This is a genomic window from Pauljensenia sp. C0254C2, assembly GCF_056583835.1.
Map to the genome: position 1 here is coordinate 115,343 of NZ_JBWPJO010000002.1, position 57,671 is coordinate 173,013.

At 59.2% G+C, this 57,671-nt stretch carries 51 protein-coding genes and 1 tRNA gene (2 of these 52 running past the window's edge); 36 read left to right on the forward strand and 16 right to left on the reverse strand.

Translation table 11 applies throughout. From position 1 onward, the window contains the following. From AC1DA5_RS02105 to putP, 3 genes are all read left to right on the forward strand, one after another. A protein-coding gene (locus tag AC1DA5_RS02105; protein WP_058237495.1) for a gluconokinase crosses the window boundary here: on the forward strand, positions 1–303 show its 3' portion. 219 nt of this gene lie to the left of the window's left edge; 303 of the gene's 522 nt are visible here — the last part of the coding sequence; its start codon lies beyond the left edge, outside the window; it ends in the stop codon at positions 301–303. 12 nt (positions 304–315) lie between these two features. Further along, positions 316–1,725, forward strand: a complete 1,410-nt coding sequence (locus tag AC1DA5_RS02110) for a GntP family permease (RefSeq protein WP_070725497.1) — start codon at positions 316–318, stop codon at positions 1,723–1,725. Positions 1,726–1,794: 69 nt separating this feature from the next. Then, positions 1,795–3,282 carry a sodium/proline symporter PutP gene (gene putP / locus AC1DA5_RS02115; RefSeq protein WP_070725499.1) on the forward strand — a complete coding sequence of 496 codons (1,488 nt, stop codon included), beginning with the start codon at positions 1,795–1,797 and terminating at the stop codon, positions 3,280–3,282. Here putP and AC1DA5_RS02120 read toward each other — a convergent pair. Beyond that, positions 3,279–4,055, reverse strand: a complete 777-nt coding sequence (locus AC1DA5_RS02120) for a fructosamine kinase family protein (RefSeq protein ID WP_070725501.1) — start codon at positions 4,053–4,055, stop codon at positions 3,279–3,281. The genes putP and AC1DA5_RS02120 overlap by 4 nt on opposite strands. A gap of 255 nt (positions 4,056–4,310) precedes the next feature. Next, positions 4,311–5,150 (reverse strand): ABC transporter transmembrane domain-containing protein, encoded by an 840-nt coding sequence (locus AC1DA5_RS02125; RefSeq protein WP_480289109.1) that lies wholly within the window; start codon positions 5,148–5,150, stop codon positions 4,311–4,313. 204 nt (positions 5,151–5,354) lie between these two features. Between AC1DA5_RS02125 and AC1DA5_RS02130 the strand changes: the two genes are divergently transcribed. Both AC1DA5_RS02130 and AC1DA5_RS02135 read left to right on the forward strand, forming a co-directional pair. After that, the gene (locus AC1DA5_RS02130; protein ID WP_058237490.1) at positions 5,355–5,582 is read left to right on the forward strand and encodes a hypothetical protein; all 228 of its coding nucleotides are present in this window, start codon (positions 5,355–5,357) and stop codon (positions 5,580–5,582) included. 9 nt (positions 5,583–5,591) lie between these two features. Next, positions 5,592–7,247 (forward strand): hypothetical protein, encoded by a 1,656-nt coding sequence (locus AC1DA5_RS02135; protein WP_070725505.1) that lies wholly within the window; start codon positions 5,592–5,594, stop codon positions 7,245–7,247. Here the strand turns inward: AC1DA5_RS02135 and AC1DA5_RS02140 are convergent, their stop codons facing one another. Then, positions 7,248–7,631, reverse strand: coding sequence for a phage holin family protein (locus tag AC1DA5_RS02140; RefSeq protein ID WP_058237488.1), 384 nt, complete (start codon positions 7,629–7,631; stop codon positions 7,248–7,250). It lies immediately after the preceding gene. A gap of 38 nt (positions 7,632–7,669) precedes the next feature. After that, a complete protein-coding gene (locus AC1DA5_RS02145; RefSeq protein WP_157843525.1) occupies positions 7,670–8,518 on the reverse strand; it encodes a YwiC-like family protein in 849 nt (282 codons plus the stop codon). A gap of 105 nt (positions 8,519–8,623) precedes the next feature. Between AC1DA5_RS02145 and AC1DA5_RS02150 the strand changes: the two genes are divergently transcribed. Next, positions 8,624–9,634, forward strand: a complete 1,011-nt coding sequence (locus AC1DA5_RS02150; protein ID WP_480289110.1) for a bile acid:sodium symporter family protein — start codon at positions 8,624–8,626, stop codon at positions 9,632–9,634. A 42-nt stretch (positions 9,635–9,676) separates the two neighbouring features. Then, positions 9,677–10,072, forward strand: coding sequence for a hypothetical protein (locus AC1DA5_RS02155; protein WP_058237485.1), 396 nt, complete (start codon positions 9,677–9,679; stop codon positions 10,070–10,072). Here AC1DA5_RS02155 and AC1DA5_RS02160 read toward each other — a convergent pair. The 5 genes from AC1DA5_RS02160 to AC1DA5_RS02180 form a co-directional block, all read right to left on the reverse strand. After that, a complete protein-coding gene (locus AC1DA5_RS02160) occupies positions 10,069–10,914 on the reverse strand; it encodes a hypothetical protein (protein ID WP_480289111.1) in 846 nt (281 codons plus the stop codon). The two genes, AC1DA5_RS02155 and AC1DA5_RS02160, sit on opposite strands and share 4 nt — an antisense overlap. Positions 10,915–11,542: 628 nt before the next feature. After that, a tRNA-Pro gene (locus AC1DA5_RS02165) sits at positions 11,543–11,619 on the reverse strand. A 176-nt stretch (positions 11,620–11,795) separates the two neighbouring features. Next, positions 11,796–13,889, reverse strand: coding sequence for an alpha-L-fucosidase (locus tag AC1DA5_RS02170; protein ID WP_058237483.1), 2,094 nt, complete (start codon positions 13,887–13,889; stop codon positions 11,796–11,798). 244 nt (positions 13,890–14,133) lie between these two features. Continuing rightward, positions 14,134–15,171, reverse strand: coding sequence for a metallophosphoesterase (locus AC1DA5_RS02175; protein WP_480289112.1), 1,038 nt, complete (start codon positions 15,169–15,171; stop codon positions 14,134–14,136). 2 nt (positions 15,172–15,173) lie between these two features. Continuing rightward, on the reverse strand, positions 15,174–17,462 hold the full coding sequence (locus AC1DA5_RS02180) for a transglycosylase domain-containing protein (RefSeq protein ID WP_480289113.1): 2,289 nt from the start codon (positions 17,460–17,462) through the stop codon (positions 15,174–15,176). A gap of 249 nt (positions 17,463–17,711) precedes the next feature. Here AC1DA5_RS02180 and AC1DA5_RS02185 point away from each other — a divergent pair, with 249 nt between their 5' ends. Both AC1DA5_RS02185 and sp36 read left to right on the forward strand, forming a co-directional pair. After that, positions 17,712–18,047, forward strand: coding sequence for a WhiB family transcriptional regulator (locus AC1DA5_RS02185; RefSeq protein WP_058237482.1), 336 nt, complete (start codon positions 17,712–17,714; stop codon positions 18,045–18,047). 33 nt (positions 18,048–18,080) lie between these two features. Continuing rightward, positions 18,081–18,248, forward strand: a complete 168-nt coding sequence (gene sp36, locus AC1DA5_RS02190) for a Sp36 family protein (protein ID WP_074026219.1) — start codon at positions 18,081–18,083, stop codon at positions 18,246–18,248. A 42-nt stretch (positions 18,249–18,290) separates the two neighbouring features. Here the strand turns inward: sp36 and AC1DA5_RS02195 are convergent, their stop codons facing one another. Further along, positions 18,291–18,971 (reverse strand): Crp/Fnr family transcriptional regulator, encoded by a 681-nt coding sequence (locus tag AC1DA5_RS02195; RefSeq protein WP_058237481.1) that lies wholly within the window; start codon positions 18,969–18,971, stop codon positions 18,291–18,293. 148 nt (positions 18,972–19,119) lie between these two features. Between AC1DA5_RS02195 and nth the strand changes: the two genes are divergently transcribed. Next, positions 19,120–19,812: an endonuclease III gene (gene nth / locus AC1DA5_RS02200; RefSeq protein ID WP_058237480.1), complete on the forward strand. Its 693-nt coding sequence runs from the start codon at positions 19,120–19,122 to the stop codon at positions 19,810–19,812. On the opposite strand, the gene AC1DA5_RS02205 is transcribed toward nth, so the two are convergent. From AC1DA5_RS02205 to AC1DA5_RS02215, 3 genes are all read right to left on the reverse strand, one after another. Beyond that, entirely contained in the window at positions 19,795–20,709 is a 915-nt protein-coding gene (locus tag AC1DA5_RS02205) for an alpha/beta fold hydrolase (RefSeq protein WP_480289114.1), read from the reverse strand. The genes nth and AC1DA5_RS02205 overlap by 18 nt on opposite strands. A gap of 5 nt (positions 20,710–20,714) precedes the next feature. Continuing rightward, entirely contained in the window at positions 20,715–21,935 is a 1,221-nt protein-coding gene (locus AC1DA5_RS02210) for a Yip1 family protein (RefSeq protein ID WP_058237478.1), read from the reverse strand. A gap of 85 nt (positions 21,936–22,020) precedes the next feature. Further along, positions 22,021–23,043 carry a hypothetical protein gene (locus tag AC1DA5_RS02215; protein WP_141757241.1) on the reverse strand — a complete coding sequence of 341 codons (1,023 nt, stop codon included), beginning with the start codon at positions 23,041–23,043 and terminating at the stop codon, positions 22,021–22,023. A 27-nt stretch (positions 23,044–23,070) separates the two neighbouring features. On the opposite strand from AC1DA5_RS02215, the gene AC1DA5_RS02220 reads away from it, so the two are divergent. Next, positions 23,071–23,910: a hypothetical protein gene (locus AC1DA5_RS02220; protein ID WP_480289115.1), complete on the forward strand. Its 840-nt coding sequence runs from the start codon at positions 23,071–23,073 to the stop codon at positions 23,908–23,910. A 14-nt stretch (positions 23,911–23,924) separates the two neighbouring features. On the opposite strand, the gene AC1DA5_RS02225 is transcribed toward AC1DA5_RS02220, so the two are convergent. Next, positions 23,925–24,728 carry an HAD family hydrolase gene (locus AC1DA5_RS02225; RefSeq protein WP_070725291.1) on the reverse strand — a complete coding sequence of 268 codons (804 nt, stop codon included), beginning with the start codon at positions 24,726–24,728 and terminating at the stop codon, positions 23,925–23,927. 126 nt (positions 24,729–24,854) lie between these two features. On the opposite strand from AC1DA5_RS02225, the gene AC1DA5_RS02230 reads away from it, so the two are divergent. From AC1DA5_RS02230 to AC1DA5_RS02350, 25 genes are all read left to right on the forward strand, one after another. Beyond that, entirely contained in the window at positions 24,855–25,835 is a 981-nt protein-coding gene (locus tag AC1DA5_RS02230) for a hypothetical protein (protein ID WP_058237474.1), read from the forward strand. After that, complete coding sequence (locus tag AC1DA5_RS02235) at positions 25,832–26,977, forward strand: TadA family conjugal transfer-associated ATPase (protein ID WP_117394378.1); 1,146 nt, start codon at positions 25,832–25,834, stop codon at positions 26,975–26,977. The genes AC1DA5_RS02230 and AC1DA5_RS02235 overlap by 4 nt, the downstream gene beginning before the upstream one ends. A 17-nt stretch (positions 26,978–26,994) precedes the next feature. Next, positions 26,995–28,227, forward strand: coding sequence for a type II secretion system F family protein (locus AC1DA5_RS02240; protein WP_480289116.1), 1,233 nt, complete (start codon positions 26,995–26,997; stop codon positions 28,225–28,227). Positions 28,228–28,491: 264 nt separating this feature from the next. Beyond that, on the forward strand, positions 28,492–28,677 hold the full coding sequence (locus tag AC1DA5_RS02245) for a DUF4244 domain-containing protein (RefSeq protein ID WP_058237916.1): 186 nt from the start codon (positions 28,492–28,494) through the stop codon (positions 28,675–28,677). Between the two features lie 95 nt (positions 28,678–28,772). After that, positions 28,773–29,090 (forward strand): hypothetical protein, encoded by a 318-nt coding sequence (locus AC1DA5_RS02250; RefSeq protein WP_070725288.1) that lies wholly within the window; start codon positions 28,773–28,775, stop codon positions 29,088–29,090. Beyond that, complete coding sequence (locus AC1DA5_RS02255) at positions 29,090–29,476, forward strand: Rv3654c family TadE-like protein (protein WP_070725286.1); 387 nt, start codon at positions 29,090–29,092, stop codon at positions 29,474–29,476. The genes AC1DA5_RS02250 and AC1DA5_RS02255 overlap by 1 nt, the downstream gene beginning before the upstream one ends. 372 nt (positions 29,477–29,848) lie before the next feature. Then, positions 29,849–31,366: a sugar ABC transporter ATP-binding protein gene (locus AC1DA5_RS02260; RefSeq protein WP_070725283.1), complete on the forward strand. Its 1,518-nt coding sequence runs from the start codon at positions 29,849–29,851 to the stop codon at positions 31,364–31,366. Beyond that, positions 31,363–32,385 carry an ABC transporter permease gene (locus tag AC1DA5_RS02265; RefSeq protein ID WP_058237469.1) on the forward strand — a complete coding sequence of 341 codons (1,023 nt, stop codon included), beginning with the start codon at positions 31,363–31,365 and terminating at the stop codon, positions 32,383–32,385. Before AC1DA5_RS02260 ends, AC1DA5_RS02265 begins: the two co-directional genes overlap by 4 nt. A 76-nt stretch (positions 32,386–32,461) precedes the next feature. Continuing rightward, positions 32,462–33,481, forward strand: a complete 1,020-nt coding sequence (locus AC1DA5_RS02270; protein ID WP_058237468.1) for an ABC transporter substrate-binding protein — start codon at positions 32,462–32,464, stop codon at positions 33,479–33,481. 178 nt (positions 33,482–33,659) lie between these two features. Beyond that, positions 33,660–35,426, forward strand: coding sequence for an L-fucose isomerase (locus AC1DA5_RS02275; protein WP_058237467.1), 1,767 nt, complete (start codon positions 33,660–33,662; stop codon positions 35,424–35,426). 154 nt (positions 35,427–35,580) lie between these two features. Continuing rightward, positions 35,581–36,987, forward strand: coding sequence for a rhamnulokinase (locus tag AC1DA5_RS02280; RefSeq protein ID WP_070725279.1), 1,407 nt, complete (start codon positions 35,581–35,583; stop codon positions 36,985–36,987). Then, on the forward strand, positions 36,962–38,002 hold the full coding sequence (locus AC1DA5_RS02285) for a LacI family DNA-binding transcriptional regulator (protein ID WP_480289117.1): 1,041 nt from the start codon (positions 36,962–36,964) through the stop codon (positions 38,000–38,002). The genes AC1DA5_RS02280 and AC1DA5_RS02285 overlap by 26 nt, the downstream gene beginning before the upstream one ends. Positions 38,003–38,015: 13 nt before the next feature. After that, positions 38,016–38,447 carry an RbsD/FucU family protein gene (locus AC1DA5_RS02290; RefSeq protein WP_058237465.1) on the forward strand — a complete coding sequence of 144 codons (432 nt, stop codon included), beginning with the start codon at positions 38,016–38,018 and terminating at the stop codon, positions 38,445–38,447. 275 nt (positions 38,448–38,722) lie between these two features. After that, positions 38,723–39,475, forward strand: coding sequence for a DeoR/GlpR family DNA-binding transcription regulator (locus AC1DA5_RS02295; protein ID WP_058237464.1), 753 nt, complete (start codon positions 38,723–38,725; stop codon positions 39,473–39,475). Between the two features lie 11 nt (positions 39,476–39,486). After that, entirely contained in the window at positions 39,487–40,836 is a 1,350-nt protein-coding gene (locus AC1DA5_RS02300) for a dihydrolipoamide acetyltransferase family protein (protein WP_070725277.1), read from the forward strand. Positions 40,837–40,841: 5 nt separating this feature from the next. Next, the gene (gene lpdA / locus AC1DA5_RS02305) at positions 40,842–42,212 is read left to right on the forward strand and encodes a dihydrolipoyl dehydrogenase (RefSeq protein ID WP_070725304.1); all 1,371 of its coding nucleotides are present in this window, start codon (positions 40,842–40,844) and stop codon (positions 42,210–42,212) included. A gap of 42 nt (positions 42,213–42,254) precedes the next feature. Further along, on the forward strand, positions 42,255–44,705 hold the full coding sequence (locus AC1DA5_RS02310) for an alpha-ketoacid dehydrogenase subunit alpha/beta (RefSeq protein ID WP_070725275.1): 2,451 nt from the start codon (positions 42,255–42,257) through the stop codon (positions 44,703–44,705). A gap of 139 nt (positions 44,706–44,844) precedes the next feature. After that, complete coding sequence (locus tag AC1DA5_RS02315; protein WP_070725273.1) at positions 44,845–46,158, forward strand: PHP domain-containing protein; 1,314 nt, start codon at positions 44,845–44,847, stop codon at positions 46,156–46,158. Positions 46,159–46,201: 43 nt separating this feature from the next. Beyond that, on the forward strand, positions 46,202–47,242 hold the full coding sequence (locus tag AC1DA5_RS02320) for an SDR family NAD(P)-dependent oxidoreductase (protein ID WP_070725271.1): 1,041 nt from the start codon (positions 46,202–46,204) through the stop codon (positions 47,240–47,242). Positions 47,243–47,273: 31 nt separating this feature from the next. Continuing rightward, complete coding sequence (locus AC1DA5_RS02325) at positions 47,274–48,551, forward strand: zinc-binding dehydrogenase (RefSeq protein ID WP_058237458.1); 1,278 nt, start codon at positions 47,274–47,276, stop codon at positions 48,549–48,551. Between the two features lie 123 nt (positions 48,552–48,674). Continuing rightward, positions 48,675–49,517, forward strand: coding sequence for a prephenate dehydratase (locus tag AC1DA5_RS02330; RefSeq protein WP_058237457.1), 843 nt, complete (start codon positions 48,675–48,677; stop codon positions 49,515–49,517). A gap of 170 nt (positions 49,518–49,687) precedes the next feature. Beyond that, positions 49,688–50,047, forward strand: coding sequence for a hypothetical protein (locus AC1DA5_RS02335; RefSeq protein ID WP_058237456.1), 360 nt, complete (start codon positions 49,688–49,690; stop codon positions 50,045–50,047). A gap of 2 nt (positions 50,048–50,049) precedes the next feature. Further along, a complete protein-coding gene (locus tag AC1DA5_RS02340) occupies positions 50,050–52,761 on the forward strand; it encodes a hypothetical protein (RefSeq protein WP_070725270.1) in 2,712 nt (903 codons plus the stop codon). A 34-nt stretch (positions 52,762–52,795) separates the two neighbouring features. Next, on the forward strand, positions 52,796–53,416 hold the full coding sequence (locus AC1DA5_RS02345; protein ID WP_070725268.1) for a hypothetical protein: 621 nt from the start codon (positions 52,796–52,798) through the stop codon (positions 53,414–53,416). 216 nt (positions 53,417–53,632) lie between these two features. Then, positions 53,633–54,301 carry a CDP-alcohol phosphatidyltransferase family protein gene (locus tag AC1DA5_RS02350; RefSeq protein ID WP_257590319.1) on the forward strand — a complete coding sequence of 223 codons (669 nt, stop codon included), beginning with the start codon at positions 53,633–53,635 and terminating at the stop codon, positions 54,299–54,301. Here the strand turns inward: AC1DA5_RS02350 and AC1DA5_RS02355 are convergent. Both AC1DA5_RS02355 and AC1DA5_RS02360 read right to left on the reverse strand, forming a co-directional pair. Then, positions 54,298–55,182 carry a hypothetical protein gene (locus AC1DA5_RS02355; RefSeq protein ID WP_070725266.1) on the reverse strand — a complete coding sequence of 295 codons (885 nt, stop codon included), beginning with the start codon at positions 55,180–55,182 and terminating at the stop codon, positions 54,298–54,300. The two genes, AC1DA5_RS02350 and AC1DA5_RS02355, sit on opposite strands and share 4 nt — an antisense overlap. A 309-nt stretch (positions 55,183–55,491) precedes the next feature. Next, a protein-coding gene (locus AC1DA5_RS02360; RefSeq protein WP_070725263.1) for a DEAD/DEAH box helicase crosses the window boundary here: on the reverse strand, positions 55,492–57,671 show its 3' portion. 391 nt of this gene lie beyond the right edge of the window; 2,180 of the gene's 2,571 nt are visible here — the last part of the coding sequence; its start codon lies beyond the right edge, outside the window; it ends in the stop codon at positions 55,492–55,494.

Sequence of the window (57,671 nt, forward strand, 5' to 3'; positions counted from 1 at the left end):
GCCAGAAATGGCCAATCAACGATCGTCACCTGCTCCGCGTTGAAACGCAGCTATCGTGACCTGCTGCGCGAATCGCAAGGACGCGTCTTTTTCGTGCATCTGACAGTGCCGGAAGATGTCATCCGAGAGCGCATGGCGACCCGTGACCACTTCATGAAGCCCAATATGCTGCCTTCACAGTTTGCCACGCTCGAAGACCTCGAAAGTGACGAGGACGGCGTAGTGATCTCCGCCCTTGGAGATATCGACGAGACTTTCAATGCCACAGTGAATGCCCTGCGCGAGCAGGGTCTGATTGATTAAGGGGCCAAACCGATGAATCAGATTCTCATCCCCATGGCAGGAGCCGCGGACGGTGTGCAACACACGGACAGTGTGGCGCAGCTGCTGGTAGCGGCACTGGCCGGTATCGCCACGATCATCGTGCTGATCGTCTGGCGCAAAATGCACCCATTCCTCGCGCTGACACTCGGATCCGCTGTCCTCGCATTGATTGCAGGCATCCCGCTGACCGACACGTTCACCGCATTTACCAAGGGCGTCGGATCCACCGTCGGTGGCGTGGGCGTCCTGATCGCATTCGGCGCCATCATCGGCAAGCTCCTGATCGACTCAGGCGGCGCTGACCAGATCGTTGACACTGTCCTTGAAAAGACAGCTCCGCACCGCTTGCCGTGGGCTATGGCACTGGTCGCCTTCGTCGTCGGTATCCCGCTGTTCTTTGAAGTCGGCATCGTGCTGCTGATCCCAGTGGTCATGCTCGTTGCGCGCCGCGCCAAACTGCCGGTCGTAGCGGTCGGGATTCCTGCACTGGCTGGCTTGTCGGCACTGCACGGACTCGTGCCTCCGCACCCCGGGCCACTCATCGCGATTGACGCACTGAATGCGAATATCGGCATCACACTCGGCCTGGGCCTCCTCGTCGCTGTGCCCACAGTCATCATTTCCGGCCCGCTGGCGGCGAAGGTGATGGTCAAGTGGGTGCCGCGCGAAGCCGCCAGTGTCCTGGGCGATGCCTCTGAAACCGAAAAGCGCGAAGGGCACCGCCCATCATTCGGTGTGGCAATCTCCGTAGTTTTGATGCCCGTGATCTTGATGCTGCTGCGCACCGTGGTCGAAATGGTGATGATGGGGCACGAGGACTCCATCATCTTCAAACTGCTGACATTCGTCGGTGAACCGATCGTGGCGCTGCTGCTGACCGTGCTGTATGCGATTGTCGTTCTGGGGCGCATGAGCGGCCGCACCACACAGGAAGTCACCAACATCGTGGGCTCCTCGCTGGCCCCGGTCGCATCCATCCTCCTCATTGTCGGTGCCGGCGGCGGTTTCAAGGAAACGCTGGTCGAATCCGGTATTGCCGAGATCATCGCCCAGTGGATTGAGCAGATGGGAATGCCGATCCTGATCGCAGGCTGGCTGGTGGCAGTGGCCGTGCGTCTGGCCACGGGTTCGGCCACAGTTGCCACGATCACCGCTGGCGGCATCATGGCACCTATGGCAGCCGACATTTCACCCGTTGCCGCTGCACTGCTGGTGCTCGCCATCGGCGCCGGATCCGTGTTCCTCTCACACGTCAACGACGCTGGGTTCTGGCTGGTCAAGGAATACTTCGGCATGACGGTGGGTGAGACGTTCAAAACGTGGTCGCTGATGGAAACGATCCTGTCGGTGGTCGCGTTGCTGTGCGTCATCGTTATCGCCATCCCACTGGGAGCCTTCTAGGAGACGACTACCTCACATCATCACGTAGCCTGATGCTGTTCTTTTCCCTCGAGACCGAAGGGGGCCATAATGAGTGAAATGACGTATCAGGCTATCGCGATGATTGTGTATTTCGTCGCCATGATTATGCTCGGCCTGCTGGCCTACAACCGGACGAGCAATCTTGACGACTACATGCTGGGTGGCAGGTCGCTGTCCCCAGGTGTGGCAGCGTTGTCGGCCGGCGCATCCGACATGTCGGGCTGGCTGCTGATGGGTTTGCCCGGCGCAATCTACGCGACAGGTCTGATCAACGGCTGGATCGCGGTTGGCCTGACGATCGGCGCATGGCTGAACTGGAAGTACACAGCTCCTCGGCTCAGGTCATACAGTCAGGTTTCCTCCAACTCGATCACTGTGCCGTCGTTCGTGTCCTCACGCCTCAAAGACCCTCACAATGTGATCCGCATCGTCGCCGGCCTGGTCATCATGGTGTTCTTCACCTTCTACGTGTCATCAGGCATGGTAGCCGGCGGCTCGTTTTTTGAATCATCCTTCGGTATGGATTACCGCCTGGGCATGACACTGGTGGCCGGGATCGTCGTGCTCTACACCCTGGTGGGCGGCTTCCTTGCAGTATCGTGGACGGACGTTGTCCAGGGCCTCATGATGGTGGGTGCGCTCATTTTGGTGCCGACCGTGGCGATTATTCACGTCGGCGGCTTCAGCCCGATGGTGCAGACCATCAAGCGCGTGGATCCCACCATTTTGCATCCATCGGGCGGGACGCTGAGCGCGACGGCCGTGATAGGCATTATCTCCGCACTGGCATGGGGGTTGGGCTACTTCGGTCAACCCCACATCATCGTGCGTTTCATGGCGCTGCGCTCAGCCGCGCAAGCAAAGGCTGCGCGTCGCATCGGCATCGGCTGGATGGCTCTGGCAGTCATCGGCGCAGGTATGACTGCTCTGGCAGGCGTCGCCTACTACCAGCACGACGAATCACAGCTGCCGAATCCCGAATCCGTCTTCATCACGCTGGGACAGCTGATGTTCCACCCCCTGATCGCCGGGTTCATGCTGGCCGCCATTCTGGCGGCAATCATGTCAACGATTTCATCGCAGCTGCTGGTCACATCCTCGGCAATCGTGGAGGATATCTACAAAGCATTGTCCAAACGAGACCTGTCGGAAACCAACGGCGTACTACTGGGACGCCTGGCCGTGGCCGCCGTGTCCGTACTGGCAGCGGTGCTGGCGTGGAGTCCCTCGGACACGATCCTCGGCCTGGTGGCCTTCGCGTGGGCAGGTTTCGGTGCATCATTCGGACCGATCGTGATTCTGTGCCTGTACTGGCGCAAACTCACCTGGCAAGGCGCATGCGCCGGCATCATCGTCGGAGCCGTGACCGTGGCCGTGTGGGGCAACCTGTCAGGCGGCATCTTCGACCTGTACGAAATCGTCCCCGGATTCGTGTTCAACCTTCTGGTCAGCGTCGCAGTGTCGATGGCAACCTATCGGCGCAACGATGAGATCGACGCCGAGTTTGATGCCGCTCTGGACGGATTGACGGCTTAACCCACCCAGTGCCGCGCGATCGCGAGGGTTTCAGGCACGTAGGAGCGCCCGAACAGCTCGCAGTGTACGACGAGCATATGTAGCTGATGCAGTGAAATGCGTTCGCGCCAGCCGTCAGCAAGGGGCGATTCCTCGTCGTAAGCCGCCCAGATCCGCTCCACGAAGGGCGCGCCGAATACGGCAAGTGCCGCCAGGTCTTCCTCCGCATGACCGCCCTGGGCAGCCGGGTCGATCAGCGTCGCACCGTTCGGGGTCCACATCACGTTGCCCGACCACAGGTCCCCGTGCGTGCGGGCCGCAGGCGTTGTGACCAGTCGCGGTTGGTCATGGTCGAGGGAACCGCTCTCAAGCCTGGTGCACAAAGCTTCGAGTGTGGCGCGCTCATCTGCGGTGAAGGCTTGAGCTTTCAGGTACGGGCGGATTCTATATTCGGCGTAAAACTCGCCCCATGACGTGGGTGCTTCGACTTTGGACAGGAGCGGCAGGGGCGTCAGACCCATCCACCCCTGAGCGTCCTCTTTGGCCGGTGGCGGCGCACCCAGATTCGGTGCGCCGGCCGCATGTGTGTGGGCCAGTGCGCGACCAAAATCCTCGGCAGCCTGCCTGGTTGGCCGCGTCGTTTCCAGCTCGGGTTCCTCCAGCCATGTCGTGCCGTAATCGCTCACCGGCACAACGGGCGCAGCCTGGGGTGGCGTGTCAGCCAGCCACTTGAGACCGGCCACCTCGTACAGGATCCTGCCTGGTCGCTGATCACTCTTGCGAAAAGTACCCATATCCTTACCGTACAATCAGAACGAGACTCTGTTCATCTGTTTTTCGAGGAGCGCACTGTGGCGCAACAGCACCCACAGCTATGCCGCCAGGAGTGGCTCGACCTCACCGGTCAGTGGCTCTTCGCATACGATGATGAGGATCGCGGCCTGAGCGAGCATTGAGAGCGCCCTCGTGACAATCCGGCTGAGATCTTCGATCGCACAATCACCGTTCCGTACCCGCCCGAATCTGAAGCCTCCGGCATCAATGACCCGTCATTTCACCCGATCTGCTGGTACTACCGCGCGCTGACGGACGCTGAGATCAGCGCGGTGCGCGGGTCCGGGCAGCGTGTGATCCTCAACTGTGGAGCAGTCGACTACCAGGCACACATGTGGGTCGACGGCAGCGTTGTGCTCATCGAGTTTGCGGATCTCGTAAGGTTCCCGCACGAAGGCTTGGACCACGCGGTTGCCTTCGATGTTTTCCTTCACCATCGAATTGAGACGAGCCAGGGATTCACGCATCGACAGGAAGAGGGGGCGTGCATGTTTGGCCAGCTGGCGGGCACAATAGGCCAGGAACGGGGTGATGGCTAGCAGGGCCAGCGCGAGGCGCCATTCGATCGTGAACATGACGGCCAGTGAGCCGATGAACAGGCACACGCAGTCGACCACGTTGTAGGTCACCCACGACAGGAAGTGCCGGATTGCGTCGGTGTCTGCGGTCAGGCGGTTCATGATGTCGCCGGTGCGCGTGTGGTTGAAGTACGTGAAATCCAGCGAATGCAGTTTTTCGTACTGGTCGGACACCAGGCGGTAAATCGAGTTCTGTCCGAAGCGTTCCATCAGCATCTGGTAGCCGTAGCGGGCGCAGGTGCGTACAAGCGTCGCACCCACCATCGCGCCGCACAGGGGCAGGAGCTGATCGAGGTGGCGGTCAACGATGACGAGATCCACGATCATTCCCGCAAGGATCGGGACCAGCATGATCAGGATCTTGTCGACGACGAACAGCACCAGTGCGGCAAAGACGCGCGGAACGTCGGGGCGGCAGTAGGGCACAATCCACCTGAGGTTCGAAGCCTTGGTGTTGGATGTGGGATCGACGTACATCCGGTCATCTCCCGAAGAAAAGTCATGCGCGTGGGGTGATCACACTGTATTCAATCACTCGGTCAAGTGCGAATGGTGGAGCGGAGAGGTTTTCCACAGGTTCGCGCGCCTCCCCTCGCCAATCCACAGGCGGCCGCACGGCATGCGCGCGAGGCGATGAGGCTGGCTACCGTGACACCGTCATTGATGTGAAGGAGGCAGCATATGAGCGGCGAAATCGACGCGGTACTGAGGAGCTTGTGGAGCGTGAGCGAGGACATGGATGGGCTTGTCGCAACCCTCAGCGCCATCGAATGCCCCAGTTGGCAAGGACCCACTGCGGACCTGGCGCGCCGGGAATTCAACGCCGTTGTGACGGATGCGATGTGGGCGCAGCAGGTTGTGGGCGATGCGGCACGCAACTCCGTATTGATGTGTCCGGTTGGGGGATAGGAGGAACGCGTGAGTGAGCAGAGCGTAGACCCAGGTTTCTATGACTCCGTTGTCACCACCAGCGCACACACCAGTGTTGACACAGATGAGCTGATCGGAGCGGCACTCGGCGTGATGATGGCGAAAGAGACGGCGCAGAACTGTTATGCGAGTCTGATGGTTATTCAGCTCATGGCGTCCTCGGCCGTCATGCTGGGGTTCGATCCCGGCCGCCTCATCGGCGCGGTGGAGGATGCGATGACTGCTGTGAGTGCGCTCGTTGTGCGTCTGGAATCTTTGAGTAACCGCCTGACCGCAGCGGCAATGAAGTATCTCAGTGCAGAAGGTGATGCCCAGCGTTTTGTCACCGCACGCATGCTGCTGATGGACGGGCGAGTGTCGTGGACACCGCTTTCGCCACTGACAACAGGGCTGACAGCGGGGCAAGTCTACGGGTATGCGAATGAATTCAGCGGCAAGATGCGCAGCGACCCTACCTTGGGATACCGTGTCGAATTCGACATGGCGACGTTGGGGACGACAGTGAATTCCCTGTCCACCAGAAGGGATCTGTACGGTTTCCGTCCCGATGCCGGTCAGCAGGCATGGTGGGGCAGTCCGCGCACTCAAACCGTTGACGCCGCACGCGTTGCCAGTCAGCTCTTCTTCACGGTCGGGCAGCGCGCGACGGGACCGCTGGCAGGCCTGCAAATCACCACCTCGCAAATCAGTGACGCGGGAGGATCGGGGCGCCCCCAGCGATCCTCGCAGATCCGTGTCGTTGATCCGAGCATCCCGAAAAAAGGTGTGGCTGCATTGGCGGGTATGCCGCCGCTGTGGTTGACGGCGCGAAGTGCGGTGAATGCGTCGAGTCGAGCCAGCGGCGTGAGCGTATCCAACAGGTATGCGCCAACTCCCCGCCTACCCCGCACCGTACCGACGCCTCGCAGTGGTAGTGAACTGTTGGGCCGCGTCAGTCAGCTTGAAAGCGGCAGCGACACGTTCGGCCAGCTTGAGATCCTCAAACATGAAACGCCGCAGCCCGACGGGTCGACAAAGCGATCATGGTCAGTCGTCGTGCGCGGTACGCAAAAGTGGACACCCGGGCAGACCAACCCGCAGGACATGCTCAGCAACTTGCAGGCGGTCGGCCATGATAATAACGATCTGAGTGCTGCAACCCTTGAAGCGATGGACATGGCGGGGATCGCACCCGACGAGCCCGTCGAATTCGTCGGACACTCCCAGTCGGGTATCACAAATACGCAGCTCATTGCCGACCCGGACACGACGCGCAAGTACACCGTCGTCTCCAGTCTGACCGCCGGGTCTCCGACAGGAAATTACGTCATGCCCGAGGGCGTCCACACCCTGTTCATGGAGAATACGCGCGACATCGTCCCGCCTCTTGACGGCTCCCCAAACATGGATGTCAACGATGCGGTGACTGTTTCCTTTGACGGCGACCTGGTCGGACCGCTGGACGGGGAGGGGCTGGACATCACGCCGCACGGCCTGGAACCGTATACCAAAGCCTTCGACGCCTTGAATGATCCGTCAGCGTATGCGGCGCCCCCGGAAGTGCGCGAATGGTCCAGGCATCGCGAACAGTCACTGCGCCTGAGCGATCAGACTGTGACAACCTCGCAGCTGTTCAACACTCGCCGCATCTTTGCAGATGAATAGCTACGACTCTGACCTGCGTGGCAGCGCGGCGACAACAAGAGCGGAAATAACAGCCGTAATCAGACCCGCACCCACTGCCGGCCAGAAGCCTCCAACCGTGAAACCAAGATTCGCCTGCTCACTGAGCCACCCTGTCAGCATGAACATCAACGCGTTTGTGACCAGTGCGAACAAGCCGAAGGTGAGGATATACAGCGGGAACGTGACAACCTTGACCAGCGGGCGAACCAGTGAGTTCACCGCCGTGAAAATCAAAGCCACCAGAATCATCGTGCCCAGAGATTTCCACACCGACGCTTCGGGAGCAAAACTCACGGAGCTGATGATCAGGGTGGACACCCAGATTCCGACCAGATTGGCAAGGGAACGTACAAGAAACCTCATAGGTACATCGTCTCATGATGCCTGCCGCCAGGCCACCGCTAAGGCGCCACCATGAGGGAAGCTCCTACAGCCACCATGACGACCAGTTCGGCCAGCCCGATGTATTTCACGGCGATCGTGGTGCGCTGATGCTTCCACGGCATGAAAGTCGCCCTCGTGAATGCGAGCGCGAAGGCACAGGGTACGAGCCAATGAAGCTGCCCGGCCTCAGCTGCCCACGCAGTCCCGACGACAGTCAGAGCATGCCAGATCACTGAGGCGACAATCCAAGTGGGGTTTCCGCGCTCGCGGATCAGGCAGCGCACATGCAGAACGGACCCGACCAGCACTCCGGCCAACGCTGCCCATGCGCACCAGGCCTGAGGCCACAGCTCGCCGCCTTGCCAGGGGAACCAGTGTGTGCGCCGGAAAGCGGTCGAGATATCCACCGCAACAGGACACATGAACACAGAAGCAAATACCTGCGACAGTCGCGCGAGTATGGACCGTTGGCGCCGCCGCAGACTCTGCACCAGCGCGATCGCGATGAGGGGTGCGAAAATCGGTGCCCACGACAGCAGTTTCGGGGCGCACAGGACCGACGCTCCGCCCAGGAGGACGGTGCTTACGGCCCACGTGCCTGTGGCCGCTGCGAAACGCTGACGCTTGGGGGAGCGGATCCACCAGCTTCCCGCAGAAAACAACATGAACGCCACCATCCACGCAGCCAGAACCAGCAGGTGAAGAGGGCGCCAGCCTCCGCGCGTGGCACCGACCAGGAAAGGCAGCAGCGCCATCATCCACGAGCCATGCTGGTCAGGCAGCCAGCCGGTGCGCATGAGTGCGCGCACGCGCGAAGAAGAACGCGGGCGTCGGATGCGCGGATGGTCAGTCGGGCGGCTCGTCATGACGATCAGTGTACGGAAGTGGCGCACGTGGTCGCCATATGGACACTTCGGCCAAAAGGTGAGATGCCGAATCATCTGTGGCATGCGGTGGAGCACTGTACATCTATGTCCCATGAACACAATAATGAGAGCACTACCAACGTGCTCGACTCCCAGCAGGATCACTCATCGGCACGTCTGAATCCGGAGGACCGATCGGCTCGCCGCGCAGCGACCGTTTTCCCGCTCATCATCATTATCGCCTTCATCATGGGGCTGCTGATTCCCGGGCCAGCGGCGCGCCTGGCAGGAGGCGTCAACATTGCGCTCGCCGTCATCATGTTCGGCATGGGCCTGACGCTGACGGCATCCGATTTTGTCCTGGTCGTCAAGCGTCCGCTCCCCATCATCGTCGGTGTGATTGCACAGTTCGTCATCATGCCCACACTGGCCGTCGTCTTGACGAAGGTATTCAGCCTTCCGCCCGAACTTGCCGTGGGCGTCATCCTGGTGGGATGTGCACCGGGCGGTACTGCATCGAACGTGATTTCCTATCTGGCCAAAGGTGATGTCGCACTGTCCGTCGCCATGACATCCGTGTCCACCTTGCTCGCCCCGATCATGACTCCGCTGCTCACGCAGTGGCTGGCCGGCCAATACCTGCCTGTTGACGCGTGGTCGATGGCGAAGACGATTGTGCAGATCGTCCTTGTGCCGATTCTGGCCGGCCTGATTATTCGACGCCTGGCAGAAAGCTTCGTGCAGAAAGTGCTGCCGTTCCTGCCGTGGGTGTCTGTCCTCGGTATCTCATACGTGCTGATCGCTGTTGTCGGTAAGTCAGCTGATCGCATTGTGCATGCTGGCCTGTTCGTCCTCCTCGTCGTGATGCTGCATAACGTCCTCGGACACGTGCTGGGATACTTCGCAGGGCGGGCCACCGGAGGCGGAGAGCGTGTTGCCCGCACCACCTGCATTGAGGTGGGCATGCAAAATTCCGGTCTGGCCGCAGGCCTCGCTTCCCAGTTCTTCACTCCCGAATCCGCTTTGCCGGCAGCCGTCTTCTCCGTATGGCACAATCTGTCCGGCGGAATCCTCGCCGCTTTCTTCCGCCGCCGCAGCCTTGGCGACGTAGACTAAACAAGCATCGACGAGGGTGACCCCACCCGGAAAGGACACGTCATGACAGCTCAACCGTGGACACCCGACTATGACTGGGGTTATGGCCGGGAAAATGAAAACCAGCTGCTCAACATGCTTGTCCGCATTACCGTCACGGACGGTGATGAGACGGTGTGCGCCGACCTGCGGCGCGCATTGAGAGAGGGATTCGCGCGCAAAACTCCCGCTCAGGGCGTGCCCGAGGGGTTCGGTGCCTACGGAGGCGGAGCCTCCATGCTGCGTTTCGGTGCAGGAAGCGCTGACGAGCCTGTTCAAATCGCGATCTGTTCAGGTGGTCAGGATGCGATCGATTCGGTCGAAATGTGCACCGACGCGATCTGGGCGATGATTGAAAGGTTTGCGGACGTGATCGACGTGCAGTGGGAGTACCTGCCGCATACGCGCTCTGACGTCTAGGTTTCGTCCGGGACGATCAGGTTGAGCGCATTCCTGAATGACTGCGCCCGCACCAGAACGTAGATGGAAACCGTCAGGATCACACCTGCCAAGCCAAAACAGATCGGCAGAGCGTAGGGCAGTCGGGCGGGGTCAATGAACCCTGTCAATACGATGAGGACTGTGGCGATGACACACCCCGTTGCTCCACTGACTGTCATCGTGCTGAAAGAAGGGGTGAAGCGGTCGCGCTGCTCACGAACATGCGCACGAGCCTCGGCATCAGCGATCCAGCGGGTCCGTTTCCACTCTGAGAACTCACGGCGATGCGGATCCGCAATGAACAGGTATGCCGCAACGGCGAAGCACACAATCACGGCCGCACCGCCGATGCTCAACGCGAGTGTCACGGTCACGGCACCGTCCTGGCCTGCGAGCAGTTCAAGCACGATGATCGGGATGAATGCGATGACACACAGAGCTGACGCCAGGGCAATGCGCTGGCCTCGTTCGCGGCGATAGTCCAGCACACGCTGGGCACACTGCAGATCCACCACGGTGAATTCTTCGGGAACCACGTCGCGTTTCGGTGTCGAGGGTGACAGCGCTTCAAGCCCGAATGAGGCTGCGAGCTCATCTGGCGTGCCGAACTGGCTGATCACAGTTGACAGTGCGGAATCCTCGTCAACGCCGGAGTCAACCAGTGCCTGTACCCGTTCGCTCATCTGATCGTGGATCTGTGTGCGGGTAGCCTGGACCTGAGGGGTGTCCCTGTCGGCAACCTGATCAAAAACATAGTCAAGATACTGGGTGATGCCGTCCATAACACTCCGATCAGTGAACAGAAGTTCTGAAAGCTCCATTGTGCCACGCCGCGGTGCTCACTCACCTCCACGTGCCAGAGGCTTCCTCCTCTGTTTCGTTGATGCCTCGTCGCGGAACAAAGCGCCGACTTGATTGAAATACGTGCTGGCTACCTGCGTTGCGCATACCCCTAGATCTTCCCTGCTTTGGTGCACATTCCCCTAGATTTAACGCTCGAATTGCACATACCCCTAGCTAAAGTCGGCACCCCAAAAGGACAAAACCTATTTCCGCAGGTCAGCCGTCAGTAGCTTCCGGCGGCCTCGAGCCTCACGCGTTAAATCTAGGGGATTGTGCATTTTTACAAGACTTTTTAGGGGTATGTGCACGCGGAGGGCTTAAATCTAGGGGTATGTGCACGTGTTGGTGCGCGCGGCAGGACAGCAGTGGCATCCCCGCCCGAAGGATTTGCGGTCAGGACACACCCAAAAAGGCTGGGCCGGACACTAAACACCCCGCGACACGCCCACCCCATACACACATTTCGGGCATTAACCCCAAAAAGGCGGTGAGATGCAGAAAGGCCAGCAAGATGTGGAAACGCCGGCAGTGTACTGAAAGGCGGCCGTATACAGAAAGATCGGGACACCGCCAACAAACTGTCAACGATGTCCCGACACATCACAATGGTCGGGGTGGCGGGATTTGAACCCACGACCTCTTCGTCCCGAACGAAGCGCGCTACCAAGCTGCGCCACACCCCGTGCGACCGTTCAAGTATAGCGATGCCGATGCTGAGTACACAAAAATAAGAGAGCAAATACGCTGCAGTTTCGGTCACACCCTTTGCGTGGCGCTGATGAAAGGGAGAAGCGGGTGAGGCTTCTGGCTGTTGACACGGCTGGAAACCTCACCCGCGAGGGATGGCAGTTAGTTCAGGTCACCTCCGTTTCCGGGACACAACCGTGAGTGCGGTTGCGCCGACGATGAAGCTGAGCGCAATGAGGCCAGTCAGGTTGTTCGCACCGGTGCGAGCAATTCCCTTGGCGACGATGTACTTACCGTCCGCGCTCTTCTTGGACTGTTCGACTTTGCCTGGAGTGACCGGCTTGGCTGGGGTGACAGGGCATGGCTGCGCAGCCACCGACAGGTCCCATTCCACGGTTGCGCCGTCTTTAACCATGTAGTCCTTGGCCACTGAAGCTGTGACGTGAACCGTTGAGTTGGTCTTTTCCGTGGTGTAGGTGACGCCTTCCTGGGTTGGAAGCTTCACCGTTTGCTCAACGCCGCACTTGTCGGCGGGAACCACTGTTGGCGCCTCGGGGGTCACGACTTTGGTGACAGTGCCTTTCACGTCCATCTGGAATGTGTCGATTCCCAGCGGTGTGGCGTAGTAAGGAGGATTGGCAAGTGACAGCATGACCGGCGTTGCGGTATTGGCCGCCAGAGCTCCAATCTCCACGCCAGCTTTGAGCTGCGCGCCTGTCACTTCCATCCGCGTGTCCCCGACAGTGAGGGCGTACATCGTCTGGTCTTTCAGGGCATTGGACGTGACAGTTGCCGTGGCATCCATCACCGCATTGTCCTTGGCAGTCAGGTACACGGTGTGGGACACGTCCCCTGAGTATCCAAGGGTGCTCGGCATGCTTTCTGCGTTCTCTTCAGTTGCGGTGAAGGTGCCGTTATCTGACGTGACAGTCTTCTCCGACAGGTACAGTGGCTTGCCTTCTGTTTCAACCTTGATCACCGGCAGGTTCGCGTCAGGGGAATTGCCCTTGAGTGTGACTGTCAGTGTGGTTCCCTCATGCGTGAACGGAAGTTCCGTATCCGTTCCGTCAATTGTCACAGACTTGACCGTGGAGGAAAGGCCGCGCAACTGGATGGTCTTGTCAGGAGCCCAGCCGTCGGTGACACCCAGGTACACCGCATTGTCGTTGACGACCGCATATCCCCAGTTTTCCTGTGGGAAACGGGCGTAGCGTGAGCCGTTGAGAATGGCGGGGTGAGCCTTGTTCCATTCGCCCACACCCTTGAGGATGTTGACCTCGAATGGATCCATTTCGCCGGTGCCCTTGGGGCCAATATTCAGAAGGTACTGGCCACCGTTGGCGACTGTTGTGAACAGGTTGTTAACTTCGTGCTGAATCTGGTAGGTCAGCTGAGCGGGATTCTGCCGCTTGTTTTCAATTTCAGGCCACTTGCAGTATCCCCAGCACGTGGGGAACGTTGAACGGGCAGCTTCCCACGGTGCCTGGCGTTTCTGGCTGAAGACCGCGTTATCGCCACCGACTTCGAAGTCACCCTTGTTGTTCCACACGCGTGAGCTGACCATGGCGTTGGGCTGCAGTTCATGCACCCAGTTGGCCATTCGCTCTGACTGGTCGGCAGTGGGAGCGCCCATATCGAACCAGACCTCTGCGATTTCGCCGTACTTCGTCATCAGCTCAGTGAGCTGAGACTTGATGTAGGGCATCATGCTTTCGGGGATCTTGTTCATGTTCGAGTAGGGCTCAGCTTCGTGCTTAGTCCAGTCGATAATGGAGAAGTACACGCCGAACTTCAAACCGACATCGGCGCAAGCAGTCGACAGTTCTTCCAGAGGGTCGAGACCCATATCGGTCTTATCAATGACGTTATAGTCAGTTGTTGCGGTATCCCACATTGCAAAACCATCATGGTGCTTTGATGTGATAACCAGATATTTCATTCCAGCGTCTTTAGCATTTTGACACCATTCATGGGCATCAAATTCAGGCGCATTCATTTGTGCTGCTTCAGCAAGATAATCTTCGTCGCTGATTTTCGACCAGGCTTTAATCTGTTCCGGATACCCTAGGGGCTGGCGTTGACCTTTGTAATATCCACCGAAGTTCGAATAAACGCCCCAGTGGATAAACATTCCGAACTTCAGCTTTTCCCAGTTTTGGGCGCGCTCCGATTCAGTGTAGGGAATTGCTGCATCCACGCCTACCACGGGGGATGGGTTCGCGGGTGCCAGATCGGCAGACGGTTCAGCGAAGGCTAGACCTGTCATAGAAGTTATGAGGCCCAGAGTTAACGCTGAAGATGCAAGAAAATGTAGCTTTCTCACGTGATCTCCTAATAGTGTGACAACATTGTCGCCGACTACGCTACTCGAAAGAATTACTTTTCTTCTACTGTTTCGGTATTAACCAAAATAAAGAGTTAATTTATTGCAAGAAACAAAATTAAAACAAAAGGAATAAGGATCTAAGTCCCCCCACACATAATGCGGCTCAAGGTGATGTCAAACGATCTCAGTTTGCGCTGACCAGACGCAGAATCGACACCTCGGGGCGCGTGGCGATACGAACCGGCGCCCACGGTGAGGTGCCCAGTCCGGCACTGACATGCAGGGGAGCAGACGCGCCCTCATGCCTCCACGTGTGCACACCCTTGGCGTAACGCGGCGGCAGGTCACAGTTCGTCACCAGCGCCCCCCACCCTGGAAGGCCAATCTGACCGCCGTGAGTATGTCCCGCGCAGATCAGATCCACACCTCGATCAACGAACGCATCGAGGACCCTGCGATACGGTGCGTGAGTGACACCGATGCGGATGGTGTCCGAATCATCCCATCTTTCCGGCAGCTCCGGCATGCGGTCGCGCTCAAGGTGCGGATCGTCAACACCTGCCAGATTGACCGCCACCGACCGGTCGCCGTGCGACAGGCGCACCGTCAGCTGATCGCACCGATTCGACAGGTCAACCCAGGACGCCCTCGTCAATTCCTGAACGAAATTGCGCCACGGCAGACGCGCCAGGCGGGACGTGTCGTGAACGGCGTGCGCATCGCGGCGCAGATAGTGCGTCCAGGGGCGGAACGTCGACGACGTGTAATAGTCATTGGAACCCAGCACGAACACTCCGGGGTAAGCCAACAGCGGCCGGTAGGCCTCACGCAGAAGCGAAGCTCCCGTCGCATTGCCGAAGTTGTCGCCCGTCGACATCACCATGTCGAAATCCTCGGTTCGGGCCACGTGGTCAAGAAAATCGACGAGGAAGTCCTGACCGGAATACAGGTGGAGGTCGGAGATGTGCAGGATGCGCAGCTCTTCGCCCTGGCGCAGTGCAGGCACTGGAATCGAGAAGTGCCGTACCGTCGGGCATCGTCGCTCGCACTGACCCCAGGCAAGCGAAGCGACCCCCAGACCCGCCACCGTCGCAGTGGCCAGGCCCAACGCGCGGCCCGCTGCGATCAGGCGGGGTGGCAGAACCGATGGCTGACGGGACGCATTGAGCAAGATGCGAGGATCCGTCGCAGCCAACGACTGGCGCGCGTTGAACTCACTCATCGTTATCTCTCTCGCTCAATAATCGTGCCGTCAGGAAGCTCGATGCTTTCGCCGGGCTTCAGATTCAAACTGTCAAGATCAATATTACTGAGGTCAACCTGGCCGTCGGTGGACAAACTAGTGGACGAGGAGTTCGCGTTGTTACCTGCGTTCCTGTCGCGATTCTGGTTCTGGTTGTTCGAGTTGGCATTGTTCTGAACCTGACGTGTGCCATTCAGGTTGGCGTTCGGCAGGGGCTGGACTTCCGCACCCTGAAGAGCAAGGTTCATGTACGGCATCCACAGGTGCAGGCCAACCGTGGAACCATAAGGAACCGAGTAGTAGCGTCCGGCCACCGTCACATCGGAGACCTGCTGGGATGATGCGTTCGCATGACCCATCCACGCGGCGGTGGCGAGCTGCGGCGTGAAGCCAACGGTCCATGTGTTCGAGTTCGAGTCAGTCGTACCGGTCTTTGCGGCAAACGGGCGGCCACCCTCCAGGTAAATACCTTCCTGCGGGCCGTACCATTCAGCAGCTGACTTGCCCAGAAGCGTCGCAACCTTATCAGCCACTTCCTGATCCAAGACCTGATGACACGACGGCTTGAATTCCTTCAGGACATTCTCTGAGCGGTCAGAAACGGACAGGAGCGCCGTCGGTGGGCACTGCGAGCCACCGTTGGCCAGCGTGCCGTACGCCGAAGCCATCGCGAGTGGCGATGCGCCGGTCGAACCAATGATGTTGGACGGGAGGGCGGCCGGCGCTTCACCCGTATTGGGGTCCTTAATGCCCAGGTCAGCTGCGCGCTGGAAAATCTCACACAAATCGAGGCGGCTCGCCATGTTAACAAATGCCTGGTTGACAGACATCTCTGTGGCGCGCAAGACCGTGTGGGAGCCGTCCTTGCCGGGCAGGTCGCCCACCGTCCACGGCTCGAAGCCACCGATCGCGGCGCCGTTGCAATGGAAATCACCCGGCGTGTAGGTGCGGTTACCCCGGCCAACACTTTCATAAGCGCCGTGACCTTCCTTGAACCACTGAATCAGAGTGAATACCTTGAAGGTTGATCCGACGTCAAAGTTTGAGTCCGCCGAATAGTTCACCTGCGTCATTGCTGGATCGGATTCTTTGGGTGCGCCGAAGTGCGTATTTTGAGCCATCGCAACGATGTGGCCGTTGGACGGCTCCACCGACGCGATCGCGGCGTCGACTCCGTTACCCGGCGGCAATGCTCCGTTGACAACGTCCAGCGCAGCTTTCTGCTTATTCGCGTCAATCGTGGTGCGAATCGTGATACCGCCGGTCTTCAGCAGGCGTTCACGTTCGATGCGGGTCTCACCGAATATTGCATCGTCGAGGAACTGCTGCTTGGCGAACTCGCAGAAATACTCCATACCCGTCGCCGCGCCGGCACAGCCCTGGGGGCGCTCGTTCGGGTTGAGCATGTCGGGAACAGGTGTGGCCACCGCCTCGTCGTGTTCCTGCTGAGTAATGATGCCCTGATCGAGCATGACGGAAAGGACGATGTCACGTCGTTCCTGAGCGGCATCGGGGTGAACCAGCGGATCGTAGGAGACCGGGGACTGCACCAGGCCCGCCAGCAGTGCCGACTGCGGCATGGTCAACTCGGATGCGTGGGAGGAAAAGTACAGGTCAGCAGCGGCTTCAACGCCATAGGTGGTGGGGCCGAATGGTGCGATATTCAGGTAGCCGGTCAGGATGTCATCCTTGGACATCTGGCGCTCCAGACTCATCGCGTACTTCATTTCACGCAGCTTGCGCTCAGGTGTACTCACCGTCGCATCGTGAATCTGTTCAGGGTCGCCTTCCAGAAGGCCTTTCTCCACCAGCGAGTTACGCACGTACTGCTGCGTGATGGTCGATGCACCCTGCATGCCGTCATCGTCGGAGAAGTTACGCACAACGGCGCGCATAATGCCGTCCGGGTCCACGCCGTGATGGGTGAAGAATCGCTTGTCCTCAATAGCGACAATCGCCTGCTTCATCTCTTCGGAAATCTTGTCGGACGGCACGACGATACGGCGCTTGTCGTAGAACTTGGCGATCGTCTGATTGTTGGCGTCGAGCATCGTCGACTCTTCAGCCGGTGCAACGATCTCGATATCTTCGGGCAGCTCCTCGAGAATCGATGGTGAGGCTTTGGCGGCCACCCCCAGTGATCCCACGGCAGGCACCGCGATACCGGCACCCAGGACGCCCAGCAGTGCAGAGATGCAGATGAAGGCGAGCAGGAGCGCCACCAGCTGGACTGGCGTGACTGAACGAGTTCGAGTCTGTGGCTTCGACATAGGTTAAGGATACGTGTGTCCACGTGTATTAGGGGAGGGGAAGTGCCTGAGGTATGAGGAATTCGTCAAATTGAGGCTGCTGGCGTCACCCTCGTCGATGATTGACGAGGGAGGCCGCGGGCGCCTGTTATGCATCCTGTGAGGAGGATATTTCACACTATTGATGATCTCGTGTTGCTTGAATGAGTCAGATGTGTGTATGGTCACAGTAGTGATGGTCAAGGATGATCATGGACTGGAGAACAAGGAATGAGCAGTATCGATCAGGATCAGACATGGGCCGCCCGCGCGCTGTGTGCGACGGAAGAACCGGACGCACTGTTTGTGCAGGGAGCTTCCCAACGCCAGGTACGAGTCAAATGCATGGCATGCGAAGTGCGCCTGGAATGTCTGGCAGATGCGTTGCAGTCAGAAGCTAACTTCGGCGTGTGGGGTGGACTGACTGAACGTGAACGGCGAGCTATGCTGCGTCACTACGACGACGTGGAGGATTGGTGGCAGTGGCTCAACGAATCTCAGGACGCTTTGGCGTGTGAACTACGTACACCGCGGATCCCGAAAGTTCTGGCCCACGTGCGCCGCTAGGAAGCATCGGTATCAAACAGTTAGGCTAGTGACATGACCACATGGGAATACGCAACGATTCCGTTGCTTACACATGCCACAAAAGCAATCCTGGATCAATGGGGTGCTGACGGGTGGGAACTTGTCACCGTCATCCCCGGGCCGACGGGTTCCGATAATCTGGTCGCCTACCTGAAGCGGCCGATAGAAAAACAGGCATAAAAAAGTGGGGCGGTCAGCGACCGCCCCACTTTTTTGACGTCTTCAGCGTGCGCGACGAGCCAGACGGTCAACATCCAGCAGCGTCACTGCGCGACCCTCAAGGCGGATCCAGCCGCGGGAGACGAAGTCAGCCAGTGACTTGTTGACGGTTTCGCGCGACGCGCCAACCAGCTGAGCAAGCTCTTCCTGAGTCAGGTCATGAGGCACGTGAACGCCTTCGTCGGTGGGCGCGCCGAAACGGTCGGCCAGGTCAAGCAGCGCCTTGGCGACACGGCCTGGAACATCTGAGAAGACCAGGTCAGACATGGACTCGTTCGTGCGGCGCAGACGCTGGGCAAGTGCCTTGAGCATGTGCTTGGCCAGCGTCGGGTTCGTGTCAAGGATTTCCATGAGGTCTTCGTGCTCAAGGTAGAGCAGGGTCGCCGGGGACACTGCGGTAGCGTCCGTGGAGCGCGGGCCTGGATCGAAGAGCGTCAGTTCACCGATAATTTCGCCCGGTCCGAGCACGGCGAGCAGTGATTCGCGCCCGTCGTTGCTGGTGTGACCCAGCTTGATCTTGCCTTCGGTGATGATGTAGAGGCGATCGCCAAGGTCGCCCTCGTCAAAGAGAGTTTCGCCGCGACGCAATGCGGTGCGTCCCATCTTGGACTGCAAGAAGTTCTTCTGCGCCTCGTCGAGCCCGTCGAAGAGGGGAACCTGATTGATAATGTCATCAACAAACATGTGAGACCAAACTCCGTTCCTGTCGTCTATGTCGAATCGCGCGAGGCTGCTCGCAGCGTTTCATCTTCCATTGTGTCGTAATCGTGACAATCACCACGGCGTTTTGGCCGGAGTGTATGGCAACAACAGTCAATATTATTATTCATACGTGACGATTCCAACAGAACACGACACATCTGGGCTTGTCAATGCGGGTTCTGAAGCTGCCGAGGCACTTGCGCGTCAGCTGATGAACGCCTATCCGGACGCCACATGCACATTAGATTGTTCGACGCCGTTCCAGCTGCTCATTGCGACAATGCTGTCGGCGCAGACAACCGATGAGCGGGTCAACCGCATCACGCCGGCGCTCTTCGGGGAATTTCCAACAGCTCTGGACCTTGCTCAGGCGCGGCGCGATACGGTCGAGCAGATCGTGCGGCCGTTGGGTTTCCAGCACCGACGATCCGGGCAGATCATTGCGACCGCTCAGGCGCTGTGCACTGAATTCGGTGGTGAGGTTCCGCAGTCCAACAAGGAGTTGGAAAAACTCCCCGGGGTCGGGCATAAGACGGCCAACGTCGTGATGGGAGTGTGTTTCGGAGCGCGCGCACTGACAGTTGATACACATGTCGGCCGCCTGTCTCGCCGTTTGGGATGGACGAGGGCGACCAGCGTGACGCGCGTCGAAAAGGACGTGACAACACTGCTGGCAGGCGTGAACTGGACGAAACTGTCACATGTTCTGATCGCACATGGTCGCTCAGTGTGCACTGCCCAGGGGCCTCGATGCGATGAGTGTCCGGTGGTGGATCGCTGCCCGAAAGTCGGTGTAGTGCCCTGGTCAGGTGGTGGGCAGTGAAGCCAGGAAATCGCTGATCAGGGTCGTGACACGCTCGGGTGCTTCTTCGGGGGCGAAGTGCCCTACTGCGGGCAGCATTGTGGTGTGCAGCGGATAGGTCACATGGTGTGAATCGCGCGCAAAATCTGTAGCCGACAGTGATGAATCTTCTGCGCAGTGCACGCTCAGAGTCGGAACCTGCACGGGGTCGGCCAGCGCCTTGCGCGAGGCGATGGACAGGAATCGCGTGCTGGAAAATGAGTCAGTGGTCGCGGAGGCGGCGAACGCGCGAGCCATTGCGCGTCGATAGGGTTGTGCGTCGGCCAGCATCTGTTCGCGATGTGAGGGCGCCGCCCACGAACGGATCATTGAATCGATGAGTTTGCCGGATTTGAGCAAGGTGACGCGCCGCCAGGGAATATCCATGCGCAGGGCGAGCAGACGCCCGCGCCACAGAGGAAGCAGTGTGGGCCACAGGGTACGTTCCAGTGGGTGCGGCGCCGCCAGCGTCATCACCGCGCGCAACGCAACCGGATTGGTAGCTCCCAGCATCCATGCAACAGCACCGCCCATGCCTGCGCCGACCACTGTGAAGTGGGAAATACCCATTGCTGACATGATGGCGGTGACGTCATGGGACAGTTGCAGCAGATCCACCTTGTCGGCCTGCAGGTCGGAGGCGCCGAAACCGCGCTGATCAACTGCGATCACACGATGCCCCTGATCAGCCAGGGAGGGAATAACATGCCGCCAGGAACGCCAGAACAAAGGGAATTCGTGCAGCAGAACAACGGCGTGGTCACATTCCAACGGGCCGGCATCGACAACATGGAAGGTCGCGCCGCCAGCGTTGACGTGACGATGCTGCCACGGACCGGGCTCTTCCAGAACCTCCCGAAGAGAAAGATCTGCATCCATGTGATTCAGCGGCCCTCATCGCGAGCCTTGGCCGCGCGGCGGCGGGCTCGCCATGAGAAGAAGGCACCTTCAGGATTGATCTTTTCCACCTCAGCGCGCAGAGCTTCCTCCGAGCGGCCACGGCGACGTACCCAGTGAGAGACCCACGCGCCTACCAGCACGATCAGGCCCAGGAGTGCGAAGCGTCCGGAAAATGCGGAGGCCTGGAAGTGGTGAGCAAGATTCATGCCGAATGCGTTCCACGAGTTCAGCCACTGAACAGCAGGCTGAATGAGCTGCGAGAAAATCCCCGGAATGACGATCGGAACAAGTCCGGACAGGAAGGTGAGGATACCCATGACGAAGCCACCCAGCGAGGAGCGCGCAACCGTCACCCCCAGCAGGACAACAATCACCAGAGCGCCCACCAGTTCGGCAATAGCTGCCAGGTTCACTGCCCCCGTCGAGAACGCAGACCCGTCAGCAAGTGTCATGCGCGCCCCGGCATCAGCTGCGAGGAACCATGCGATGGGCAGGAAGATCAAGAATGCGAAGAAGCTCCACCAGTGCGATCCAGCGCGAGACGGAATCTCGGGCGACAGTGTCGTGCCTTCAAAGATGGCGTCATCGAGGGAACTCGGGGTGCCTTCCACGTGCACCGGAACCGGTTCAGCGCGAGGATGCCAGTTTGCCTCGTTCTCATCTGCCGGATCTGCTTCCTCCGGCGGAGAGACGAGGGAACGGCGGTGCACTGCGGTGCGCTCCAGCTCATCTTCATCTGTGGCTGTTTCGTCCTCATCGCGGTCATGGCGATTCTCGAGGACGTCGCGCGGAGCTGGTGCCGGCAAATCATCACGCTCAGGCGGGGAGATGCGGTCGCGAGGTTCATCCTCATCCAGGTCAGGTGCGTCGCCCTCGTCATCAACAGGATCGACGGGGGAGGGGATGCGTGGTTCGGAAGTGGAGGGCACAGGATCGACGGCCGAGGTGTCATCGGCAGCACTGCCAGGCGCTCCAATGATGTTTTCCGTGTCGCCCTCATGCCTGCTCAAGGTCACTTCTTCGCCCGTGAGAATCTCATCGCTGGCAGCTGATTCAGCGATTTCGTCAGTTTCTTCGGGGCGCGGTGCCATCGGCGCAGCCGTTGATCCGCTTGCGCCCTCGAAAGTCGGGCTCTCATCGACGATGAGTTCATCGTCTCCCACTTCACCTTCCGGGCGGCGGTCGTGGAGTTCCTGATCAGACATGGTGCTACCTCCTTAGACCTTTAATGTAGCGTGAGAACTGCCCGATCTTGCGATGGGCGTGCCGAAACGGCCGATTCTGATCGTGTTACATCTCATCCACAAAACCGTGGCGGTGCCCAGTTGCCCGCAACACCTGTGCGCGAACATGGCGGCGCGTCAGCAGCGGACCCATGACCAGTGCGGGAAGCAGTAACCCCAGCGCGGACAGCACCGGCGCAGCCAGAGAAATCTGCGTCGTGGCGAGGGAATGCGGTGTGACCACCGCGCCGGTAAGGCTTGACCACAATGGGATGAGGAACGAAAACGGTATGACCACCAGAACTGAGGACGCCACAATGGGTCCGGACGTTGACCACTGCGAAATCCACGCCACCAGGCCGAAACACAAGGCGCAGATCAGCGCCGGAACTGGTCGGAACGTGTTTTCTGCCATCAGCCCCTCCAACCCCTGTGACGCTACGCGCAGTGATTCCTCGGGCGCGGCAACCATCATCATGATGCACCCGAGAATCAGGGCAACACAGGAAAAGACCGCGACCCACGTCCGGTTGCGCGCATTGTGGAATTGCCCGTTGAAGGGACGCACGCGGGAGGACCCTCCCTGAGAACTCTCGGCACTGGCCTGCTCCAGTTCCCTCAGCGTGGCGTGAACCGTCCACCGCCGCGTGGCAATGGTTGCCACCGTCGCCCCCAGGCAGATGAAGACCACGCATATTGGATACAGACTCCACCGCATCGATGTCAGTGAGTCCGCCTCGCTCATAGCGATTCCCATCCACAGGGGAGCGCGCAACGCGCCGGTCAGCTGGCCCACTCCGACAATTACCGCACTGACAGTGGTGACGGCAAGGCCGGCTGAGGACTCATCAGAGTTGGCAGCCACGAGTGCCAGCAACAGGGTCGTAATGACGATACCGACGGTGCCCTCGGACGATGACAATGGCTGTCCCTGCGCGGTGGCGGCCTGAGTGTCAGCGACCGCAAATCCCATGATGATCAGCGCGACAGGTGAAAAAACCGCTGAGAAAACCGCTGAACGCAGGTGCTGTGACAGCGTGGCCCGAGGGATCGACCTGACCCCAGTCTGTGCCACTTTCGTCTCGCTCACGTTCACCTCACCCGATAAACTCACCACGTGGAAGAATCCGATCACATTGTGCGCATGCGCCTCCTGCTTCAAGCGTGGCAGACCCCAGATATCTGCGCGCTGCGCGAACAATGTGACAGCGCATTGACGCGCGTCCGTTTCCATCATAGTTTGCGCCGCCGGTGGCAGGAAGTACGCGCCCTGACCAACATCTATGAAGCTGCCTATCTTTCTCGCTGGGAAGGCTCACCGATCAGCACCAGCGATCTGCGTGACCTCACGATGCGCGAGGGGCCACACGAAGCCGGCACCCTGACCACAGGTGAACAGTTCGCGCTGGGGATCTGGCGCAGCCAATGGCACGTCATGACGCTCATGCCGCCCCTGAACCGCACGCCCACCACCAGGCCTGCATCGCAGCCCGCTTTGCCGAACCTGGTCGCCGGACTGCACCGCGACATCACGTCACTTCTTGCTACCTCAGGCTACGTTGAACGTTCCCGAATTGCCGTTCCTGCCTCGCCTCGGCGTCTCGCTCACGTTTTGTCGCATGTCACCTGTGATGTGCCTGCTGTGGTGAGTGCAGCCGCAGTATGGGCCGACTGTGCAGCTCATCCACTGTTCGAACCAGGTTCACGCTCCGTGGGGGCGGCTGTGGCGCGATGGATTCTGACCGTGCGCGGAACGGACCCGACAGGGGTCGTGACTGTGAGCAAGCTGAGCGCCACAGACCCTCAGCGCGTTGCGCGCATTGTGTCCGGCTGGGCAGCGCCCGATCACTCCTACGCGCACGACGTGCTCGCATTCTTCCTGTCATCACTGATCGCCGGTGTCGACGATGCCCTGGATATTGCGCTCAGTGTCCAGGCAGGCCACCCTCGGCAATAGGAAACGAGGGCGGGCTACTTGCCGCGCAAACTGGTATACGCGCGGTAAAACGACCACGCCGCGCCTGCAGCAGAGCAAGCGGCAATCATGCCCGGCACAATGAGTCGAGCCGGCGAGGTGCGGACCTGAACCGTGTGCGTGAAACTGCGAATCGGCCAGTCGCGTTCCTGAGCGATTTCACGCAGCTGACGGTCAGGGTTGATGACGACGGGGTGCCCCACTGCCTCCAGTAACGGCACATCAGTGATGGAATCTGAATACGCGAAGCACTCCCCCAGATCCCACCCGTTGCGCTGTGCCATGTCGATGCAGGCGCGCGCCTTCTCATCGGCGTAGTTGAAACGCGAAATCACGCCGGTGAACGTCCCGTCCTCATTGCGCTGCGCGTAGGAACCGATCGACGCGTCAGCACCCAGCATGTGAGCAACCGGGCGCACCATTTCTTCAATCGAGGCTGAGGCGATGACAATGCGCCGACCAGCCGCGCGGTGAATGGCGATTTCTTCCAGCGCCTCCACGAAGCACACCGGGTCAATTGACCTGCTCAACGCATCCTTCACGGTGGACTCCAGGTAGACTCCGTCCCATCCGGCAGCGATTTCACCCAGTGATTCGCGCATTTTCTCTGTCGCCTGCTCGTCAGCGCCCTTGATCAGGTAGGGCAGTTGGATGAGCAGACCCAGCAGTGCGCCGCGCCGGGTCAGAAGGCCGGCCTCACGCAGGGGAGCGCGCAGCGCCACGGAGGTTGACGTGGCCAGGATTGTCTTGTCGAGGTCGAAAAAGGCAGCGGACCTTGAGCGTGGCTGTGATCGCTTCATGCGGGTCTCCTGATCGTCGAGTCGAAAAACTGCGCGCGTTATCCACAGGGTGGTGTCTCTCTCCAGTCTTCCACAGGTTGACTGAGCGAGGTGGACGAGGGAAGCCACGTGAGATGAAGTGACGGCATGAGTACACAGTGGAACGTGCGCGTCGGACTGGATCGACTGGACGAGGGTGCCAGGCGCAGCGCATGTGAAATCATCGAGCTTGCAGGCGGAACGGTTGCCAGCGACGGACTGCCCTGCGACATGTGGCTGACCTCGGATCCGGATGGGCCACCCTCGTCAGTCCGTGCGTCTGCACAGGTGCCGGTCATTGTTGTCGGCCCTGCCGGATCGCTGCGCCTGCCCGGCGATGAGATGATGCTGGCCGACATTGTCGCCTCATGTGAACCGTCACCGGTATTTTCCCCTGACCTGATACGCATCGGTTGCGCCGGATGGCAAGGTGGGGTGGGGGTGACGGCAATCGCGCGGGCGCTGGCTCAGCAGATCCGGTCGCACCCGCTGCCGGTTCTGCCTCAGGCTCCCCCTCCGCCCGTGATCGTCGTGGACACCGCCGAGTATGGGCCAGGCGTGGGCGCGGCGCAGGACGTGGCCGCTGACGGTATCCACTGGGGTGACCTGCGCGCAGACGAGACCGGATGGACTGGCACGCTCATTGACGCTCTGCCCGTGCGTGACGGCGTGAAAATCCTCGCGGCTGACTGCCGTGGTGGGCCGGCACGTTCAGATACGAGGCTGGTGCGGGTGCTCACCAGCGTGAGCTCCCGCGCGCATGTTGTGGTCGATCTGGGACGGTGGGATGAATACGCAATGCGCACCGCCTCCCAATGTGGAATCGATGCGCTGTGCCTGGTCGGACGCGCCGACCTGGACGGGGTGTGTACGCTGATGGCCGGCATATCCCGCTATGCGCCACCTGCTGTGCCCGTCGTGATTGCCACGACGCACGGGACGACGACGCAACTGTTGGGCAGTATCCGCGAGTGCGGCTTCCAGTCGATTCAGGCCATGCAGTGTCCTTTTCGAGGTGGGATGCCCAGGGGTTTTGCCGTCAAGCGAATGTATGCCGCGCTCAGGTCGGGCATGGAGCGTGCGCGATGAGCCGTCACACCATGAGGCGCGCGCTCGCTCAGGGGCACTCAGCTGTCCGGGCGGTGCGTGACAATGCTCGCGAGGGTGCAGGAGTGAGAGAACTGGCCACCGATTTTGACGATCTGGTGGCGCGCGCCGGCGGACTCGGACCGGACCTTGCTCCTCTTGTGGCGGACCCCGATGTGACAGATGTGCTCGTCAACTCCACCAGTGTCTGGATCGATCGCGGGCAGGGGGTGGAGCGCGTTGACGTGCAGCTGGGGTCGGAAAGTCAGGTTCGGGCGCTCGCGGTCCACATGGCAGCTGCGTGCGGACGACGACTGGATGAGGCCAGTCCGATTGTGGATGGAACGCTGCCCGGCGGCGTGCGCCTGCACGCGGTGCTCTCACCAGTTTCTGATGAAGGAACGGTGATTTCCCTGCGGACCTCGCGCGCTCACTCCATGACGCTGGAGCAGATGGTGCGCAAGTCTTTGATGGACGGTTCCATCGCGAGCGTGATGGCCCAGTTGGTGGCACTGCGGGCCAACATTTTGATATCCGGGGCGACCGGGTCGGGTAAGACCACATTGCTGTCGACCATGCTGTCCAGCGTGCCGCATGACGAACGGATCGTGTGTATCGAGGAGGTACGGGAATTGCGTCCCTGTCACCCGCATGTTATCCACTTGCAGGAAAGGCAGGCCAATGTTCAGGGCGCGGGAGCGGTGAGCCTGTCGGATCTGGTGCGCGCTGCGATGCGAATGCGGCCCGACCGACTGATTCTCGGTGAGTGTCGAGGCGCCGAAGTGCGTGACGTGTTGACGGCGCTCAACACCGGACACGACGGGGGAATGGCTACCATCCACGCCAACGCGGTGGAAGATGTTCCGGCACGTCTGGCTGCCCTCGGATCGCTGGCCGGCCTGTCGGATGCCGCGCTGTCAGCGCAAGCGGTGGCCGCATTTGACGCGGTGATTCAGATGAGGCGCGATGCGCATGGAAGGCGGGTCAGCCAGATTGGTGTTCTGACCCGGACAGCAGGTGGCGTTGCCTGTGAATGTGAATGCGCGCTGAGAGAGCGTGATGGCCGGCTCTACCCTGATCGCGCCTGGCCACTGCTGGCTGAACGGCTGCACATCGATCTGGACGCGAAAAGTGCTGCTCCATGATGGCGCTACTGTGCTTGATGAGTGCCTGTTTGGTCGCGGCGATTGGCATATCGGCCGCCAAACATTGGCGCGCTCAGGCTGTGATCGTGGCCTGGAGATTCGACGAATCATTGAAGGCAGTTCGCGCACAGAAGCCAGTGCCTCCCTCGTCAAATGTCGTGCCGGCCGGGCAGGACAGCAGCTCCCAGTTGTCGATGTTGGTGGCCGAGGTGGCAGCCCGGCTGCGTGCCGGTATGCCGACTGCCGAGGCGTGGATGCGTGCGTGGGACAGAGTTGGCTCTGCGCACCTGGGTTCATGGGAGGGGATTGCCGAGGACGGTGTTCCCCGATCCGTGGCGAGGCTGGCGCGCGCTCCCTCGTGGCGCGATGTGCGGCGTGATGTGCTGGGTTTGGTGCGGCAGCGAGACGCGTTGTCGTGGCGCCACCTAGTGTCCTCGTGTGGGCGGCTGCGGCGACGCAGCACAGTGAGCGAACGGGTCAGTCGGCGCTCAGCTCATACCTTGAGTGTCGCATGCCGCCTGACGCAGGAACTGGGAACGCCGCTTGCTGAGGTACTGGATATTGTGGCTGACAGTATCGATGAAGCTGCAGCCGCCGAAGATGCGCGCGCCATCGCACGATCTGGCCCCTTGACCTCGGCACGTATTCTCACCGCATTGCCTGTGGCGGGTATTGCGCTGGGTCAGCTGATTGGGGCGAACCCTCTTGAGCGCTTCTGTGACGGTGGGATCGGCACCATCAGCGCCATCATCGGAACGGTGTGCCTGATCGTTGGTCGGCTCGTCTCCACTCGCATGATCACCCGAACCATTGACATAAGCGAGGGCGTCGATCCGGCCACTATGTGCGATCTGACGATCGCGGGAATGAATGCGGGTGCCTCAGTGCCCTCCATTGTGCGCACGCTGGGCCGCGTCGGTAATGACGCGGAACTGGAACGGATCGGTAGCGAACTGGTCCTGGGGGCACGGTGGGGTGATGCGTGGAATCCCCATCCAGCCAACGCCGCGCTGCTGGCTGATGTCCTCGAGCCGGCATGGAGCGATGGCACGTCGCCGGTGCCGTTGCTCACGCGTGCTGCGCGCCAGGTCAGGGCACGGCGCATCGCACATGCAAAAAGTGAGGCTGAACGCCTGGCGGTGCGCCTTGTCATCCCGCTGGGGGCGTTACTGCTGCCGTCCTTCATCGCCCTGGGCGTCGTGCCAATCCTGCTGCATATTGGCACGAACACTTTTGGCGGGTTGTGGTAGCTGACGGGTCGGCACCTGACAGCCCCTGGTTATCCACACCGCGCATCTACAGATGCGTTGAATCCACAGCTGCCCTTCTAGGCGCTTCTTGCTCCACAATTTGCGCACAGTCGATGGAGATCGCAGTGCGTGTCACGGAAGGTGGTCACACCGTCAAACGGCGGACAGTCACTATTGATCGAAAGGACAAACATGGCAATCACCCAACGCATCGAAGATGCAGCGACGAAGGCAGCGTGTGACACGTGGTGTCAATACGACGCAATGATCCAACGTGCTCACCATGTCGAGGATCATGATGCCGATCCGGAAGAAGGATCCACAACCGTGGAATACGCGATCGGGGCGGTCGCAGCAGCCGGCTTCGCCGGACTTCTGCTCGTCGTTCTCAAGTCAGGCGCAGTGAAATCCCTGCTTCAGGGCATTATCCAGCAGGCGCTTTCACTGTGAACAGGCATGCGACACGTGGTCCCGTAAGTGCCAGGGAGTGCTTACGGGACCACCCCGCTGGTGGCAGCGAAACGGGCGGGCATAGCGAGGACGGCATGGTGACAGTCGAACATGCGCTCTCACTTTTCGCCGTGATGATCGTGGTGGCGTTCGTTCTTGGCGTCGTCAGCATTGCTCACACGCGCATTGAACTGTGTTCGGCGGTTCGTCAAGGTGCACATGAAGCAGCCATAGGTGGCCAGGATCCAGCTCTCAGTGTTTCCCAGGCGTACGGCAGGCCCGTTACTGTCACAACGAACAAATCAGGGCGATGGATGACGGTCACCGGGCACGCCAGTGTGGCTGCGCCGGCTGGATGGGTCGGTGCTACAGCATCGTGCACGATCACCACCATTTCCGAGCTGGTGCCCTGATGGTATACGGCGACAGGGGGAACGAGGAAGGATCAGGCACCATCTCCGCGCTGGCGGTCATCGCATGCACCGTGATGATGTGTGTGGTGATTGCTGGTGCAGGGAGTGTGCACGGGCATCAGACCCGTCTTCAGGCAGTGGCTGACGTTGCAGCCCTGGCCGGTGGGCATCGGTCGGCGGTTGCACAGTGGACCGGAGGTGGGATGAATGCCTGCACGGTGGCCAGTGAGGTCGTCGAGCGCAATGGGGCTCACGCCGGCTGCGAGGTGCGCGGAGATGACACCTATGTGACGGTGAGCCAGAGAGTGCTTGTTGCGGGGATCAGTGTGGATATTCGCGCGAGGGCACGCGCAGGGCCGGTCAGGCGTGACACGCTGAAGCAGTGAGCGAGACGACTAACACGAGGAAGTCCCCTAATCCGGGAAGATTCACGGTGAAAAACGCTTAACCCGAGGCGGCAGAGCGTCGCTCAATCCTGGTTTTGCCTGATGAATCACGACAAAGGCACGCTGTGACCCTTCAATCGTTAACGATCACGTAAACGGTCGGCGTTGCGCAGCGGTCGTGCTGATACGAGGACGAAAAATTACGTTTTTATATCGTTTTTGGCAGATTTAACACTTTATTTGTCGTTTTGCACGAACCAAGCTACACTGTCAAGCACGTTGTCGTACAAATGTGACACTGGAGTCGTTAGCGCTAACGGTCTAGGTCTTATTTGTCGCAGGCGTTATGTACCACGCACGAAGGGGTGAGACGTGACACATTTGCTCGACTTGAAAGGTATGTCGAAGACCTTTCCGGGCGTCAAAGCACTATCGAATGTCAATTTGGATCTTCGAGCAGGAGAAGTGCTGGGGCTTTGCGGTGAAAACGGTGCCGGAAAGTCGACGCTGATGAAGGTCCTGACCGGTATTTATCAGCCTGATCCAGGCGGCGAGATTTGGATCAAGGGCGAAAAGGTCCACGTGACGGGCATCAACCACGCACGTGACCTTGGCCTGGCCATCATTCACCAGGAACTCAACATCGTTCCCGACCTGACGGTTGCCCAGAATCTGTACCTGGGGCGCCCAGGCTCCACTAGAGCCGGGATCGTCAATGACAAGAAACTGAACAAGGATGCTCAGGAGCTTTTCGATCATCTGAAGATGGATATCAACCCCAAGGCTTACTGTCGCGACCTGTCAGTGGCGCGCCTCCAGATGGTGGAAATCGCCCGAGCGCTGTCGTATAACGCAGACATTCTCATTATGGATGAGCCGACTGCGGCGTTGACGATCGAAGAAACGGACGCACTGTTTGACCTGATCCACGACTTCGTCACGCCGTCAACCGGTCTGATATACATCTCGCACCGTATGCCTGAAATCAAGCAGATTACGGACCGCGTGGTCGTTCTGCGCGACGGTGAATACGTCGGCACGGTGAACACGGCTGAAGTGGAGATGCAGGAAATCATCTCCATGATGGTGGGACGCAAACTGAAGTCTGACGTCCGTCCCGCCACGAAGCCGCAGACAGACGAAACTGTTCTGGAAGTCAAGAACCTGTCCACGAAGAATCTCATCAAGAACGTGAGCTTCGACGTGAAGAAGGGTGAGATTTTCGGATTCGCCGGTCTGATGGGTGCAGGTCGCACCGAAGTGGCGCGATGCGTCTTCGGTGCTGATCCGCGCACCGAAGGTGACATTTACGTGCACGGCAAGAAGGTCAGGATTACGAACGCCAAAGACGGGGTGACGAACGGTATCGGCTACCTGTCCGAAGACCGTAAACGCTTCGGAATCCTGCTGGATGCTGACGTGAAAGCCAACGTCACGCTGGCCGACATGAAGGACTATGCGAAAGCGGGCTTTGTCGACGATCGCAAGATCCGCAGGACCGCACTCGACTATGTGGACAAATTGCGGATTCGCACCCCTTCAATCAATCAGACCCTGTTGAACCTGTCTGGTGGTAACCAGCAGAAAGTTGTTATTGCCAAGTGGTTGGTTCGAGACAGTGATGTCTTGATCTTCGATGAGCCAACACGCGGTATCGACGTGGGCGCAAAAGAAGAGATCTATCAACTGCTGGAAAACCTCGCGGCGCAAGGCAAGGCAATCGTTGTGATTTCATCGGAACTGCCCGAAGTACTGCGCCTGTCGAACCGCATCGCAGTGATGGCACAGGGCCGCATTATCGGCATCCTCGATAACGAGGAAGCCACCCAAGAAAAGATCATGGAACTGGCCACCGTTGGCCAAGAGCAAGCAATGGGAGTGGACGCGTGAGCACCGAGGTTGAAACGAAAGACCAAGCGTCAGAAAAGTCCAACAGCAAAGTCGTGACTTTCCTGAAGTCATCAATTCAGCAGCTTTTCGCATTCGCTGCACTGATCCTGATTTACATTTACTTCCTGTTCGCAGCCCCGAACTTCGCATCCATTGGCGTGTTCATGAACGTCCTGATGGCAGCTTCTGCAATCGGCGTCATGGCGCTGGGTGCAACGTTCATCATCGCCACCGGCGGCATCGACCTGTCAGTGGGCACCGGCATGACGCTGACAGCAGTGTCGGCAGGTCTGCTGATGGGCTCACCCGAATCCGGATACCTCGGGCTGCCCGTCGGTATCGGCTTGCTGCTCGTCCTGGTGGTCGGCGCAGTGATCGGACTGGTCAACGGGTTTAACGTGGCGTTCCTGGGTATTCCTCCCTTCATCGCCACACTGGCCATGATGATGGCAGCCAACGGTCTGTCACTGATTCTGTCGGGTAAGAGCTCGATCAAGATCCCCTCGCCGTTCTACTACAACCTGTCGAACGGCAAACTGATCGGCTCCCTGCCCAACGCAGCGTTGATCTTCATTATCTTGACTGTCATCGCATCGATCCTGCTGACGCGCACGGTCCTGGGCCGCTACGCGCTGTCGATGGGATCGAACATCGAAGCCACACGCCTGTCAGGCGTGAACGTGCGCTTCTGGACCTTGATGGTGTACATCGCAGCCGGTATCTTCACGGCCATCGGCGGCATCCTGTACTCAGCACGATTCGGATTCGCACAACCAGCTGAAGGTCTCGGACTCGAGTTGCAGGCAATCGCAGCGGTCGTCATCGGCGGTACCTCACTTGCCGGTGGTCGCGCCACAATCATCGGTACGTTCATTGGTGCGCTGCTGATGAACACTCTGACGACAGGTCTGCAGATGATGGGTGTTGCAAAGGAATGGCAGCTCGTGGTGACCGGCCTGGTCATCCTGCTGGCAGTCTTTATCGATAACGTCCGCCGAGCCCGTGCTCAGGCAGTGTAAGCATTACTTGAATCGGACAACCGTCCAACCACCACAACGGCGAAGAAAGACCTTCGCCCGAAAGAAAGGAACAGCAATGCGCCCAATTGGACGTATCGTGAGCCTCATTGCCGCTGGGGCAATGGCATTGGGAATGACCGCTTGCTCATCAGGCGGCGGCGACACAAACGCCGCTTCCGGCGACGCCGGTGCAACACAGAGCGGTGAAAGCGCCGGCGGTGCTGCCAGCGGTGAAACCATCTACCTCGTCTCGAAAGGCTTCCAGCACCGCTTCTGGCAGGCAGTGAAGGAAGGCGCAATGCAGGCAGGTGAAGAATTCGGCTACAAGGTTGAATTCATCGGACCCGCCAACGAGCAAGCCATCACTGAGCAGCTCCAGCAGCTCCAGACCGCACTGGACACCAAGCCTGCTGCAATCGGATTTGCAGCACTGGATTCAGAAGCTGCCGCCCCGATCCTCGAGCAGATCAAGGCCGCCAACATTCCGGTGGTCGCATTCGACTCCGGCGTTGAGTCCGACATTCCGGTGACAACCGTTCAGACGGACAACAAGGCCGCTGCCGCTGAAGCCGCCAAGCACCTGGCGGAACTCGTGGGCCACAAGGGCAAGGTTGCTCTGGTCTGCCACGATGACACCTCCCAGACCGGTAAGGACCGCTGCGCCGGATACCAGGAATACATGGCTGAGAATGAACCTGACATCGAACTGCTCGATCCCCAGATCGGCGGCGAGGTCGGTGTGGCAGCTGACGTTGCCAAGAGCATTCTGACTGCCAACCCGGATGTTGTAGGTATTGGCGCAACGAACGAAGCATCAGCCATCGGCACGATGCAGGGTGTGACCGAATCCGGCAACGCCGGCAAGGTTCAGATGGTTGGTATCGACTCCGGTAAGGCACAGCTCGAATCCGTTCGCAGCGGCGTGCAGGCCGGCGCTGTGACTCAGGCTCCAGTCAAGATGGGATACGAAACTGTCAAGGCTGCAATTGCAGCCATCAAGGGTGAAGAACTGCCCAAGATCATTGACTCCGGTTTCGCCTGGTATGACAAGACCAATATGGACGATCCTGACATTAAGGCCAACCTCTACGAGTGATTTCACATCCCACCGGATAATAGCCCAGGTGGAGGGGGAGAACCCGTTGATCCCCCTCCACCACCTCCTGACCAACGGGACATAATAGTGACGTGACGCTTCGGCCGAACGTCACCGTCCTTACTGCCACGCAGGGGACCAACTAAGACAAACGAAACCAATGAAGGAATGAGGAAACATGGCTGAACACCCCAAGATCGGCATCCGACCAATTATCGATGGACGTCGCAGGGGAGTGCGTGAAAGCCTCGAAGATCAGACAATGGGCATGGCTCAGCGTCTGGCGAAGCTGTACACGGACGAACTACACTACATCGATGGTGAACCTGTGGAATGCATCATCGCTGACACCACCATTGGTGGCGTTTCCGAAGCCATCGCATGCCAGAAGAAATTCGACACTGAAAACGTTGGTCTGACTGTCTCGGTGACCCCGTGCTGGTGCTACGGCACAGAAACCCTGCAGATGGACACCCGTACCCCGCACGCAATCTGGGGCTTCAACGGCACAGAGCGTCCAGGCGCCGTCTACCTTGCCGCTGCACTGGCAGGACACGCACAACTCGGCTTCCCGGCATTCGGCATCTACGGTAAGCAGGTCCAGGATGCTGACGACGAGACCATCCCCGATGACGTGCGTGGCCGTCTGCTCGACTTTGCGAAGGCAGGTCTGGCTGTGGCACAGATGCGCGGTGAAGCATACCTGTCGATGGGCTCGGTTGCCATGGGCATTGCCGGATCAACGGTCAAGGACGAATTCTTCGGCCCCTACCTTGGCATGCGCAATGAGTACATCGATATGTCCGAGTTCTACCGCCGTATCAACGAGAAGATCTACGACGAAGAAGAGTACGAAAAGGCCCTGAAGTGGATGAAGGAAAACTTCACCATCGGAAAGGACTACAACCCGGAAAAGAACCAGCATCCCGAGCGCCATGAAGATTGGTGGGAAACCTGTGCCAAGATGGTGCTGATCGGCCACGACCTGATGAAAGGCAACCCCAAGCTGGCAGAAAAGGGATGGGCCGAAGAAGCCGGCGGCCATGGTGCAATCGCAGCCGGATTCCAGGGACAGCGTCAGTGGACAGACGGCATGCCCAACGGCGACGTCATGGAAACTGTCCTCAACACCAACTTTGACTGGAACGGCGCACGTCAGCCAGTCGGAGTTGTCGCAACCGAAAATGACTCCCTGAACGGTGCATCCATGCTGTTCGGATATCTGCTGACCAACACCCCGCAGATCTTCTCCGACGTGCGCACCTACTGGAGCCCGGAATCGGTCAAGCGAGTCACCGGCTATGAGCTGGAAGGACACGCAAAGGACGGCTTCCTGGATCTGCGCAACTCCGGCTCGACCACACTGGATGGTGCCGGCAAGGCCACCCGTGACGGCAAGCCTGTCATCAAGCCGTGGTGGGAAGTAACCGAAGAGGACCAGAAGGCAGCCCTTGAGGCAACAACCTTCCACCCCTCAGGGTACGAATACTTCCCCGGTGGTGGGTGGTCAACCCACTTCCGCACCAGCGGCGAAATGCCCGTGACGATGTGCCGTATCAACCTTGTCTACGGACAGGGCCCGGTTCTGCAGATCGCTGAAGGCTGGACCATTGATCTGCCCGACGAAGTCGCCACAACCATTGAGCAGCGCACCGACCCGGCATGGCCGACCACCTGGTTCGCACCGCGTCTGACCGGCGAGGGGGCCTTTGCCTCCGTCTACGACGTGATGAATAACTGGGGCGCCAACCACGGTGCAATCTCATACGGACACATTGGCGCTCAGCTCATCACGCTGGCCTCCATGCTCCGTATCCCGGTTAACATGCATAACGTGCCGGAAGATGATATCTTCCGTCCGCGCGCATGGACACTGTTCGGAACAGCCGACGTTGAAGGCGCGGACTACCGTGCCTGCAAGAACTTCGGACCGCTGTACCGCTGAGTCATCCGGCTCTCGCCGCTGACATCAGGATGCCCGATGGGTGGGGCGTCAAGGCGCCCCACCCATCACTGCACCCACTGGGCGAATGCCCTGTCACCCTCGGACAATTACCACTGACATCACACTGAAAATACTGAGAAAAGAAGGACGTTTCATGACCACTGCGCTTGCTGTCGATTTAGGGTCGTCGTCAGGCCGCGTTGTTGCAGGACGCTTGGAAGGCGACCATATTGAGATCCACGAGGTGCATCGGTTCTCACATGAAGCGATCCGACGTGACGGCTCACTGGTGTGGAACCTGGAGCGTTTGTGGGATCAAACCGTTGAAGGTCTGCAGAAAGCCGTCCAGGAATATCCCGACGCACAATCCGTATCTGTGGATACCTGGGGCGTCGACTTCGTCGCGCTGGACAGCGACGATCATCCTGTTGGCCCACCACGCGCCTACCGCGATGAGCGCACGGCACGCACATTGGAACAATTCCGTCAACGCATTGATGATGAAGAATTCTTTCATCTGACGGGAATCGCTCCAGCCACCATCAACACCGCAAACCAGCTCGTTGCACTGACCCGCGAAGAACCGGAACTGGCTGAGCACATCGACACGGTTCTGCTTCTGCCTGATTACTTCGCGTGGAAACTGTCCGGCGTCAAAGGCTGGTCTCGTTCTATCTGCTCCAGCTCAGGACTGTGCGAACCTGGTTCGCCACGCTGGTCAGACACGGTCTTTTCACGCCTTGGTCTTCCCCGTTCATGGGTTGGTGATCTCAACGATGACCTCACCACAGTCGGCCCGTGCACGGTCGAAGGGCTTGAATCGCTCACGGTGGTGCGCGGCGGCGCACACGATACGGCATGTGCAGTCCACGGCCTGCCTGTCGAAGAAGGCGTCAAAGCGTACTTCCTGTCCTGCGGATCATGGTCCGTGCTCGGCGGCATGCTGGACCGCCCGCTGCTCACTGACGCAGCATTCAAACTGGGCCTGACCAATGAATCACGCAGTGACGGAGGAGTTCGTCCGCTGTTCAACATCACCGGCATGTGGATCCTGCAGGAACTCCAGCGTCAGTGGGAGCGCGAAGGGATGCCGACCGACACCGACGAATTGGTGGCCGCTGCGCGCACATGCGCCCCGTCCGCACATCTGTTTGACCCGGATGACTCCCGTTTTGCCGAACCCGGTGAAATGGTTGAAAAGATCGACACCGTGATTCGGGAAGCCGGCGGTGAGCCTCCCTCGACGAAGCCCGAGTACGTACGACTGGTCATTGAATCCTTTGCCCAGCGTTATGCGCGCGGCATTGACGAGCTGGCGCAGATCGCTGGAAGCAGGCCCGACCAACTCAACCTGGTAGGAGGTGGCGCGCGCAACCACCTTCTGTGTGATCTGACCGCGCAGGCCGCTCAGCTGCGTGTCGTGGCCGGCCCGATCGAAGCGTCGATCCTGGGCTCCCTCATCGCGCAACTGGAAATAATGGGGAACATCGCTTCAGGCGACAGGCCCCACATCATTGCAACGACAGCGAAGACCCGTGTCCACGAACCCTCTGCGCGTTAAGAACGGACCACCCGCGAAGAACAAGCGAGTCTCGCTCGCAGACGTGGCGCGCCATGCCGGCGTGTCAGCCAACACGGTCTCGCGCGTGGTACGAGGCGACCCTGAAGTCGCAGATTCCACACGAGCGAATATCACCGCGCTGCTCCACGAGATGGGGTACCGGCCGAACTATGCGGCCAGGGCTCTTGCCGGCAAGCGTACAGGGGTCATCCATGTGCTGATGGCGGCGCCGATGTTCCACGGGCACGGCCAGACGTTGCTGCATGTGCTCAACGCTGCCAGCGATGCCGGTCTGAGCGTGTCGATTTCGAATGTCTACATGTCCAACGGGCACGTCACCAGTAACGCGATCCCATTTCGAGTCGACGGAATCGTCATTCTGGGCGGTCAGGACCCCGTCATCGAAATGGCGATGAAGCTGGCTCGCACAACGCCGACGACGCTGCTGCTGTCATCGGAAACGAATATCGATGGCGTATCGACCGTCTCTGTCGATAACGTGCTGGGCTCACGAGTCGCCACCGACCACTTGTTGCGTGGAGGAGTCACTGACATCGTTCACCTGATGGGGCCGGCAAGCTGGAACGACGCACATCAGCGGCGCAAGGGATTCGAAGAAGCGTGTGCGCAGTCCGACGCCTCTTTAAATGTCGAGATCATCGAATGTGGCTCGTGGAATGCTGTGGACGGATTCGATGCCACCTACAGCATGGGGCGCATCCCTCAGGGAATCGTCGCATCCAACGACCAGATTGCGCTGGGGGCCATGCGCGCCGTTCGCGAGCTCGGCGGAGAGCTCCCCCACGACACCCGCGTGGTCGGTTTTGACGATGAGGCGGGCGCGCAGTGCTTCTCGCCGCCGCTCACAACTATTCGACAGCCCTTTGACCGGGTGGGCCGCACGGCGATTCGTCAGATCGTCGACCTCATTGCCGGACGCCCACCGCAGGACTTCATCATTCCCCCCGAACTGGTCATTCGGACCAGCTCCCAAATTGTCACTCACTACGAATGAAAGGACACCACTGATGCTGTACGGACCTATGACTCACCCCGCGTTCCTACGCGCACTTGCCGCAGCCGGACACGGCTCGAAGATCTTGCTGGCCGATGGTAACTACCCGCACACCACCGGCGTGAACGAGCGCTGCGAACTGATCTCCCTCAACCTTGCGCCCGGCTTGCTGGGCGTCAACGAGATCCTCGAAGTTCTCAAGCGCACGATCCCGATTGAAAAAGCGGAGATCATGGTGCCTGAGGATGATCAGGACACGATTGACATTCCGGCTCACGCCGACTACAAGGCAGCTTTGCCGGATGTGGAATTCGGTGAGATTCCGCGCTTCAAGTTCTACGACGCGGCTCGAAGTGAGGATGTCGGCATTATTGTGGCGACGGGCGATCAGCGCCTGTACGCGAACTTGCTGCTGACAATCGGCGTGCGCCAGCCTGGTGAGTAGCCGCTCCGTTACCCTCCGTTCACCGGATTTTCGTTTGAGTGACGATTGATCTGAGGTGAGTATCTGGGACTTTCGTCGCCCTCGTGAAGATTTTTCTTCAACGAGGGCGACTTAGTTTTCTGCCTTCCGTTGATTTCCAGTTGTTATCTGACGGCTGGAAGGGCGTGATTCAGCGGAAAAATGGCGGAGAAAAGTTCACATATCGAGTGTTGCATACTTTCGATTGATTTACTAAAATTCATCATAGGCAAATCGAAACGTAAGGATGCGATGAGATGACGAGAGCGCAACACGAGCGTAACAGCTTCATTCTCGACCAGCTGGCGGCTGAGGGTGAAGTCTCTGTGAGCACTCTTGCCGTTGAGCTCGATGTCTCTCCAGTTACCGTCCGATCCACCCTCAAACAGCTCGAAGAAGACGGCTACCTGGTCAGGACGCACGGCGGTGCGCGTCCGACCGCGTTCCGCAATATTCGACTGCGCCAGATGGATCGCGTCGACGCAAAAGAGCGCATCGTGCGTGCAGCGGCAGCGATGGTCAGGGACAATGACCGCATCATGATTGAAGCGGGCACGACCTGTGCGATGATCGTTCGGCACCTGGCCGGAAAACGCGGCGTGCAGATTGTCACCAACTCGGTGCTTGTTTTCGCCAACGCTCGCTCGAATCCACAGCTCAACATCACGCTGACGGGTGGCCAGTTCCGCGCTGAATCAGAATCGCTGACCGGACCGCTGGCGGAACGCTCAATTAACTCGTTCAATGCACGCATCGCGTTCCTGGGGACGGACGGATTCACAGTCGAGCGTGGTCTGACAACTCAGCTGGTTGAAGGCGGAGAAGTCGCCACCTTGATGAGGGCGCGTGCAGAAGAGACGTGGCTGCTGGCAGATTCGTCGAAATACGGAAAGAGCGGATTTGTCAGTTTCATGGGACTTGATGACGTCACGGGGATCATTACCGATGATGACCTCACGGCGGACTCGATGAAGGAATTGGAAGAACACACCCGCGTTCGCGCGGTGTAAGGGAGGAACACATGGCCACCATCGTGGTGATGCCCCAACTGGGTAACTCAGTGGAGTCCTGCTTGATCAACGAGTGGGAGGTCTCCGTTGGCGACGCGGTCGCCGTTGACCAGGTGCTGTGCTCAATTGAGACGGACAAAGCAACAATGGACGTGCCCAGTACCGATGCCGGCACAGTCCTCAAACTTCTGTGGGAAGTCGGTGATGAAGTCCCCGTCAAGGATCCCTTGCTGATTCTGGGCGAGCCTGGCGAAGAGATCAGCGAGGAAGTTCTCGCGCAGGCCGGTGTCTCCGGTGACTCCAACGAAGCCGCCAGTGCTCCCGAACAGGAAGCACCCGCTGAAGAAGAAAAGCCTGAGGCGCCCTCGTTCCAGACGGCAGCATCCGGCGGAGCGATTTCGCCTCGCGCCCGCGCACTGGCCGACAGTGAAGGACTGGACCCGTCGGCAGTGTCCGAAGGATCCGGCCCCCACGGACGCGTGCTCGAACGCGATGTAAAGGCCTATCTTGCCGAGAACCCTGCCACCAACGCAGCTCGTGCCCAGGGCGCAACCGGAACTGGAACCGGACTGGGTGGACGCGTCACGACCGCCGACCTGGCTTCCCCGGCAGCCGACGAGGCAGCCGCAGCGCCGCTGATCAGTGCCGACGCCGACTTCCCTGGCCCCTCCGAAGCGGCACCGTTGAAGGGCATCCGCAAGGTTGTCGCCACGCGCATGATGGAGTCCCTGGCCGAAACCGCTCAGCTGTCCTACACGGTCAGCGCGAAGGCCGACAAGCTCATGGCCATGCGCAAGCGTTTCAAGCAGGCCGACGAATCACTGGGCGTCAATGCCATTACGATCGGTGACCTGGTCGGATACGCAGTCGTCAAGACGATCGCGAAGTACCCGACATTCAACGCGCATCTGGCTGACGGCACCTACACGAAGTTCCAGAACATTCACCTCGGGGTGGCCGTCGATACTCCGCGTGGCCTGCTGGTCCCGGTGATCCGCGGAGCCAACGCCATGAACCTGAAGGAATTCTCCGCTGCCTCCAAGCAGGTGGCTGGTGATTCGATTGACGGCACTATCAGCCCCGACCTGCTCAACGGCGGCACCTTCACCGTGACGAATCTGGGATCGTTCGGCGTGGAGACCTTCACACCGATCATCAACCGTCCGCAGGTCGCGATCCTGGGCGTGGCAGCTGTGACGCCGCGGGCCGCCCTCGACAATGACGGAAATGTTGTGGTGGAAAAGAGGATCGGCTTCTCGCTGACCGCTGACCACCAGGTGATTGATGGTGCTGACGCAGCGCGATTCCTGCGCGACCTGGTCAACGCCATCGAAAACATCGACCTGACAGTATTGGGATGAGCGCCATGACAGAGACAAAATTCGACGTCATCGTACTGGGCGGAGGCCCGGGCGGATATCTTGCAGCCGAACGCCTCGGCAACGGCGGCAAGAAAGTCCTGCTGATCGAGGAGAAAGATCTCGGCGGCACATGCCTGACGGTGGGATGTATCCCCACCAAGACCCTGCTGAACTCCGCGAAGCACTACGTGCACGCGAGTGAGGCCGGCGCCTACGGCGTGGGGATCGAGGGTGCCTCCTATGACTGGGAAGCGATGCAAAAGTGGAAGGGCCAGGTCGTCAAAGGTCTGGTCGGAGGCGTGGGAGCCAGCGTCAAGAAAGCCGGCTGCACCGTCGTGTACGGGCGTGGCTACTTCGAAGGCCCCGGCAAGGTACGCGTGGATGACACGCACTACACCGCTGAACACGTCATCATCGCGACCGGTTCAGTTCCTGCGATGCCGCCCATCCCGGGCAGCGCCGACAACGAAAAGGTCGTGGATTCCACCGGACTGTTATCTATCTCCGACGTGCCGAAACGACTGGCCGTCATCGGTGGCGGTGTCATCGGCGTGGAGTTCGCCTCGTTGTTCTCCAGCCTGGGCAGTGAAGTGACCGTCGTCGAAATGATGGACGAGATCCTGCCCTTCATGGATGACGACATGGCAGCTCAGCTGCGCAAGGCGATGCCCGCCATCACCTTCAACCTCGGCTGCAAAGTGGAGGCGGTCGAAGGGTCGAACGTCGTCTTCTCCAAGGAAGGCCAGAAGCACACGGTGGAGGCCGACCTGGTTCTCATGGCGGTGGGTCGTCGCCCAGCCACGCGCGGCTGGGGAGCTGAAGAATCCGGACTTGACATCGAGCGCCGCGGCATAACGGTTGATGACCGCCTGCGCACGAACCTTCCCAACGTGTGGGCCATCGGTGATGTGACGGGTCGTTCCCTGCTGGCACACGCTGCATACCGCATGGGCGAGGTCGTGGCGGCGAACATCCTGGATGACCAGGCCTACAAGCGTGGACAGGTGATGCGCTGGAACACGATCCCATGGGCTGTGTATTGCCTGCCGGAAGCAGCCGGTGTGGGACTGACCGAATCGAAGGCCAAGGCTGAGGGACGCGCCATTAAGGTCGGGTCCGTGCCTGGCCAGATGTCCGGCCGGTTCATCGCTGAGAACGGCTTCAAAGCACCCGGCAGCGCCAAAGTGATTGTGGATGCTGAGACGAACCACGTCCTCGGCATTCACGTGTTGGGCACATACGCATCCGAGATGATCTGGGGCGCATGCGCCGTCCTCGAAACCGAACTGACACTGGACGATCTGCGTCAGCTTGTCGTCCCGCACCCGACAGTATCTGAACTCATCCGCGAAGCTGCCTGGGCTGTCAAAGCCTGAGCGCACCGACATAACTGATTAGAAGTAGGCGAAAGAAAGAACATGACGAAGTCACTGACAGTTGACCCGGCGAAGGTCCGCGCGTCCGGAAAGATCACCATTCCAGATATTCCGATCAACCAATACACGTTCGACCTTGACACCGAGGTCGGCCGATACGGCAAAGATGGCATGGTGCAGATGCTCCACGACATGATCGCGGTGCGCACATTTGAATCCATGCTTGATTCCATCAAGAAGACCGGCGGATGGCAGGGCGTGGAATACAACCACCGTGGCCCCGCCCACCTGGGAATCGGTCAGGAAGCCGCATACGTCGGCCAGTCCTTTGTGCTGACCCCCGACGATTTCATCTTCGGCTCTCACCGCTCACACGGTGAGATCCTGTCCAAGTCCTTCTCAGCTGCACGCCAGTACGAGGACGCTGATCTGGAAGCAGTTATGAAGGGCTTCCTCGACGGTGAAACGCTGGGACTGGCCGAAGAAATCGGGTACGAGAACCTGCGTGAGCTGTCCGAAAACTTCATCCTGTTCGGCACGCTGGCGGAGATCTTCGCCCGTAAGGCAGGCTTCAACCGCGGCATGGGCGGCTCGATGCACGCCTTCTTCCAGCCTTTCGGTTCCATGCCGAACAACGCCATTGTTGGCGGCTCGGCACCCATTGCCACGGGCGCAGCGCTCTACAAGCGCATTAACCGTAAGCCCGGCATCGTGGTGGCCAACGTCGGTGACGCAGCCCTGGGCTGTGGCCCGGTATGGGAAGCCATCCAGCTGGCATCGATGGATCAGTACCGCACGCTGTGGCGCGAAGAAGACGGCGGCAACCCGCCGATCATGTACAACTTCTTCAACAACTTCTACGGAATGGGCGGCCAGACCTCCGGCGAAACAATGGGATACGACGTTTTGGCTCGCGTTGGCGCAGGTGTCAACCCCGAAGCCATGCACGCCGAACGCGTCGACGGCATTAACCCGCTGGCCGTTGCAGATGCCGTCACGCGCAAGAAGAAGATCCTGGAAGAAGGTCGCGGACCTGTCCTCATGGACACCCTGACCTACCGCTTCTCAGGCCACTCCCCGTCCGACGCCTCCAGCTATCGTGACAAGGCTGAAGTGGATCTGTGGGAGGAAGTCGACTGCATCAAGACATACTCTGAGCTGCTCATCTCCAACGACCTGGTCTCCCAGGGCGACATCGATGACTTCTCCGCGAAGTTCACCGAGAAGCTCACCAAGGTGCTGGTGCTGGCATCCGACGATGAGAAGTGCCCGCGTGTGGGACCCGAGTACGTCGAAAACGCCATGTTCTCCAACACGCCGACCGAAGCGATGGAGGAGGGCGAATCTGAAATCACCCTCGAGGACAACCCGCGTATCAAGGCTTTGTCCAAGAAGATCCGCTCTTCGCGCGACGAGAACGGCAAGCCCGTCTCGAAGATGAAGATGTTCCAGTTCCGTGACGCCCTGTTCGAAGCCATGATTCATCGCTTCTCCGTCGATCCGACGATGGCGGCATGGGGCGAAGAGAACCGCGACTGGGGTGGCGCATTCGCCGTCTACCGTGGCCTGACCGAAGCACTGCCGTACCGTCGCCTGTTCAACTCGCCGATTTCGGAAGCAGCGATTGTCGGTGCCGGTGTTGGGTACGCGATCTGTGGTGGCCGCGCTGTTGCAGAACTCATGTACTGCGACTTCCTGGGCCGCTCCGGTGACGAAGTGTTCAACCAGATGGCCAAGTGGCAGGCAATGGCCGCGGGCCTGATCAAGATGCCACTGGTGCTGCGCGTGTCTGTCGGCAACAAGTACGGTGCGCAGCACTCACAGGACTGGACAGCTCTGACCGCTCACATTCCTGGCCTGAAGGTATACTTCCCGGCCACGCCAACCGACGCAAAGGGCATGTTGAATCTGGCGTTGCACGGCACGGATCCCGTGGTCTTCTTCGAATCCCAGCAGCTGTATGACAAGGGCGAAGACTTCGAAGAGGGGGGCGTGCCCGAGGGCTACTACGAAACACCTGAAGGTGAGCCCGCCATCCGCCGCGAAGGCAAGGACATCACGATTGCAACCCTGGGCGCAACGCTCTACCGTGCGCTTGAAGCAGCCGACATTCTGGAAGAAAAGTACGGCATGTCCGCTGAGGTCATCGACCTGCGCTTCGTCTGCCCGCTGAACTACGACAAGCTGATCGAATCAGTGAAGAAGACAGGCCGCCTGCTGCTGAGCTCGGACGCGTGTGAACGCGGCTCGGTGCTGCAGGACGTCGCACAGAACGTGCAGTCACTGGCCTTCGACGCACTCGACGCACCGGTGACCATCGTGGGATCGCGCAACACCGTGATCCCGGCTGCTGAGCTGGAAAAGACCTTCTTCCCGCAGCCTGAATGGATAATCGATGCCATTCACGAGCGCATTGTTCCACTGCCGGGACACACCCCCACCACCAACCAGACTGAGGGTGAACTGGCACGTCGTAACCGCCTCGGAATCTGAGACATGCGGTGAGGCGGCAAAAAGGCTGCTGCCGCCTCACCGCCGTATCCCACTCGCAGCCACAACATATCCAACGGCCACGGTGCTCACTGAGCGATGCCGTGAGCACCTGGCCGACAACGAACCCAGCAGAGGAAATATGAGCGTTCCAGTTACTAACGATGTCAGCCTCACTCAGAGTGAACGCCTCGATGCTTTGCGTGAGGGCGCCGCACACTTCACGTTCCCTGCGTGGGCGCCAGAATCCAACAACCACATCCACACGTGCTACTCCTTCAGCCCGTACACACCGACCCATGCTGCACTGCGAGCCAGGCAGGCAGGGCTGCGGGTTGTTGGGTCCGTTGACCACGACTCGATCGCTGCCGCCCCGGAAATGAGCGAGGCTTGCCGTATCCTGTCGATGGGTTCGGTGACCGGCTTTGAAATCCGCGCGTTCTTCGACGATACGCCCGACGGCCCGTTTGCATCGCGCAAACTCAACAACCCCGATTCAGCGGGTATGGCCTACCTGACCGTCCAGGGAGTTCCGGCGCCGTCCCGTGAAAAGGCCGATCAGTGGCTTGCACCCAAGCGAGTGGCACGCCTGCAGCGCACCCTCGAAATGGCCGAACGTGCCAACAAGATTTTGGCCGGCCTGAATCTGACTCCCTTCGATCCACAGCGCGACATGGTGGATCACTCCCAATATGCCAACGGCGGCGGAATCACGGAACGCCACTTGCTTGCAGCGATGGCGCGCGCACTGATCAACGGTTTCGGCAGGGGACAGGCTCTGCTTGACGGCTTGGCGACCATGAATGTGGAGGTGCCGGCCCCCCTCGTCGATCGACTGGGAGACGAGGCCAATCCGTACCTGATGTACGACCTGCTCGGCCTGCTCAAATCTGAATACCTGCAGCAGATCTACATTCAGCCTTCTCACGAGGAATGCCCGACCGCCCGCGAGGTCGTCGCCTTTGCTGATTCGATCGGCGCGATCGCGACCTACGCTTACCTGGGAGACGTGTCAGCCTCACCGACAGGAGACAAGAAGGCGGAGAAGTTTGAAGACTCCTTCCTTGATGAGCTGTTCGAAGCTTTGGAGGAACGCGGGTTCAGGGCAGTGACCTACATGCCGCCACGCAACACCGATGAGCAGCTTGCCCGGATTCATGAACTGGCCACGCAGCACGGCATGCTGGAAATCTCCGGTGTGGACATCAACCAGCCGCGCCAATCCTTCAACTGCCCTGAGCTGCGCAGAGAGGAATTTGCCGGACTCAACCAGGCGACCTGGGCACTCGTGGCGCACGAAGCACTCACCAGTGTGGACCCGCAGCTGCACCTGCTGGGATCAGGTCGACTGAGCCCGCAGGACCTGGCGGCCCGCATCGAACAATACGCGCCGCTTGGCCGCGAATACGCCGACGGGACGCCCGCCGAGGACATAGCTTCACGCCTGACGGCGTGATCACAGGCTTACCCAAGACCCAAGTGATGTGGAGGAATGAAAGATGAGCGTTGCACCTATCGTGCGCGGAGTGTTTCTGCGCGCACTAGGTCGACCAATTCTGGTCAGCCGCAGCGACAAGGAAGCAACGATCACGCTGCCTGCAGACGAAGACAGCCTGATCCAGATGAATGACTCGGAGGTGAACGAGCTTCTGGGCGGCGTGAACCTACCGGTCACCGTCAGATGCGGAGAGGACATCTTCGAGGTCACCGAAACAGGTAAACGCGGTGAACGCGAGATCTCCGGCAGGATTGCCGTCGTAACGGGCGGCGCGCAGGGCTTCGGTGCTGAAATCGCACGCGGTCTGATCGACCAGGGCTGCTTCGTTTTCATTGCTGACCTCAACGAAGAAGGCGCCCGCGCCAAGGCCGAAGAACTCGGCGAACACGCATGGCCGATCACGGTAGACGTGTCCAACGAGGAATCAGTGGCAGCGATGGCTGAGGAAATTGAGCGCGTGGCCGGCGGGCTTGACCTGGTGGTCTCCAACGCCGGAATCGTGCGCGCTGGAAGCGTCCTGACGCAGGACCCGTCCGCATTCCGCCTGTCCACGAACATCAACTACATTGCGTTCTTCCTGGTCACTCAGGCGTGCGGCAATCTTCTGGCCCGCCAGCACAAGGCTGCACCCCAGTGGCTGACTGACATCATCCAGGTCAACTCCAAGTCCGGCCTGGAAGGATCCAACAAGAACGCCGCCTATGCCGGGTCGAAGTTCGGTGGCCTCGGACTGGTGCAGTCCTTCGCCCTCGAACTGGTCGCCCACGGCATCAAAGTCAACGCTGTGTGCCCGGGCAACTTCCTCGACGGACCACTGTGGTCAGACCCTGATCGCGGACTGTTCGTCCAGTACCTCAACTCAGGGAAGGTACCAGGCGCAAAGACCGTTGCCGATGTGAAGGAATACTACGAAGCGAAGGTGCCGATGCATCGCGGCGCACAGGGCATCGACGTTTTGCGCGCCATCTACTACATCGTTGAGCAAGCCTATGAAACTGGCCAGGCGGTGCCCGTCACCGGCGGTCAGGTCATGATGAATTAACAGGGCCACAGGCCGAAAGGAACACATTTCAATGTCCACTCAGACAACAACTGCAGTGCGTATCCACGGAGTGGAGGACCTCCGCCTGGAAACGTTCGACCTGCCTGAAATCGGTGAGGACGAAATCCTCGCTGAAGTCACGTCAGACTCGATCTGCATGTCCACCAACAAGCTCGCGCACCAGGGCGAGGCGCACAAACGCGTGCGCGGATCGCTGGCGGAAACCCCGACAATGGTCGGGCACGAATTCTGCGGAACGATCAAGAAGGTCGGCTCCAAGTGGGCTGACCAGTTCACACCCGGCATGAAGTTCGCCATTCAGCCCGCCCTGAACTACAAGGGAACACTGTGGGCACCGGGATACTCCTACCAGTACATCGGCGGCGACGCGACCTACGTCGTGATCCCCAGCGAGGTCATGGAGTCCAACTGCCTGTTCGAATACAAGGAAGACAGCTTCTTCACTGGCTCCCTGACCGAGCCGTACTCGTGCGTCATCGGCGCATTCAAGGCGCAGTACCACATGAAGCCGAACGACTACACGCACTACATGGGTATTCGCGAGGGCGGCACACTGGCCATGCTCGCATCCGTCGGCCCGATGGGACTGGCCGGCCTGGACGTGGCACTGCATCAGGAGCGCAAGCCGCGCCGTATCGTCGTCACCGACATTGCACAGGATCGCCTCGATCGTGCAGCCGCGCTGCTGACCGTTGAAGATGCGAAGAAGAACGGCATCGAGCTTCACTACGTCAACACCGGCGACATGGAGGATCCGGTCGCGGAGCTGACAAAGATCAACGAGGGCGAACTGTTTGATGACGTCTTCGTGTTCGCTCCGGTGCGTCCGGTCGTGGAGCTCGGCTCGAAGCTGCTGGCTCGCGAAGGCTGCATGAACTTCTTCGCCGGCCCGCCGCGTAACGATTTTGAGGCGACGATCAACTTCTACGATATCCACTACTCAGGTCACCACTACGTGGCCACAACCGGTGGCACGTACGAGGACGTCGCTGATGCGATCGATATGTTTGAATCAGGCAAGCTGAACCCGGCCGTCCTGGTCACCCACATCGGTGGTCTGAACGTGGTCGAGGAAACGACGCTGAATCTGCCGAACATTCCCGGTGGCAAGAAGCTGATCTACACCCACAAGAGGCTGGATCTGGTCGCAATTGACGATTTCGCTGAGCGCGGCAAGACGGATCCGTTCTATGCGGAGCTGGATCGCCTGTGCAAGGCGAACAACGGTCTGTGGAACAAGCAGGCTGAAGAATACCTCCTGGAGCACGCGCCGTCGATTGACGAGTAGCATCGTCGCGCGTCATGGGTCGCCCTCGTTCATTGTGATGGACGAGGGCGACCCATAATCGCTTCTGTAGATCCTGCTCACACGATGTGAGAAGAACGCTGCCGCCCTGATAGCCTAATTTTCATGACACGCGGGATGACAGTTGCGATACAGGGAGAGGCCGGATCGAATTCCGAAGTGGGTGCTCTCCAACTCTTTCCGGACGCAACGATTGCGCCCTGCGAGACGTTTACCGCCGCTTTCGATGCAGTGCACGACCAGGCAGCTGATGTAGCAGTAATACCGGTGGAAAACTCCTCGGCCGGTCGCGTCGCAGACCCGCACCAGCTGCTGCCCAACTCTGGCCTGTACATCACCCGTGAACTGTTTCTGCCGATCCACTTCGATCTGGTGGCACCCCAGGGTGCGACACTGGAGTCGATCCGCTCCGTGCGCTCCCACGTCCACGCATTCGGCCAGTGTACGAAACTGTTTGCCAACTGGAAGTGGACGCGCCACATCAGTGCCGATACGGCAGGGGCTGCGCGTGAAGTTGCGATGATGGGGAACCGATCCGTAGCGGCATTGGCTCCCTCCGGAATTGCAGACAAATTCGATCTGGCGGTGCTGCAAAGCCATGTCGAAGACAACGACAACAATGCGACGCGATTCCTTGTCCTGTCGCCCAAGCCAGAGGTGAGCCAGACACGGCCAGCCATCACAACGGTTCTGTTTCGCACCAAGAACGTGCCTGCCGCGCTGTACAAATGCCTGGGCGGATTCGCGACGAACTCGGTGAACATGACAAAGCTGGAAAGCTACCAGCTGGGGGGCTCTTTCTGCGCCACGCAGTTTTATGTCGACCTCGATGGGCACATGGAGGATCCAAACGTCAAGCGTGCCCTCGATGAATTGCACTTCTACGTCGCGGACATGAAAGTCATGGGCTGCTACCCGGCGGACCCCTACCGCGAGGAACTGGCGTAGTTCCCTATCGTTGCGGCTGTCTCGGTCCTTCATCTGTGCCTTGTAACCTTTCCTTTTCATGATCGGCGAGGAACATGAAAAGAAAATAGTCAGAACTATTGACTGACAGTCAATTCTCCATTTAATGTAGTAACGCCTGAGTTCCTCCGAGACGAGAGATTGACAGTTCGATGGCTGACTTGGAATTCGACCGCGCTGCCGTTGGTGTGAGCGCGAAGAAAGATTGGACCGATTCTGAAGAATTCGGGAGAATCGGTGCTGTTGCCAGACAGATTTCCATAGTGGGAATTGCGAAGAATCTGCCAGAAGGCCCGAACGAAGGTGTTCAATCCCTGCGCGATGCAGTGAGGAACTATCGCGATGGCATGAAGGACGTGATCTTTGAATTCTCGGATGCCTGCGCTGTTCTGGGATCAGGTCAGGAAAAAGCAATTGCCAACTATGACAAAACTGAAGCGGCGAATGGAAATCTCTTCATACGAGATGTCCGCGAAGGTATCGCAGTGCTGAGTGAGAGGTTGGGAGGCTGACTATGGCTGGTGCTGACGAACTGCCCACCCCGCCTGATATCCAGGCAGGCGCGAACGCGTATGCCGACGATTTCGAGATGGTGAGTAAACGTATCGCGAACACCCAAATCGCATCTGGAGCAGATCAGGTGCCGGGCTGGGAAGGCCAGGCTGCTCAAAAGTACTGTTCGGAAGCTCAATCACTGTCGACACACGTCTCCACATTGGCTAAATCATTTTCAAATCCTGTGAATTCACTACGGGACTGGGCTCACACTGTAGGCGAAGCCATCCGCAAGGTTGAGCGGTGGCAGCAGGAATGGGATGACGCTGAAGCAGAAGCTACGCAGAGAATCAACGCGCTCAATGCCGACAGAGACGCCCGACAAAACACAAACAATCCGATGGATCGTCTTGAGTACAGCCGGAGCCATGGAGAGATCATTGAGTCAAAAGATATTCAGCAGACTCGTCTGAGAGAATCATATAAAAATGAGATGGAAAGACTGGATAGTGAGGCGTCAGCTACTGCGTCCGCTTTAACCGGATCAATCAATTCAATCGTATCGGCTGCTGATCGCAAGGGTGGGCGAGACTCGATAGGAAAGAGCCTATTCGACGACATGCCGCTGGTAGATGGCCAGGCCGAATGGGAATACTGTCAGGGCATAGCGGACGACGCTGCTGATCTTCTTGATATGTCTTCCCCGGATCTCATTGAAAACATCAAGGAATTCAATAAGAAATACGCCGACGATCTGGATAACCCGTTCTTTGCCAATGCGCTGGCCGAACGGGTACCTCCTGAGGATATGGCCCGGTTTGTGGCGAGGATGGGGGATTTCAAGGGACAGATTGTTGATCCAGGGACTCATGAAATTGACACCGATTTCGATAAAGCAATCGAAAATGTGACGCGTTCGCTGGGAACAGCCATGGTTCTGTCAACTGGGGGAATGAATGGTGATCCTGCATACCAGAGCGCCCAGAACAGTTTCAATGTGGTGCAAGACGGCCTGATGGCATCTGATGGACAGTATTATTCCGCTGTTCAGGAGCATAATCTGGATGGCTTGAAGAAGTATGGCCACACGCTTGTCGACTCTTCCGGAGAACCTGTTGACCCCAATTTCGCGGGGATGGCTGGAACTCATTATGGCTATGAATACGTTGGGCACATGCTCGGCGTAGCGTCAGAAAATGAAAACATTTCACTTGGTGGAGGATTCGTTGAAGATTACAACGGGAAAGACTCGATAGCTCGCGACATTATCACCTGGGATAATGAGCATCCTGAGTTGCGACAAAACGCTTTCCCGTACTCTTCATGGATTGGCTCGCACATGCCTGGAGGCAGCTACGGTGCCTACGGCTGGACACTTGATCCTGTCACCTCCATGATGAAATTGATGGATATGCCCGACTCTTTTGCCGATGGGACACCGGATTCTTTGTCTGCCGCAGAAACTGAACGCGCAGATGGTGTGCGTAACCTGCTTGCCAGTAATACAGATTTTGCTGTTGACGGTCGGGCGATGTCGATGACGGAGTACCTGACAGGGCACCGCGCTATTACTGATATCTTCGGCGGATGGACTGATCAGGGAGATGCATTTGGTGAGGTCATTGCGCAAAATACGATGCTTGTTGACAAGCCTGACGCCTCTCCCGACGATCCAGCGTATGCAGAATGGGCGGATCGTGAGAAGAAGTCTGCGCAAATCACCATGGACTTTGTTCAGGGGTATCAAGATGGCCTGAAAGACTTTGGAGAATCACAAGGCGAAAATCGCTTCGGCATGATGAACAGTCAACTGAGAAGCTGGGCTGGCGTCGCGCTTGCGCCTCGAGTTGATAATCTTCTGTTCGAAATCGGTTCTGGGTCGAGTGCTGAAAACACCGTAGCGGAAATGGGTCTGAATGATGATCGGGCATCGTTTGCGTTCTCTAAAGATCTCAGGAAATCGCTTCTAGGTGAGAAGAGCCTGCTGACTGATTTGGCATTTGATCATCCGGTAAAAATGGATGACGGTTCGTACATCGGTGGACGCGGACCCGCAATTGATAATCTGCGACTTTCGGCAATTGAGAAGTTCCAGGAAGACGTCGATGGTTCGTCGCCGACAACAGCAGGCGTACAAAACATTGCTCAAAAATGGGCGCCCGGTTTCAATCAATTGTTCGGTGCGCACGGAGCCGCAGACGGGGCTCATGCCGAATGGCTTGACGAAACCAACAAACGCTGGCGAGAGCTCGCTGAGGGGGGTCTTGGTGCAGCAGGACTGCCGGGCAAAATTCCCGGCGCCGGCAAAGTTACGCAGTTTATCGCGGGTCAGGCACTCGGTGCCGGAACTGACATGGCTCTTGACCAATTTCTGCCGACCAATCACGCTGAACTGGCGCAGGCTTCACGCATTAATGATCAGGAAGTTGCGCGTACTTTGATGGCTCAGTCGTTGTACTCACGTTATGCCGATTCGGAAGTCATGGGCGCGCCAGTTATGGGCAAACAGCCTGATGGAAGCTTTTTGAGCACTCGCTCTGGCGCCGGTCTGGACGACTATTACAATTCTGATGGGACATTGAAAGACTACGAGGATCTTTCACCGGAACAACGCACAGCCTTCCAGAATTTCATCAACAATAATGAGAATACTGCGAATATTGAGCACGAAGTCAATTCGGTGTTCAATGACACTCAGCAAAATGAAAAGAACGCGCAAGGCGGGAACTAAGGACTCATTGAATCGCATGGAAGGCTGTTGAAAGATGAGGAGACTGTGGCGGTATGCACTGGTCACCATTGGACTTGTTTCAATGGGACACTTGACTGGATGCGACGTTACGTTGGGGCAGTCGGAATCATCGATGTCGGATTCGACGCAGTGCATGCAATCATCCGATGATGACCAATCCAAGGAGGTCAACACCATGAATATTGACTTGCCCGGCGGGTGGGTCATCCGTGAAACTCCGGATAATCCGACAGTGGATTATCGGATTGAAGCGTCCACTGATCCGGATTCAAACGCAACGGCCGAAGTCGTGCGCTACCACATTTTCGACTGGGGAGACATCGACACAAAAGAACCTCGCTCTGATCCGATGGAGCTGATCCCGGACCCTGCTGACATGCGAGAAGACAGAATCAAACTCGCTCAGGAGAACTCTCGCGTGTCCAACACTGAGGCATTGCCTGATCGGAGTATCGACGGCTGTCAAGCCACGGGACTGGCTTTCGTTGCGGATGAGGATGAGGGTGCTGTCGAGACCATGATTGTGTACGTGGCTCGACCTGATGGCATGTGGGTGATGACCCTTCGAAGTGCGCCGAACGAGGCGCTGCCGCACGAACTCGTGGCCGCCCTCGACACCGTGACGTGGAGCTGAACGCGCGGCGCAGGTAACCGGAGCCGATCATCTGGCTCCACCGCAGGTGATGTGCCCAACGATCGCCGGAATGAGCAGTTTTTTCGTGTATTGTCTCGTTCAGCATCGTTGTAGGCAACAATCGAGGGAAACATGAGCGCAGACACTCACGCGGTGAACGAGACACAGTGGTCCATTGAACGACGAGTGACCGTATGGTGCATCCATGCTTTCACCATGAGCGGTCTGCTTTGGGCACTGCTGGCAGTCGACTCACTGCGCTCTGGCGACATCAAGATGATGTGGCTGTGGCTGGGAATTGCGCTGATTGTGGACGCTGTTGACGGGCCAATGTCACGCGCGGCTGACGTGACGAAAGTGGTCCCGTGGTTCTCTGGCGTGATGATGGATAACGTCGTGGACTATCTGACGTGGACATTCATTCCAGCGGTGTTCATGTTCCTTTACATTCCGCTCGGGCCGGGCAAATGGCCAATCCTTGCTGCAGCACTGGTCCTCGGCTCATCCATGTTCTGTTACGCCAACACGAAGATGAAGTCCTCGGACTGGTATTTTGTAGGGTTCCCGGCAGCGTGGAACGTCGTCGCTATTATCATGTGGTTGTTCGCGACGCCCTGGTGGTTCAACTGGCTGATCGTCGTGATTTTCACCGTGCTGGCCGTTATCCCGTTCAAGTGGATCCATCCCTTCAGAGTCACTCACCTGCGCATCTTCAATGCCACTGCCGCCGCCTTGTGGGTCGTGACAACTGCGGTGATGGTGGGGTTGTACCCGGCTCGCCCGCTGTGGCTCATGATCGTGTGGCTCGTGGCTGGCGTGTGGCTGATGGTCGTCAGCGCAGAACGTACCGTACGAGGGCGCCCCTCCAAGCGCCACGTGTCCTAATCAGGCTCGATGCTGGAGAGCTGGCGATTGGCACGCCGGTCCAGCCAGTACTTGAAACCTTCGAGCACGAAAGCAGAGGCAATCAGCAGTGCGATGATCACGATGACGTACCCGGGGTAGTCTTTTCCGTTGAGCCCGAAGTACACGTAGGGCGCGACGAAGGTGATGACGGTGACGGCCAGTCCTGCCATGCGTTTGAGGAAATGCGCGGCCGTCACCATCGTGAGCACGCCCCACGTGTAGGGAATCGCCGTCGTCAGGTCGATGAGCCACAACAACAGAAGCGAGCCGTGGAATTCGCGCACATACGACACGGGCAACACGCGCAGCGCCGAGTAGATCAGCACAACCGCGTAAGCCAGGAACTTCGGATTCGTCAGTATTCGCGTGACCATGAAACGGTGTTGTAGGCGGATACCTGCCTGCGTGAGGCTGCGGTAAGTGGAAGCTGAAACCAAAAGTGCATCCAGGCCCGTGAGGGCATGGTGAAGGAACGCCAGGTCCTCAGGTCTGCCTCGTTCCAGAAGGAATGGGATTAACAGACGCGGGGCTACGCCGATGGGCTGGCATTGCTGCCCCTCGTAGGTCTGCACGGGTCCGAGCTCGTGGAGCAGGTCGGGGGCCAGCCACTGTTCCCAGTGCGCGCGATCGGTGGGCGTCATCATCAAAAGCCAGAGCCGTTCGCGTTTTCGTACCGAGTCACGCAGCGTGACCTGCAGTTCGCGGATATTGTCAGGGCGAGTGGGATCAATGACGTGGGAGAATTCGCGGACGTGGCGATCCCGCAGGTCGCCTGTGCGTTCGACACCTGCAGCTCCGCGCACGGACACCGGGTCGAGGCTGATGTCGCTGGCGAAAGAGATTCCCAGAAGAAGATGCACCTACACACAGTACATGTCGAGACCTCTCGCGCGGTAAAAGGTGCGTCGGTAGTGGCGTATCTGCGAGGCTGAAGTGTTGGAGGTAAGCAGACGCGATGTGCAGACGCACTGAGGGGCCGGTCAGCAGACCGGCCCCTCAGGCATCCCATCAACACAGTGCGAGTCTAATCGAGAAACAGCTCCCTTGAAACAGTCGCTATAGAACCTCGTTGGCTCGATGGTGTCAACACTACGGGCCCTACCTTGGAATAGCTTTGAGCGAACCTTAAAAATCCCTGTGAATTTTGGTCCTGTGGTGAGATCCTCGACTCAGGATCGGACGGTCGCGGGGCAGGAAGACAAAGCTTCGGGAGAAGCAGACGGCGTGGGCGAATCCGAGGGCGCCGCCTCCTCCGGTGGGCAGTGACTGGCCAGGAACTCCAGCACCGCGATCGCGCCAGCCTTCGACAGCGGCTCGTTGCCGTTGCCGCACTTGGGAGACTGCACGCACGACGGGCACCCGTCCGAACACGGACACTCCTGCAGGCGCGTCACAGTTGCCTGCACCCACCGCGCAGCATGCGCACACCCGTACATCGCGTAACCAGCGCCGCCGCGATAGGCATCGAACACGAAGACGGTAGGCGCGTCAGTGTCCTCGTGCAGCGCGGTCGACAGCCCGCCCAAGTCCCAGCGGTCACAGGTCGCCAGCAGCGGTAGCAGTGCAATCATCGCGTGCTCAGCGCCATGCAAAGCGCCCGGCAGTTCAGCTTGCGTCAGGCCAATGCTGCGCAGTGCACCGGGAGCCAGAGTGAACCACACGCCTACAGTCTCCAGCGTGTGGGACGGCAACGACAGCTCGCGGTTACGGATGAATTCCAGGCCCGGAAGTCGAAGCAGGTCGTAGTCAGTGACTCTAGTGGTGACGTCAACCTCGCCGGTGTGCCATGTGACCGCGCCATCTGCACTGTGCCACTCCTGGGATGTACTTACGATGGAGACAGCAACGTGTTGTTTCGCGCGGGTGCGCAGCTGCGTTGAGACAGGTTCGACGAGGGCGACCCGTCCGCCGTCACCAGGTGACAGCGGTGCCAGGCTCAGTACGTGATAGGTGCGCCCTTGATGCAGGTAGATGGCATCTGGAAAAACCTGAGCGTCGGCGGACCCCTCGTCGACTGTGCCGATGACGGTGCCGGTGGCCTGATCGATGATCTGGACTTCGCCGCCGCCCCCTCGTAAATCGGTCAGATCAGCTGCGCGGTCGCCGCGCGTGACATCCCAGTACCATCCTGCCGGACGGCGCACCAAAAGCCCCTGATCAGCCAGGTCATCGAACATAGAGGTGTCACCGTCAGGCAGACCGAAGCAAGCGGCATCGTCAGCGGTCAGCGGCAGCTCCTGAGCGGCGGCACACAGGTGAGGCGCCAGGACCCACGGATTGAGCGGATCAATGACCGCGGCTTCAACCTCCCGGGTGAGTTCGTCGGGGTGATGGATGATGTAGGAGTCGAGCGGATTGTCGCTGGCGATGAGGATCGAAAGGCCGCGCGCTCCGGCCCGACCGGCACGGCCCACCTGCTGCCACAAGGATGCGCGCGTACCCGGCCAGCCGACAGTAATGGTCGCGTCCAGTCCGGACACGTCCATGCCCAGTTCCAGTGCATTTGTCGTGGCGACCGCCCTCAGCTGCCCAGACCGCAAAGAACGTTCCAATGCTCGGCGCTCTTCAGGCAGATATCCGCCCCGGTAGGAGGCAACGGACCCAACCAGCGGAGACAATGAGGCAGACAGTATGTCGCGCACATGCGCCGCCAGGGTTTCAGCTCCCACGCGTGAGCGCACGAATGCCAGGAGACGAGCGCCACGCTCCACCAAAGCAGCGATGAGCGAGGCAGCCTCGGACGTGGCGCTGATACGCCACGTGGACGGTGCCTTCTCCAGCACGACCGGCTCATTGTCAGCCAGCGCGTCCAGGAATGCGTCAATGGGGATATCGTCCGGGTCGGGGCGCAACGCAGGCTGCCACAGTATGAGCTGATGCTCACCGGCAGGTGAGCCGTCCTCGGTAATGGCGCAGATGTCCTCACGCCCCGTCATCTGACGGGCGACATCGTGAGGGTCACGCACAGTGGCGGACAACATGATGACGGTGGGGTTCGCACCCAGGTGGCGGGCAATACGCAGCAGGCGGCGAATGACCAGGGCAATGTGGGAGCCAGTCATGCCGCGCCAGTAGTGCAGCTCATCGATGACGATGTAACGCAGGGAAGCTAGCAGTCGTGTCCACCGCTGATGACCAGGCAGCATGACGAAATGCAGGTAATCAGGATTGGTCAAGACGATGTCGGCATGAGCGCGCGCCCAGTCCTTCGCCTCGCGTGGTGTATCACCATCCGCCGTACTCACGCGCACTCCCCACTGCGTGCCCTGCGCCGTGTTGATCCACTTGTGCAGTGCGCTCAACTGGTCGGCGGCAAGCGCCTTCGTGGGGGACAGGTACAACAGTGTGG

What these genes read in the sequence shown, in the direction of transcription:
- AC1DA5_RS02280 (WP_070725279.1), top strand. Translation starts at nt 35,581, where the DNA reads ATGACCACTGCGCTTGCTGTCGATTTAGGGTCGTCGTCAGGCCGCGTT.
- sp36 (WP_074026219.1), top strand. Translation starts at nt 18,081, where the DNA reads ATGACCACATGGGAATACGCAACGATTCCGTTGCTTACACATGCCACA.
- AC1DA5_RS02160 (WP_480289111.1), bottom strand. Translation starts at nt 10,914, where the DNA reads ATGGAGCTTTCAGAACTTCTGTTCACTGATCGGAGTGTTATGGACGGC.
- AC1DA5_RS02140 (WP_058237488.1), bottom strand. Translation starts at nt 7,631, where the DNA reads ATGAGGTTTCTTGTACGTTCCCTTGCCAATCTGGTCGGAATCTGGGTG.
- AC1DA5_RS02340 (WP_070725270.1), top strand. Translation starts at nt 50,050, where the DNA reads ATGGCTGGTGCTGACGAACTGCCCACCCCGCCTGATATCCAGGCAGGC.
- AC1DA5_RS02110 (WP_070725497.1), top strand. Translation starts at nt 316, where the DNA reads ATGAATCAGATTCTCATCCCCATGGCAGGAGCCGCGGACGGTGTGCAA.
- AC1DA5_RS02240 (WP_480289116.1), top strand. Translation starts at nt 26,995, where the DNA reads ATGAGTGCCTGTTTGGTCGCGGCGATTGGCATATCGGCCGCCAAACAT.
- AC1DA5_RS02270 (WP_058237468.1), top strand. Translation starts at nt 32,462, where the DNA reads ATGCGCCCAATTGGACGTATCGTGAGCCTCATTGCCGCTGGGGCAATG.
- AC1DA5_RS02180 (WP_480289113.1), bottom strand. Translation starts at nt 17,462, where the DNA reads ATGTCGAAGCCACAGACTCGAACTCGTTCAGTCACGCCAGTCCAGCTG.
- AC1DA5_RS02175 (WP_480289112.1), bottom strand. Translation starts at nt 15,171, where the DNA reads ATGAGTGAGTTCAACGCGCGCCAGTCGTTGGCTGCGACGGATCCTCGC.
- AC1DA5_RS02195 (WP_058237481.1), bottom strand. Translation starts at nt 18,971, where the DNA reads ATGTTTGTTGATGACATTATCAATCAGGTTCCCCTCTTCGACGGGCTC.
- AC1DA5_RS02320 (WP_070725271.1), top strand. Translation starts at nt 46,202, where the DNA reads ATGAGCGTTGCACCTATCGTGCGCGGAGTGTTTCTGCGCGCACTAGGT.
- AC1DA5_RS02150 (WP_480289110.1), top strand. Translation starts at nt 8,624, where the DNA reads ATGTCCCATGAACACAATAATGAGAGCACTACCAACGTGCTCGACTCC.
- AC1DA5_RS02300 (WP_070725277.1), top strand. Translation starts at nt 39,487, where the DNA reads ATGGCCACCATCGTGGTGATGCCCCAACTGGGTAACTCAGTGGAGTCC.
- AC1DA5_RS02250 (WP_070725288.1), top strand. Translation starts at nt 28,773, where the DNA reads ATGGTGACAGTCGAACATGCGCTCTCACTTTTCGCCGTGATGATCGTG.
- AC1DA5_RS02315 (WP_070725273.1), top strand. Translation starts at nt 44,845, where the DNA reads ATGAGCGTTCCAGTTACTAACGATGTCAGCCTCACTCAGAGTGAACGC.
- AC1DA5_RS02210 (WP_058237478.1), bottom strand. Translation starts at nt 21,935, where the DNA reads ATGTCTGATCAGGAACTCCACGACCGCCGCCCGGAAGGTGAAGTGGGA.
- AC1DA5_RS02345 (WP_070725268.1), top strand. Translation starts at nt 52,796, where the DNA reads ATGAGGAGACTGTGGCGGTATGCACTGGTCACCATTGGACTTGTTTCA.
- lpdA (WP_070725304.1), top strand. Translation starts at nt 40,842, where the DNA reads ATGACAGAGACAAAATTCGACGTCATCGTACTGGGCGGAGGCCCGGGC.
- AC1DA5_RS02120 (WP_070725501.1), bottom strand. Translation starts at nt 4,055, where the DNA reads ATGGGTACTTTTCGCAAGAGTGATCAGCGACCAGGCAGGATCCTGTAC.
- AC1DA5_RS02155 (WP_058237485.1), top strand. Translation starts at nt 9,677, where the DNA reads ATGACAGCTCAACCGTGGACACCCGACTATGACTGGGGTTATGGCCGG.
- AC1DA5_RS02330 (WP_058237457.1), top strand. Translation starts at nt 48,675, where the DNA reads ATGACACGCGGGATGACAGTTGCGATACAGGGAGAGGCCGGATCGAAT.
- AC1DA5_RS02170 (WP_058237483.1), bottom strand. Translation starts at nt 13,889, where the DNA reads ATGACAGGTCTAGCCTTCGCTGAACCGTCTGCCGATCTGGCACCCGCG.
- AC1DA5_RS02255 (WP_070725286.1), top strand. Translation starts at nt 29,090, where the DNA reads ATGGTATACGGCGACAGGGGGAACGAGGAAGGATCAGGCACCATCTCC.
- AC1DA5_RS02245 (WP_058237916.1), top strand. Translation starts at nt 28,492, where the DNA reads ATGATCCAACGTGCTCACCATGTCGAGGATCATGATGCCGATCCGGAA.
- AC1DA5_RS02235 (WP_117394378.1), top strand. Translation starts at nt 25,832, where the DNA reads ATGAGCCGTCACACCATGAGGCGCGCGCTCGCTCAGGGGCACTCAGCT.
- AC1DA5_RS02205 (WP_480289114.1), bottom strand. Translation starts at nt 20,709, where the DNA reads ATGGATGCAGATCTTTCTCTTCGGGAGGTTCTGGAAGAGCCCGGTCCG.
- AC1DA5_RS02335 (WP_058237456.1), top strand. Translation starts at nt 49,688, where the DNA reads ATGGCTGACTTGGAATTCGACCGCGCTGCCGTTGGTGTGAGCGCGAAG.
- AC1DA5_RS02225 (WP_070725291.1), bottom strand. Translation starts at nt 24,728, where the DNA reads ATGAAGCGATCACAGCCACGCTCAAGGTCCGCTGCCTTTTTCGACCTC.
- AC1DA5_RS02230 (WP_058237474.1), top strand. Translation starts at nt 24,855, where the DNA reads ATGAGTACACAGTGGAACGTGCGCGTCGGACTGGATCGACTGGACGAG.
- AC1DA5_RS02310 (WP_070725275.1), top strand. Translation starts at nt 42,255, where the DNA reads ATGACGAAGTCACTGACAGTTGACCCGGCGAAGGTCCGCGCGTCCGGA.
- AC1DA5_RS02275 (WP_058237467.1), top strand. Translation starts at nt 33,660, where the DNA reads ATGGCTGAACACCCCAAGATCGGCATCCGACCAATTATCGATGGACGT.
- AC1DA5_RS02145 (WP_157843525.1), bottom strand. Translation starts at nt 8,518, where the DNA reads ATGACGAGCCGCCCGACTGACCATCCGCGCATCCGACGCCCGCGTTCT.
- AC1DA5_RS02350 (WP_257590319.1), top strand. Translation starts at nt 53,633, where the DNA reads ATGAGCGGTCTGCTTTGGGCACTGCTGGCAGTCGACTCACTGCGCTCT.
- putP (WP_070725499.1), top strand. Translation starts at nt 1,795, where the DNA reads ATGAGTGAAATGACGTATCAGGCTATCGCGATGATTGTGTATTTCGTC.
- AC1DA5_RS02130 (WP_058237490.1), top strand. Translation starts at nt 5,355, where the DNA reads ATGAGCGGCGAAATCGACGCGGTACTGAGGAGCTTGTGGAGCGTGAGC.
- AC1DA5_RS02185 (WP_058237482.1), top strand. Translation starts at nt 17,712, where the DNA reads ATGAGCAGTATCGATCAGGATCAGACATGGGCCGCCCGCGCGCTGTGT.
- AC1DA5_RS02325 (WP_058237458.1), top strand. Translation starts at nt 47,274, where the DNA reads ATGTCCACTCAGACAACAACTGCAGTGCGTATCCACGGAGTGGAGGAC.
- AC1DA5_RS02290 (WP_058237465.1), top strand. Translation starts at nt 38,016, where the DNA reads ATGCTGTACGGACCTATGACTCACCCCGCGTTCCTACGCGCACTTGCC.
- AC1DA5_RS02125 (WP_480289109.1), bottom strand. Translation starts at nt 5,150, where the DNA reads ATGTACGTCGATCCCACATCCAACACCAAGGCTTCGAACCTCAGGTGG.
- AC1DA5_RS02295 (WP_058237464.1), top strand. Translation starts at nt 38,723, where the DNA reads ATGACGAGAGCGCAACACGAGCGTAACAGCTTCATTCTCGACCAGCTG.